The 56,014-nt window shown below is 74.0% G+C and carries 53 protein-coding genes and 1 pseudogene (2 of these 54 cut by a window edge); 33 read left to right on the top strand and 21 right to left on the bottom strand.

Annotated features, from left to right (window positions below; translation table 11 throughout):
- The 3 genes from BX285_RS35845 to BX285_RS35835 all read left to right on the top strand — a co-directional run.
- Window positions 1-258: the final stretch of a hypothetical protein gene (locus BX285_RS35845; RefSeq protein WP_121179673.1), read on the top strand. It extends 630 nt beyond the left edge of the window; the window shows 258 of its 888 coding nt (coding positions 631-888); the start codon falls outside the window, past its left edge; its stop codon occupies window positions 256-258.
- Between the two features lie 78 nt (window positions 259-336).
- Window positions 337-1,149: an SDR family oxidoreductase gene (locus BX285_RS35840; protein ID WP_097234650.1), complete on the top strand. Its 813-nt coding sequence runs from the start codon at window positions 337-339 to the stop codon at window positions 1,147-1,149.
- 7 nt (window positions 1,150-1,156) lie between these two features.
- On the top strand, window positions 1,157-1,894 hold the full coding sequence (locus tag BX285_RS35835; protein ID WP_121179672.1) for a polysaccharide deacetylase family protein: 738 nt from the start codon (window positions 1,157-1,159) through the stop codon (window positions 1,892-1,894).
- A gap of 104 nt (window positions 1,895-1,998) precedes the next feature.
- On the opposite strand, the gene BX285_RS39030 is transcribed toward BX285_RS35835, so the two are convergent.
- The 4 genes from BX285_RS39030 to BX285_RS35815 all read right to left on the bottom strand — a co-directional run bounded on the left by BX285_RS39030 (window position 1,999) and on the right by BX285_RS35815 (window position 6,468).
- Window positions 1,999-2,913, bottom strand: a complete 915-nt coding sequence (locus BX285_RS39030; protein WP_259471009.1) for an excalibur calcium-binding domain-containing protein — start codon at window positions 2,911-2,913, stop codon at window positions 1,999-2,001.
- A 324-nt stretch (window positions 2,914-3,237) separates the two neighbouring features.
- Complete coding sequence (locus tag BX285_RS35825) at window positions 3,238-4,329, bottom strand: glycosyl hydrolase (protein ID WP_121179671.1); 1,092 nt, start codon at window positions 4,327-4,329, stop codon at window positions 3,238-3,240.
- A 13-nt stretch (window positions 4,330-4,342) separates the two neighbouring features.
- Window positions 4,343-5,281, bottom strand: coding sequence for an NAD(P)-dependent oxidoreductase (locus BX285_RS35820; protein WP_097234647.1), 939 nt, complete (start codon window positions 5,279-5,281; stop codon window positions 4,343-4,345).
- A gap of 62 nt (window positions 5,282-5,343) precedes the next feature.
- Window positions 5,344-6,468: a DegT/DnrJ/EryC1/StrS aminotransferase family protein gene (locus tag BX285_RS35815; protein ID WP_097234646.1), complete on the bottom strand. Its 1,125-nt coding sequence runs from the start codon at window positions 6,466-6,468 to the stop codon at window positions 5,344-5,346.
- 400 nt (window positions 6,469-6,868) lie between these two features.
- Here BX285_RS35815 and BX285_RS35810 point away from each other — a divergent pair, with 400 nt between their 5' ends.
- The 10 genes and pseudogenes from BX285_RS35810 (at window position 6,869) to BX285_RS35770 (ending at window position 17,337) form a co-directional block, all read left to right on the top strand.
- Entirely contained in the window at window positions 6,869-9,070 is a 2,202-nt protein-coding gene (locus BX285_RS35810; RefSeq protein ID WP_121179670.1) for an MMPL family transporter, read from the top strand.
- A gap of 140 nt (window positions 9,071-9,210) precedes the next feature.
- Complete coding sequence (locus BX285_RS35805; protein ID WP_259471006.1) at window positions 9,211-10,569, top strand: sensor histidine kinase; 1,359 nt, start codon at window positions 9,211-9,213, stop codon at window positions 10,567-10,569.
- Window positions 10,566-11,243 (top strand): response regulator transcription factor, encoded by a 678-nt coding sequence (locus tag BX285_RS35800; RefSeq protein ID WP_097234643.1) that lies wholly within the window; start codon window positions 10,566-10,568, stop codon window positions 11,241-11,243. The genes BX285_RS35805 and BX285_RS35800 overlap by 4 nt, the downstream gene beginning before the upstream one ends.
- Window positions 11,244-11,345: 102 nt before the next feature.
- A complete protein-coding gene (locus BX285_RS35795; RefSeq protein ID WP_259471005.1) occupies window positions 11,346-11,996 on the top strand; it encodes a hypothetical protein in 651 nt (216 codons plus the stop codon).
- A gap of 247 nt (window positions 11,997-12,243) precedes the next feature.
- Entirely contained in the window at window positions 12,244-12,591 is a 348-nt protein-coding gene (locus BX285_RS35790) for a PRC-barrel domain-containing protein (protein WP_097234642.1), read from the top strand.
- 260 nt (window positions 12,592-12,851) lie between these two features.
- On the top strand, window positions 12,852-14,288 hold the full coding sequence (locus BX285_RS37815) for an endonuclease/exonuclease/phosphatase family protein (RefSeq protein WP_183107365.1): 1,437 nt from the start codon (window positions 12,852-12,854) through the stop codon (window positions 14,286-14,288).
- A gap of 46 nt (window positions 14,289-14,334) precedes the next feature.
- Window positions 14,335-15,494, top strand: a pseudogene (locus BX285_RS39025) (alkaline phosphatase family protein); the annotation flags it as partial.
- Window positions 15,495-15,551: 57 nt separating this feature from the next.
- Window positions 15,552-16,319, top strand: a complete 768-nt coding sequence (locus BX285_RS39015; protein WP_259471037.1) for a phospholipase domain-containing protein — start codon at window positions 15,552-15,554, stop codon at window positions 16,317-16,319.
- Between the two features lie 91 nt (window positions 16,320-16,410).
- Window positions 16,411-16,884, top strand: a complete 474-nt coding sequence (locus tag BX285_RS35775; RefSeq protein WP_097234639.1) for a VOC family protein — start codon at window positions 16,411-16,413, stop codon at window positions 16,882-16,884.
- A 3-nt stretch (window positions 16,885-16,887) separates the two neighbouring features.
- Window positions 16,888-17,337, top strand: a complete 450-nt coding sequence (locus BX285_RS35770; protein WP_097234638.1) for an SRPBCC family protein — start codon at window positions 16,888-16,890, stop codon at window positions 17,335-17,337.
- A gap of 96 nt (window positions 17,338-17,433) precedes the next feature.
- Here BX285_RS35770 and BX285_RS35765 read toward each other — a convergent pair whose 3' ends face one another.
- From BX285_RS35765 to BX285_RS35755, 3 genes are all read right to left on the bottom strand, one after another.
- Window positions 17,434-18,696: an aromatic acid exporter family protein gene (locus tag BX285_RS35765; RefSeq protein WP_121179669.1), complete on the bottom strand. Its 1,263-nt coding sequence runs from the start codon at window positions 18,694-18,696 to the stop codon at window positions 17,434-17,436.
- 68 nt (window positions 18,697-18,764) lie between these two features.
- On the bottom strand, window positions 18,765-19,499 hold the full coding sequence (locus tag BX285_RS35760; RefSeq protein WP_097234636.1) for a polyprenol monophosphomannose synthase: 735 nt from the start codon (window positions 19,497-19,499) through the stop codon (window positions 18,765-18,767).
- A gap of 182 nt (window positions 19,500-19,681) precedes the next feature.
- Window positions 19,682-21,253: a N,N-dimethylformamidase beta subunit family domain-containing protein gene (locus tag BX285_RS35755; protein WP_220784029.1), complete on the bottom strand. Its 1,572-nt coding sequence runs from the start codon at window positions 21,251-21,253 to the stop codon at window positions 19,682-19,684.
- Between the two features lie 427 nt (window positions 21,254-21,680).
- Between BX285_RS35755 and BX285_RS35750 the strand changes: the two genes are divergently transcribed.
- Complete coding sequence (locus BX285_RS35750) at window positions 21,681-23,561, top strand: amino acid transporter (protein WP_259471004.1); 1,881 nt, start codon at window positions 21,681-21,683, stop codon at window positions 23,559-23,561.
- 43 nt (window positions 23,562-23,604) lie between these two features.
- Here the strand turns inward: BX285_RS35750 and BX285_RS35745 are convergent, their stop codons facing one another.
- Entirely contained in the window at window positions 23,605-23,874 is a 270-nt protein-coding gene (locus BX285_RS35745; RefSeq protein ID WP_097234635.1) for a GlsB/YeaQ/YmgE family stress response membrane protein, read from the bottom strand.
- A gap of 276 nt (window positions 23,875-24,150) precedes the next feature.
- On the opposite strand from BX285_RS35745, the gene BX285_RS35740 reads away from it, so the two are divergent.
- A complete protein-coding gene (locus BX285_RS35740; RefSeq protein WP_097234634.1) occupies window positions 24,151-24,516 on the top strand; it encodes a hypothetical protein in 366 nt (121 codons plus the stop codon).
- Between the two features lie 423 nt (window positions 24,517-24,939).
- Here the strand turns inward: BX285_RS35740 and BX285_RS35735 are convergent, their stop codons facing one another.
- Entirely contained in the window at window positions 24,940-25,650 is a 711-nt protein-coding gene (locus BX285_RS35735) for a TetR/AcrR family transcriptional regulator (RefSeq protein WP_121179668.1), read from the bottom strand.
- Window positions 25,651-25,784: 134 nt separating this feature from the next.
- On the opposite strand from BX285_RS35735, the gene BX285_RS35730 reads away from it, so the two are divergent.
- On the top strand, window positions 25,785-26,984 hold the full coding sequence (locus BX285_RS35730) for an FAD-dependent monooxygenase (protein ID WP_121179667.1): 1,200 nt from the start codon (window positions 25,785-25,787) through the stop codon (window positions 26,982-26,984).
- Window positions 26,985-27,027: 43 nt separating this feature from the next.
- Here the strand turns inward: BX285_RS35730 and BX285_RS37810 are convergent, their stop codons facing one another.
- Window positions 27,028-28,989, bottom strand: coding sequence for a hypothetical protein (locus BX285_RS37810; RefSeq protein ID WP_259471003.1), 1,962 nt, complete (start codon window positions 28,987-28,989; stop codon window positions 27,028-27,030).
- Between the two features lie 427 nt (window positions 28,990-29,416).
- On the opposite strand from BX285_RS37810, the gene BX285_RS35720 reads away from it, so the two are divergent.
- Together BX285_RS35720 and BX285_RS35715 are read left to right on the top strand one after the other, a co-directional pair.
- Window positions 29,417-30,043 carry a CBS domain-containing protein gene (locus BX285_RS35720; protein ID WP_259471036.1) on the top strand — a complete coding sequence of 209 codons (627 nt, stop codon included), beginning with the start codon at window positions 29,417-29,419 and terminating at the stop codon, window positions 30,041-30,043.
- Window positions 30,044-30,198: 155 nt separating this feature from the next.
- On the top strand, window positions 30,199-30,849 hold the full coding sequence (locus BX285_RS35715; protein WP_121179665.1) for a beta-glucanase: 651 nt from the start codon (window positions 30,199-30,201) through the stop codon (window positions 30,847-30,849).
- 76 nt (window positions 30,850-30,925) lie between these two features.
- Here BX285_RS35715 and BX285_RS35710 read toward each other — a convergent pair whose 3' ends face one another.
- Window positions 30,926-31,315, bottom strand: coding sequence for a hypothetical protein (locus BX285_RS35710; protein ID WP_121179664.1), 390 nt, complete (start codon window positions 31,313-31,315; stop codon window positions 30,926-30,928).
- A gap of 177 nt (window positions 31,316-31,492) precedes the next feature.
- Here BX285_RS35710 and BX285_RS35705 point away from each other — a divergent pair, with 177 nt between their 5' ends.
- On the top strand, window positions 31,493-31,852 hold the full coding sequence (locus tag BX285_RS35705; protein WP_097234627.1) for an SHOCT domain-containing protein: 360 nt from the start codon (window positions 31,493-31,495) through the stop codon (window positions 31,850-31,852).
- A 173-nt stretch (window positions 31,853-32,025) separates the two neighbouring features.
- On the opposite strand, the gene BX285_RS35700 is transcribed toward BX285_RS35705, so the two are convergent.
- Window positions 32,026-32,436 (bottom strand): organic hydroperoxide resistance protein, encoded by a 411-nt coding sequence (locus tag BX285_RS35700; protein ID WP_097234626.1) that lies wholly within the window; start codon window positions 32,434-32,436, stop codon window positions 32,026-32,028.
- A 179-nt stretch (window positions 32,437-32,615) separates the two neighbouring features.
- Here BX285_RS35700 and BX285_RS35695 point away from each other — a divergent pair, with 179 nt between their 5' ends.
- The 3 genes from BX285_RS35695 to BX285_RS37010 all read left to right on the top strand — a co-directional run bounded on the left by BX285_RS35695 (window position 32,616) and on the right by BX285_RS37010 (window position 34,807).
- Window positions 32,616-33,089 (top strand): MarR family winged helix-turn-helix transcriptional regulator, encoded by a 474-nt coding sequence (locus BX285_RS35695; protein WP_097234625.1) that lies wholly within the window; start codon window positions 32,616-32,618, stop codon window positions 33,087-33,089.
- A gap of 267 nt (window positions 33,090-33,356) precedes the next feature.
- Window positions 33,357-33,932: an RNA polymerase sigma factor gene (locus BX285_RS35690; protein WP_183107364.1), complete on the top strand. Its 576-nt coding sequence runs from the start codon at window positions 33,357-33,359 to the stop codon at window positions 33,930-33,932.
- Window positions 33,933-33,943: 11 nt separating this feature from the next.
- Window positions 33,944-34,807 (top strand): hypothetical protein, encoded by an 864-nt coding sequence (locus BX285_RS37010; protein ID WP_147465303.1) that lies wholly within the window; start codon window positions 33,944-33,946, stop codon window positions 34,805-34,807.
- Window positions 34,808-34,828: 21 nt separating this feature from the next.
- Here the strand turns inward: BX285_RS37010 and BX285_RS35680 are convergent, their stop codons facing one another.
- From BX285_RS35680 to BX285_RS35670, 3 genes are all read right to left on the bottom strand, one after another.
- Window positions 34,829-35,533 (bottom strand): GAP family protein, encoded by a 705-nt coding sequence (locus BX285_RS35680; protein WP_097234622.1) that lies wholly within the window; start codon window positions 35,531-35,533, stop codon window positions 34,829-34,831.
- Window positions 35,534-35,803: 270 nt separating this feature from the next.
- Entirely contained in the window at window positions 35,804-37,216 is a 1,413-nt protein-coding gene (gene argG, locus BX285_RS35675) for an argininosuccinate synthase (protein ID WP_121179661.1), read from the bottom strand.
- 268 nt (window positions 37,217-37,484) lie between these two features.
- Complete coding sequence (locus BX285_RS35670; RefSeq protein WP_259471001.1) at window positions 37,485-38,195, bottom strand: rhomboid-like protein; 711 nt, start codon at window positions 38,193-38,195, stop codon at window positions 37,485-37,487.
- A 283-nt stretch (window positions 38,196-38,478) separates the two neighbouring features.
- On the opposite strand from BX285_RS35670, the gene BX285_RS35665 reads away from it, so the two are divergent.
- Window positions 38,479-39,192 (top strand): rhomboid-like protein, encoded by a 714-nt coding sequence (locus BX285_RS35665; RefSeq protein ID WP_259471000.1) that lies wholly within the window; start codon window positions 38,479-38,481, stop codon window positions 39,190-39,192.
- Between the two features lie 194 nt (window positions 39,193-39,386).
- On the opposite strand, the gene BX285_RS35655 is transcribed toward BX285_RS35665, so the two are convergent.
- On the bottom strand, window positions 39,387-39,770 hold the full coding sequence (locus tag BX285_RS35655; RefSeq protein WP_097234620.1) for a VOC family protein: 384 nt from the start codon (window positions 39,768-39,770) through the stop codon (window positions 39,387-39,389).
- 99 nt (window positions 39,771-39,869) lie between these two features.
- On the bottom strand, window positions 39,870-41,063 hold the full coding sequence (locus tag BX285_RS35650) for a class I SAM-dependent methyltransferase (protein ID WP_121179659.1): 1,194 nt from the start codon (window positions 41,061-41,063) through the stop codon (window positions 39,870-39,872).
- 466 nt (window positions 41,064-41,529) lie between these two features.
- On the opposite strand from BX285_RS35650, the gene BX285_RS35645 reads away from it, so the two are divergent.
- Window positions 41,530-42,180, top strand: a complete 651-nt coding sequence (locus BX285_RS35645; RefSeq protein WP_121179658.1) for a hypothetical protein — start codon at window positions 41,530-41,532, stop codon at window positions 42,178-42,180.
- A 102-nt stretch (window positions 42,181-42,282) separates the two neighbouring features.
- Window positions 42,283-43,098 carry a methyltransferase domain-containing protein gene (locus BX285_RS35640; protein WP_121179657.1) on the top strand — a complete coding sequence of 272 codons (816 nt, stop codon included), beginning with the start codon at window positions 42,283-42,285 and terminating at the stop codon, window positions 43,096-43,098.
- Between the two features lie 42 nt (window positions 43,099-43,140).
- Here the strand turns inward: BX285_RS35640 and BX285_RS35635 are convergent, their stop codons facing one another.
- Window positions 43,141-44,742, bottom strand: coding sequence for an ABC-F family ATP-binding cassette domain-containing protein (locus BX285_RS35635; protein ID WP_183107363.1), 1,602 nt, complete (start codon window positions 44,740-44,742; stop codon window positions 43,141-43,143).
- 262 nt (window positions 44,743-45,004) lie between these two features.
- On the opposite strand from BX285_RS35635, the gene BX285_RS35630 reads away from it, so the two are divergent.
- A complete protein-coding gene (locus BX285_RS35630; protein ID WP_121179656.1) occupies window positions 45,005-45,925 on the top strand; it encodes a RimK family alpha-L-glutamate ligase in 921 nt (306 codons plus the stop codon).
- A gap of 60 nt (window positions 45,926-45,985) precedes the next feature.
- Here BX285_RS35630 and BX285_RS35625 read toward each other — a convergent pair whose 3' ends face one another.
- Complete coding sequence (locus BX285_RS35625) at window positions 45,986-47,401, bottom strand: NAD(P)/FAD-dependent oxidoreductase (RefSeq protein WP_259470999.1); 1,416 nt, start codon at window positions 47,399-47,401, stop codon at window positions 45,986-45,988.
- 510 nt (window positions 47,402-47,911) lie between these two features.
- Between BX285_RS35625 and BX285_RS35620 the strand changes: the two genes are divergently transcribed.
- Window positions 47,912-49,075 (top strand): magnesium and cobalt transport protein CorA, encoded by a 1,164-nt coding sequence (locus BX285_RS35620; RefSeq protein WP_121179654.1) that lies wholly within the window; start codon window positions 47,912-47,914, stop codon window positions 49,073-49,075.
- 103 nt (window positions 49,076-49,178) lie between these two features.
- Here the strand turns inward: BX285_RS35620 and BX285_RS35615 are convergent, their stop codons facing one another.
- Window positions 49,179-49,529 carry a hypothetical protein gene (locus tag BX285_RS35615; RefSeq protein ID WP_121179653.1) on the bottom strand — a complete coding sequence of 117 codons (351 nt, stop codon included), beginning with the start codon at window positions 49,527-49,529 and terminating at the stop codon, window positions 49,179-49,181.
- A gap of 85 nt (window positions 49,530-49,614) precedes the next feature.
- On the opposite strand from BX285_RS35615, the gene BX285_RS35610 reads away from it, so the two are divergent.
- The 4 genes from BX285_RS35610 to BX285_RS35595 all read left to right on the top strand — a co-directional run bounded on the left by BX285_RS35610 (window position 49,615) and on the right by BX285_RS35595 (window position 52,501).
- Window positions 49,615-50,211: a helix-turn-helix domain-containing protein gene (locus BX285_RS35610; protein ID WP_097239744.1), complete on the top strand. Its 597-nt coding sequence runs from the start codon at window positions 49,615-49,617 to the stop codon at window positions 50,209-50,211.
- A 63-nt stretch (window positions 50,212-50,274) separates the two neighbouring features.
- The gene (gene lepB, locus BX285_RS35605) at window positions 50,275-51,273 is read left to right on the top strand and encodes a signal peptidase I (protein ID WP_121179652.1); all 999 of its coding nucleotides are present in this window, start codon (window positions 50,275-50,277) and stop codon (window positions 51,271-51,273) included.
- Between the two features lie 247 nt (window positions 51,274-51,520).
- Window positions 51,521-51,745, top strand: coding sequence for a hypothetical protein (locus BX285_RS35600; RefSeq protein WP_179852619.1), 225 nt, complete (start codon window positions 51,521-51,523; stop codon window positions 51,743-51,745).
- Window positions 51,746-51,814: 69 nt separating this feature from the next.
- Window positions 51,815-52,501, top strand: coding sequence for a double zinc ribbon domain-containing protein (locus tag BX285_RS35595; protein WP_097234609.1), 687 nt, complete (start codon window positions 51,815-51,817; stop codon window positions 52,499-52,501).
- 149 nt (window positions 52,502-52,650) lie between these two features.
- Here BX285_RS35595 and BX285_RS35590 read toward each other — a convergent pair whose 3' ends face one another.
- Entirely contained in the window at window positions 52,651-54,333 is a 1,683-nt protein-coding gene (locus BX285_RS35590) for an LCP family protein (RefSeq protein ID WP_121179651.1), read from the bottom strand.
- Window positions 54,334-54,559: 226 nt separating this feature from the next.
- On the opposite strand from BX285_RS35590, the gene BX285_RS35585 reads away from it, so the two are divergent.
- Entirely contained in the window at window positions 54,560-54,940 is a 381-nt protein-coding gene (locus tag BX285_RS35585; RefSeq protein WP_121179650.1) for a hypothetical protein, read from the top strand.
- Window positions 54,941-55,064: 124 nt separating this feature from the next.
- Window positions 55,065-56,014: the 5' portion of a PLP-dependent aspartate aminotransferase family protein gene (locus tag BX285_RS35580; protein ID WP_121179649.1), read on the top strand. Its footprint extends 265 nt past the window's final position; the window shows 950 of its 1,215 coding nt (coding positions 1-950); the start codon lies at window positions 55,065-55,067; the stop codon falls past the right edge of the window.

Here is a 56,014-nt window from a genome sequence, read left to right as displayed (position 1 = left end):
GCCCTGCAGCGCGGCACGGTGACGGCCGCGACCGCCGCCGGGACGGTCGCCGAGACCTTCGGCCCGGCCCTGGTCGGGGTGGCGGCGCTCGGCGACGCCGCGCGCCCCGGGTTCGAGTGGTGCGCGCTGACGGGCTTCGCGGTGGCGGTGGGCGGCACCTTCCTGCTCTCGCGGTTCGGCGAACTGGAGGGCGAGTCGGCGGAGCCGTCGTCCCCCCACCCGGACTCCGAGGCGGAGCCTGCCGTCCCGCCCCGGTAGCCCGGACGGTTCCGCCGTGCGATGGTGACTTGCCGGACAAAACGGACGGCGAGTCGGCCTCAGAGCGGCAGGTGCGCGATGGCGGAGGAACCCCGGGAGGAACCCCGATCGGATCCCCACCCCCGATCCGGGCGGCCGGAGCCGGTCGAGCGCCCCGTCGCCCTGGTCACCGGCGCCTCCTCCGGCATCGGTCTCGCCACCGCCACCCGCCTGGCCGAGGCCGGCTGGCGCACCCTGCTCTCCGGCACCGACCGGGCCCGGCTCGACGCGGCCGCCGACCGCACCGGAGGCCTCGCCCTGCCGGAGGACCTGAGCAAGCCGGACGGCCCGCGCCGCCTGGCCGAGGCCGCACTGGCCGAGGCGGGCCGGGTGGACGCCCTGGTCGCGAGCGCCGGCCTCGGCTGGCGCGGCCCGTTCGCGGAGACCCCCTGCGACACCCTGGACCGGATGGTCGAGGTCAACCTCGCCGCCCCGCTGCGGCTGGTCCGCCTCCTGCTGCCCGGCATGCTGGAGCGCCGGCACGGCCGGATCGTGCTGATCGGTTCGATGGCCGGCCAGGTCGGCGTGCGCGAGGAGTCGGGCTACGCGGCGACCAAGGGCGGGCTGACGATGTTCGCGGAGAGCCTCTGGTACGAGCTGCGCGGCACCGGTGTGGGGGTGCGCCTGGTGCTCCCGGGGGCGGTGGACACCCCGTTCTTCGACCGCCGCGGCACGCCGTACCAGCGCGAGCGGCCGCGCCCGGTCTCGGCGGAGCGGGTCGCGGACACCGTGGTCGCGAGCATCACCACCGAACGCGACCGCCTCTACGTGCCGCACTGGCTCGGCTTCCCGGCCCGCATCCACGGCGTCGCGCCCGGCGTGTTCCGCCGGATGGCCTCGCGCTTCGGCTGAGCACGGCATGGGCCGCGCCACCACGCCCCTCCTCGCCGGTTCCCTCGCCGCCGCGGCCGCCCTGGAGTTCCTGCACCTCGCCCCGGCCGCCGTCCGCCTCCCGCCGCTGCGCCGCACCCTGGCCCGCCGGACCGCCGGGCGCGGCACCACGCCGGGCCACGTCGCCCTGACCTTCGACGACGGCCCCGACCCGCGCAGCACCCCGTACGTCCTGGACGCGCTGGACGAACTCGGCGCCCGCGCCACCTTCTTCCTGCTCGGCTCGATGCTGGAACGCGCCCCCGCGCTCGGCCGTGAACTGGTCCGGCGCGGCCACGAGGTCGCCGTCCACGGCTGGTACCACCGGTCGCAGTGGTACCCGGCCCCCGGCCGCGACCTGCGCGAGCTGCGCCGCGCCACCGAGGCGGTCACCGAGCTGTGCGGCGCCCGCCCGCGCTGGTACCGCCCGCCGTACGGGGTCCTGACCGCCGGCCCGGCCCTGGCCGCCCGCCGCCTGGGCCTGCGCAGCGTGCTGTGGACCGCCTGGGGCCGGGACTGGACGGCGGAGGCCACCGGCGCCTCCGTCTACGCGACCGCCCGCCCCGGCCTCACCGCCGGCGCCACCCTGCTCCTCCACGACTCCGACTGCACCTCGGCCCCCGACTCCTGGCGCGCCACCCTCGCCGCCCTGCCCCTGATCGCCGCCCACTGCCGCACCCACCACCTCACCCTCGGCCCCCTCCGCGACCACGCGGTCCCGCCCTGACCGGAGCCCGTCCGGCAGCCGACCGACCGGGACCTGCCCGAATACACGGGACGCCCCGCTCCACCAGCAGAGGTGGAGCGGGGCGTCCCCGTCCGTCGGGAGGATCAACGTTCGCAGGCGACACCGTCGTTGTCGCGGTCCAGCTCGGGCCGGTACCCCGGGTCGCCCCGGTGCAGGGGGGCCTTGCCCGCCGCCTTCACTTCGCTGCAGTTCTTGTAGTACGCGCTGCCGCCACCGGTGCTGCCGCCGCCGCCTCCGGACGCGCTGCCCGAGGTGCCGCCGGTGGAAGTGCCGGAAGTCCCCCCGGAGGCCCCGCCCGAGCTGGCGCTGCCACCGGAGCCGCCCGGCTGGCTCGGGGCAGCCGGGGCAGCCGGGGCAGCCGGGGTGGTCGGGTTGGCGGGGGTGGTCGGGTTGTTCCGCTGGTCCGCGTAGAGCGCCTGCTGATGGTCGGCCGGGCAGGAGGCTCCGGGCTGCACCAGGCGCAGGGTCGTCTCCGCTCCCGGGGCGAGCGGGCTGCCCTGCGGCAGTTCGCTCGCGCAGGCCAGCCAGCTGCCGTGCTCAGCGGGGAGCGGGAGGTCCAGGTAGCGGCTCGCCTCGTGGATCCGGTCGGCCGCAACTCCCGCCGCGACCAGCAGGGCTCGTGCCTCGACGGCCGTGCGTCCGGTGATGTCGGGCATGACGCTCGGGTGCCGGGTCTCGGCCGGCGTTGCCGTGGCCGCTGTTGTGGCCGATGCCGTCGGCGAAGGGGCGGGAGCCGGGGCGTGGGTGGGGGCGGGTGCCGCGGCCGGTCGGGCCTTCTCCGGCGACCCGGCCATGATGCCGATCCAGTAGAAGGTGCTGAGGACGCAGAAGACGGTCAGCACCACCTTGGCGGCGACGTGCAGGCGGCGGGAGCGCCAGAGCCAGATCGCGGCGATCGGTGGCACGAACAGCAGGGCGGCGGCGCGAATCAGACGGTTGGCGGGCGTCCGGGACGGAAAGGCCCGTGCTGCGGACGACCGGAACGGATCGTGCGTCAAGTGCGGCTTCCTTAGGGAGGTTGGGAGCCCTCGGCGAGCGCGTCGCCGCAGGGCGTCGCCGAGTGTAAAGGACCCGTATAGAACAGGTAAGGCGTGAGCGGGAATTCGCGGCGGTCGTCAGGGCCTGCCCTAGGGCCTGTCCGGCGGATCTTGCCGGGCGCACGACGCCGGATCATCCCGCCTGGACGCACGCCCGAATCGTCCAAGTACACCCAGTACGAGGGCGATTCGGGCGCACGCCCAGACGGGCGCGAAGTGGGGGTACCTCCCGGCCGAAGGCTGGGGGAGCCGCGCGCTGATCCGACAAGATCCGCCGGACAGGCCCTAGCTCAGCCCCACCCGCCGTAGCGCCGCACCGAACCCGGTCCGCCAGCCCTCCGGCGTGGCGCCGGGCGAGGGGGCGGGGGAGGGGCGCTTCAGCGCCGCGAGGGCGTTGCGGACGACCTCGGCCGGGCGGGCGGTGGAGACGTCGGCGTGGCCCAGTTCGAGCTCGTGCTGGAGGTTGTCGCGCCCGTGGCCCTGGACGACGTCGAGGAGCAGCAGCCGTCGGCCGAGCGCCCGGGCCTCGCTGCAGGTGTCGCCGGAGCTGGTGACGACCAGGTCGGCGGCGGCCATCAGGGTGGGGATCCGGTCGGTGTAGCCGAAGGGGTGCAGCCTGGGCCGGCGGATCGCGGCGGCGCGCAGGCGGCGCTCCAGCTCCCGGTTGCGCCCGGCCACGGCAAGCACGTGCGGCCCGGCGGCGGCGAGCGAGGCGGCGGTGCGGGCGAGCGGCCCGAGCCCCCAGGAGCCCGACATCAGCAGCACGCAGGGGGCGTCGGGCGGTACGGCCAGTTCGTCGCGCGCCACGGCCCGCCCCGGCGGCCGGTAGAACGGTCGGCGCAGCGGCGCGGGCACGACGGCGATGTCGGCGTCGGGCCGGTAGCGCCGCACCGCGCAGGCCGCGACCTCAGAGGTGACCAGGAACAGGTCCGTGCCCTCCTGCACCCAGAGCCGGTGCGGGGTGACGTCCGTGCAGAACACGAAGTGCCGGAACTCCCGCCCCTGCCCCCACTCCTGGACGTGGTTGACCGCCGAGGTCGCGGTGGCGAACACCGAGACCACCAGCTGCGGCCGCTGCGCCTCGACCAGCCTGCGCAGCGCGGGGACCAGCCGGGCGCGCGCCGCGGCGTCGGCGAGCAGGGCGATCCTCGCGCCCGGGCGCAGCGCCGAGAAGTGGAAGGCGTCGTACACCCCGGGCAGGTCGAGCAGCCGGCGGAAGACCGCCTCCCCGGCCGGGCCGGAGCGCTCGCCGAGCAGGGCCATCGCGTCGACGGTGCTGGTGGTCCAGCCGAGCTCCCGCAGGGTGTCGGCGCAGGCCTGGGCCATGACGTCGTGGCCCTGGCCGAGCGAGCCGGAGACCAGCAGGGCGTGCGGCATCGGGCGGCCCCGGTCAGGTGGTGGCGGCGGTGGCGGCCCGGTACCAGTCCGCGTACCGCCGCACGCCCTCTTCGAAGTTGGTCCGCGGGGACCAGCCGAGCAGCCGTTTGGCCTGGGCGGAGGAGATCCGCCGTCCCGTGTAGTCGGCCTTCCGGCCGTCGATGTGCTCGATGGTGACGGGCCCGAGCAGCCCGTCGACGGTGTCGGCGATGTCGCGCACCGAGACGGCCGTCGAGCCCTCCAGGGCGAAGGTCTGGTCCTCGGCGGAGGGGGAGAGGGCCCGGACGTGGGCGTCGGCGAGGTCCTCGACGTAGACGAAGTTGCGGCTCTGCCGGCCGTCTCCGGCGATGGTGATCGGCCGCCCGGCCAGCGCGGCCTGGACGAACCGGGCGACGACCAGTTCGTCGCGCATCCGGGGCCCGTACGGGATGCCGTAGCGCAGGATGGTGAAGTGCTGCCCGTACAGCTCTCGGTAGCTGTGCACCAGCATCTCGGCGGCGAGCTTGGTGGCCACGTAGAGGTGGCCGCTGTGCTCCAGCTCGATCGGCACGTGCTCGTCCAACTCCTGTTCCTCGCCGCCGAGTTGTTCGCCGGCGAGGGCGGCGCCGTAGACCCAGACGGTGCTCGCCAGGACGGTCCGGCTCAGGCCGCTGCGCCGGGCGGCCTCCAGGACGGCCTCGGTGCCGTCGATGTTGGTGCGCACGGCCCGGACCGGGTCGGCGGAGACCTGCTCGACGTCGGCCATCGCGGCGAGGTGGTAGACCACTTCGCTGCCGGCCAGCGCCGAGGTGAGGGCCTTCAGGTCGAGGACGTCGATCCGCGCGTGCTCGGCGTCGGGGTTGAGGTACTTGTCGGTGGTGTCCACCGCGAGGACCTCGTGGCCGGCCGCGATCAGGTGGTCCACGACGTGTGAGCCGATGAATCCGCACCCCCCGGTGACGGCTATCCGCACGTTCTTGCTCCCTTCGCTCTCTTCCGGCGGGTCCGCGTTGTCGTTTCCTGCTGCTGTCCCGGCTATCCGGCCAGGCGCCGGTGCACCGCCGTGACGGCCGTGACGACCTGCTCCGTCTCGTCCTCCGTCATGTCGGAGTGCACCGGAAGGCAGATCTGGCGGGCGCACACGTCCTCGGCCACCGGCAGCGGGCCGCGCCGGTACGGGGCGAACACCGGCTGCAGGTGCAGCGGCAGGTCGTACACCTCGCCGGACAGCCGCACGCCGTACTCCTCGGCCACCGCGCGCTTGAACGCGGCGCGGTCCGTCCCGGGCGGCAGCAGCGCCACGTACTTGTAGTAGTTGCCGCGGCAGCCGGGCGGTTCGAGCACCGGGTCCAGGCCGTCGAGCCCGGCCAGCGCGTCGTCGTAGCGGCGGGCGACGGCCCGGCGGGTCTCGATGAACTCCTTGAGCCGGCGCAGGTGCACCGCGCCGACGGCCGCGTGCAGCTCGCTCATCCGCCAGGAGTAGCCGAGCAGGACGTGGTGGTTGGTGGTGAAGGAGCCCTTGCCCTGGTCGCGGTAGATCCGGGCCTCGTCGCGCAGCTCCGGCGACTCGGTGAGGATCATGCCGCCCTCGCCGCTGGTGGTGACCTTGGTCGGGTAGAAGGAGAAGGCCCCGGCCAGGCCGAAGGTCCCGGCGGCGCGACCGTCGAGGCTGCTGCCGTGGGCGTGCGCGGCGTCCTCGATCAGCGGGATGCCGCGCCGGTCGCAGAGCGCGCGCAGGGCCTCCGCCTGCGGGGTGACCAGTCCGCCGATGTGCACCAGGACGACGGCGGCGGTGTCCGGGGTGAGCGCCGCCGCCAGGGTCTCGGGGGAGAGCGCGAGGGTGGCCGGGTCGACGTCGGCGAAGACCGGGCGCCCGCCTGCATGGACCACCGCACCGGCCGTCGCGTAGAAGGTGACGGCGGGCACGACCACGTCGCGGCCCCGGACGTCGACGGTGCGCAGGATCACCTCCAGCGCCGCCGTGCCGCTGCTCACCGCGACGGCGTGCGAGGCGCCGTGCTCGGCGGCGAAGGCCTGCTCGAAGCGCTCGGTCCACGGGCCGAGGGTGAGGGCGCCGGTGGTGAGCATCTCGGTCACCGCCTCGGCGACGGCCGCGCGGTCGCTCTCGTCGAACACGATGCGGGCGGCTGGAACGCCCATGGGGCACCTCCGGCGGCGGGCTGCGGTCGGCAGCACCGATCGGGTCGGATCATCCCGAACCGCAGGAAATGCGGACGGGTCAGGCACATCACGCTACTTCGCCCAGCCGGGGCCCGGCCCGTCGTCGCCGCCCGCACGGGTGACCCGGCTGCTTCCGCCGCAGGTAGGAGGGCTACTCCCGACGTGGGGCGTGCGCTCCTGCGCGCGGGGGACGCCCGTACTGCGTCCGCAGTACGCAAACGGCCTGCGCAGGGACGACGACGGAGCAGGGGTCGGCGATCAAGGATTGGTAACGCTGCGGCGGACCGCGTCCTCGGGGGCGCACGGCGTCCACCAGGACGCCAGGACCGCCGCGGCGCGCCCTGTTCCGAGCACCGCATCCGAAGGAGTCCGCTCCCCCGTGGCCACGTTCCTTTACCGCCTGGGCCGATGGGCCTTCGTCCGGCGCCGGCTGGTGACCTTGCTCTGGGTCGCCGTGCTCGCCGTCGGCGGAGTCCTGGCGGCCAAGGCGCCCGCCGCACCCGACGACGGCTTCGCGATGCCCGGCACGGAAGCGCAGAAGGCCTTCGACCTGATGAACGAGCGCTTCCCCGGCGGCCACGCCGACGGAGCCTCGGCCCGGCTGGTGTTCGTCGCGCCCTCCGGCCAGAAGATCACCGCCGGGCCCAACCAGCAGGCGGTCGAGCGGACGGTCGACGAGCTGTCCCACGCCGAGCAGGTCACCGGCGCGGTCAGCCCGTTCAAGGCCGGCGCCGTCTCCAAGGACGGCACTACCGCGTACGCGACGGTCAGCTACTCCGTCAAGGCGGGCAAGCTGTCCACGGGCGCCACCACCGCCCTGGAGCAGGCCGCCCAGCACGGCCGGGACGCCGGGCTCAAGGTCGAGATCGGCGGCAACGCGCTGATGGCCAAGGCGGAGGCGGGCGGCAGCAGCGAGGCGATCGGGATGGCGCTGTCCGCCGTCGTCCTGGTGATCACCTTCGGATCGCTGGTCGCGGCCGGCCTGCCGCTGCTCACGGCGGTCGTCGGCGTCGGCCTCGGCATGTCGCTGATCACCGCGCTGGGCAGCGCGCTCGGCCTGTCCGGCACCACCGGCACGCTCGCCATGATGCTCGGCCTCGCGGTCGGCATCGACTACGCGGTGTTCATCGTCTCCCGCTACCGGGCCGAGCTCGCCGAGGGCCGCACGCCCCGGGAGGCGGCCGGCCGGGCCGTCGGCACCGCCGGCTCGGCGGTGGTCTTCGCCGGGCTCACCGTGGTGATCGCGCTCGCCGGGCTCTCCGTGGTCGGCATCCCGCTCCTGGCCAAGATGGGCATGGCCGCCGCCGGCACGGTCGTCATCGCCGTGCTGGTCGCGCTCACCCTGGTCCCCGCGCTGCTCGGCTTCCTGGGCCGCAAGGTGCTGCCGCGCAAGGTCCGCAAGGCCGGCGGCGACGCCGCCCGGGCGGCGACGAAGGAGAACGGCGGCGCCCGCTGGGCCCGGTTCGTGCTGCGCCGCCCGCTCGCGGTGCTGCTCGGCGGCGTGATCGGCCTCGGCGTGCTCGCGGCCCCCGCGCTCGACCTGCGGCTCGGCCTGCCCGGCGACGAGGCCAAGCCGACCTCCACCACCCAGCGCCGCGCCTACGACCTGCTCTCGGAGGGCTTCGGCCCCGGCTTCAACGGCCCGTTGACCGTCCTGGTGGACGCCAAGGGCGTCGCCGACCCGAAGGCGGCGGCCGACGCGGTCTCCCGGCAGGTCTCCGCCCTGCCCGGCGTGGTGACGGTGACGCCGCCGATGTTCAACAAGACGGGCGACACCGCCCTGCTCAGCGCGATCCCGGCGACCGGCCCGAGCGAGGCCGAGACCAAGGACATCGTGCACGCCATCCGCGGCGACGCGGCCGGCCTGAAGTCGGCCACCGGGGCGACGGTCCTGGTCAGCGGCACGACGGCGATGAACATCGACGTCTCGCAGAAGCTGACCGACGCACTGCTGCCCTACCTGGCCCTGGTCGTCGGCCTGGCCGTCCTGCTGCTGATGGTGGTCTTCCGCTCGGTGCTCGTCCCGCTGAAGGCGGCGCTCGGCTTCCTGCTCTCGGTGGTCGCCGCGCTCGGTGCGGTGGTCGCGGTCTTCCAGTGGGGCTGGCTGGCCGATCTGATCGGCGTGGAGCAGACCGGCCCGGTCATGAGCATGATGCCGATCTTCATGATCGGCGTGGTCTTCGGCCTCGCCATGGACTACGAGGTGTTCCTGGTCACCCGGATCCGCGAGGGCTACGTCCACGGCGAGCAGCCCGGCGAGGCCATCGTCACCGGCTTCCGACACAACGCCCGGGTCGTCACCGCCGCCGCCTTCATCATGATCGCCGTCTTCGCGGGCTTCATCGGGATGAGCGAGCCGATGATCAAGATGATGGGCCTGGGGCTCGCCGCAGCCGTCGCCTTCGACGCCTTCGTGGTCCGGATGGCCATCGTCCCGGCCGTCCTCGTCCTGCTCGGCCGCCGCGCCTGGTGGCTGCCGCGCTGGCTGGACCGCCTCATACCGGACGTGGACGTCGAGGGCAGCAAGCTGCAGACCCCCGCCACCGAAGCGGCCCCGGCCCGGGAGTCCGTCACCGTGTAGGGCCCGTCCGGTGGATCCTGCCGGGCCCCGGTCCATCCGCCCACCGATTACCGTTGCAGTCAGGGGCCGCCGCCGCTGGGGCCTGTCCGGACAGGCTCCAGCGCCGACGGCCCCTGACTCGCGACCCGGAGACCAGCACCATGACCACCACCTGGCAGCGCATGCGCCGGAACCACCCCCGACGACTGGACGTGATCGGCGGCGCCGCCCTGATCGCGATCGTCGGGGTCGGTGCCACGATCGACCAGACCGGCCACATCAGCAGCCTGGAACCGGTCTCCGGACTCCTCGGGCTGGTCTCCGCCCTCGCCGTCTTCGACCACCGCCGCCACCCGCGCGCGGTCACCGCCGCCACCCTGGCCTGCACCGTCCTGCTCGCGCTCACCAGCCCCCGGCTGACCATCGCCCTCGCCGCCCCGCTGCTCTGCGCCCTCTACTTCCTCGCCGTCCGCACCGACCGCTCCACCGCGCTGCGCGCCTCCATCACCAGCGCCGTCCTGCTCACCGGGATCGCGCTGACCGTCCAGACCGGCGGATCCATCGGCGAACGGCTCGGCGTCCTCGCCTGGGCCCTGCTGCCCGGCGCCCTCGGCGACTCCATCCGCAACCGCCGCGCCCACCTCGCAGCCATCGAGGAGCGCGCCGAACGCGCCGAACGCACCCGGGAGGAGGAGGCCCGCCGCCGGGTCGCCGACGAACGGATCCGGATCGCCCGGGACCTGCACGACGTCGTCGCCCACCACATCGCCCTCGCCAACGCCCAGGCCGGCATCGCCGTCCACCTCATGGACAGTCACCCCGTCCAGGCCCGCGAGGTGCTCAGCCACATCACCGACGCCACCGGCTCGGCCCTGCAGGAGCTGCGCGCCACCGTCGGCCTGCTGCGCCGCGCCGAAGAGCCGGCCCCGCTCGAACCCACCCCGGGCCTGGACCGGCTGCCCGAGCTGATCGGCTCCTTCGAACGGGCCGGGCTGCCGGTCCGCCTCACCGTCCGGGGCGAGGCCCGGCCACTGTCGCCCGGCGTCGACCTCACCGCCTTCCGCATCGTCCAGGAGTCGCTGACCAACGTCGCCAAGCACGCCCACGGCGCCGACGCCGAGGTCACCCTCGCCTACAGCGAGAGCCGCGTCGCCGTCAGCGTCGCCAACGGCCGCCCGAGCACGACCGGCCGCCCCCGCGCCGCGCTGTTGCCCCAGCCCGCCCCCGGCGAGAGCGGGTTCGGCCTCATCGGCATGCGGGAGCGGGCCGGCGCGGTGGGCGGCCGGCTCGCCGCCGATGCACGGCCCGACGGCGGCTTCCTGGTCACCGCCGAACTCCCGTTGCGCACCGGCGCCCGCGACGACGGCCCGGTGCACCTCGCGGCGGGCGCCACCGGGGCGGCCGAGGGGCAGGATCACGCCGTTCGAGACGGCTCCGCAGCGCACGTCGCCGCCCGTGCCGCCCGGGCCGTTCGCCCCGCCGCCCGTCCGCACGACGCCGAAGGACAGGACACCCCATGACCATCCGGGTACTGCTCGCCGACGACCAGGCCCTGCTGCGCGGCGCCTTCCGCCTCCTGATCGACGCGGAGGAGGACATGGAGGTGGTCGGCGAGGCCGCCGACGGCCGCGAGGCCGTGGAGCTCGCCCGCGCCACCAAGCCCGACATCGTCCTGATGGACATCCGGATGCCCGGCGCCGACGGCCTCGGCGCCACCGCCGAGATCTGCGGCGACGAGCAGCTGTCCGGCACCCGGGTGCTCATCCTCACCACCTTCGAGATCGACGAGTACGTGGCCCAGGCACTGCGCGCGGGCGCCGGCGGCTTCCTCGGCAAGGGAGCCGACCCGAAGGAGCTGCTGGCCGCCGTCCGCACCGTCGCGGCCGGCGAGGCCCTGCTCTCGCCCGCCGCCACCCGGGCCGTGATCGACCGGTTCCTGGCCCAGCCCGAGACCACGGCCGCCGGCCCGGTGAGCGAACGGCTCTCCGTCCTCACCGCCCGCGAGCGCGAGGTGATGTCGATGGCCGCCACCGGCCTCACCAACGAGGAGATCGCCGAGCGGATGTTCGTCAGCCCGTTCACCGTCCGCACCCACGTGCACCGGGCGATGGCCAAGCTCGACGCCCGCGACCGCGCCCAATTGGTCGCGATCGCCTACCAGTCCGGCCTGGTCCCACCCGGCCGTCCGTCCTGACGACAGGATGTGCCCCCCGGGCCCCGCGCCTGGCCGAAAACGACCTCCGAACGGGTGTATCAGCGAGTAGTCTGCCGGTGACTCAGAATGAGGAGGATGTTCGTGGAAACCAAGGACACGGCCGGCGAGGTGCGGATTCTCCAGCCGTTGCCCGGGCGCACGGCGGGCGAACCGCCGGCGTTCGACCTCCGGCTCGCGCGTCTGCTCCGCCTGATCGGGGTCGAGGTCGCACCCGGGCCCGACTACCAGAGCTCGGCCCGCTGGGAGGTCCACAAGGCCGTCGCCGGGCGCTCCGAGCTGCCCGAGGAGTACTTCGAGGCGCTGGTGGAGGCGGCGGTCCACGACCCCAACCCGAGCTTCAACCGGCGCTTCGTCGAGCCCGCCCTGCTCGCCTTCGGCCAGCGCCGGGTCCGTCTCGCCCTGCTCGGTTACCTGCGCACCGGCACCAACCCGGAGCGCGCCGGCGCCGCCCGCGCCTGGTACTGGACGGCCCTGTCGGTCGGCGACGGCCGCAACGGCGCCGTCGCCGACGAGGGCGCGAGCGTCCGGGACACCTGGTACGAGACCGCACTGCGCGAGTTCGTCGCCAACGAGGACCTGGACGTCCGCCGCTGCATCCTCCCCGGCCTCCCGCTCGTGCCGCGCGCCTACCCCAGGGAACTGCACGCCCTGGTGGAGTCCGCGGTCGCGATCGCCCGCCTGCACCCCGACGAGTACATCCGACACCGCGCCGAGATCCAGGTCGGCCTCTGACCTCTCGGGTGACCTCGTTTCGGGAACGGGCCGGTCGTCCGACCACGCCGTCTCACGACAGCTCCAGCGTCTGCCGGAGGTCCTTTCCGTCTCGTCGGACCGGCCCCCAGGGGCTCGCCGAGCGCCCCCGCCCGTCCCGGCGCAGGATGGAAGTCCCGGGGCGGCGAGCCCGGAACCGAAGCGGGCGATGGCGCAGCCGGGCGGGTGGAGCAGCCGGCGACGGGAGGTCCGGACCGTGGGAATCGCAATGGCAGACATCCGCGAGTGGCGCGGCCATGCCGTGGTCGACGAGAAGAACCACCGCGTCGGCACGCTGGAGTCGGTCTACGTGGAGACGGCCAGCGACGAGCCGTTCTTCGCCACCGTCGCGGTGGGCTTCGCCGGTCGGCGCCGGCTGGCTTTCGTCCCGTTGGTGGGCGCGGTCGTCGGACCGGACTACGTGCGGGTGGCGTACCCGAAGAACCTGATCAAGGACGCCCCGGCGATCGGCACCGACGACATCCTGCCCGCCGAGGACGAGCCCGCCGTGTTCGCGCACTACGAACTCCCGTACGCGACCGGCGCCGGTGGCGAGCGCCGCCTGGCCCGCCGCTGAGCCCGCCGCCGAGCCCGCCCGGCAGGGCCTGAGGGAGGGGCTTCCCGCCCCCGCCCGCCGAAGTTCCCGAACCGCCCGACGCTCCGTCACGCGTCGTTCATGCGCCGGTCGCCGGCCTTCGGGTGAATGAGCGCGGCCCGCAGTTGTACAGCCAACTGCGGGTGCCCTCCTTCTCCCCGACTCCGTGACCAGCCGTACCCGGCCCCGGCGAGCCGTCCCCCGGCGGACCGACCGCGGCCGGCCCGGCGGACAGGACAACCGTGGCCGCAGGCAGCGCCCTGACCCTCACCACCTCCACCGACCCCACCGAAGGCGACCGGCTCACCTTCCACTGGAGCACCGACGCCCCCGACGCCAAGAACTGGGTCGGCATCTACGACGGCAGCCGCCAACCCGGCACCGGCTCCTCGCTCCTGTGGAAGTACACCCCCGGCGCCTCCGGGGACGTCCAGCTCGACACCTCCGCGCTGACCGGCGGCCCGTACACCGCCTACCTGCTCGCCAAGGACGGTTACGGCATCCTGGCCCGGACCGCCCCGTTCGACTTCCGCCCCAAGCCGGTCGTCGTCCGCCCGCACGCCGCCGTCGACTCCCTCACCGCCACGCCCGCCGCGCCGGGCGCCGCCGTCCGGATCGGGCTCGGCGGCCTGTGGTGCCGCCCGGCAGGTAACCCGCCCGGCTCCGCCGTCTTCCGCAAGGTCAGCGGCCCGGCCTGGGCCTCGGTGAGCGCCGACGGCACGCTCACCGGCACCGCCCCCGACACCCCCGGCCGGAACCCCGAGCCGGTCGTCGTCGGCGTCAAGGACAGCGCGGGCGCCACCGACACCGTCACCGTCCTGGTCCCGGTCGTCGACCCGGCCGCCCGGCCCCGGCTCAAGGTCGCCGGCTGGAACCTGCACGACGCGGGCGCGACCCACACCGACGCGCTGGAGAAGCAGGTGCGCGTGGTCCTCTCCCAGGGCCTGGACGTGCTCGCCCTCCAGGAGACGGCAGGGGAGCGAGCCCGGACCCTGGCCGACGCCCTCGGCTGGTACGCCTACCAGAGCCCGGGCAGCATCGGCATCCTCAGCCGCCACCCGCTCGCGGACGTCACCGCGCCGACCGCCGACCTGCCCGCCGCCGCGGCCACCGTCCGACTGCCCGGCGGTCGCAGCGTCCGCTTCTGGGCCGCGCACCTGGACGAGGCGGACTACGGCCCGTACGCCGTCCAGGACGGCCGGACCGCCGCCCAGGTGGAGGCCGCCGAGAACGGCTCGCTGCGGCTGAAGCAGGCCAGGGCGCTCGCCGCCGCCGTGGGCGCGGACATCGCCCGGCACGTCCCGGTCGTCCTGGCCGGTGCGCTCTCCTCGCCCTCCCACCTGGACTGGACGGCCGCCACCGCCGCCGCCCACGGCGGGGTCGGCCCGCTGAACTGGCCGGTCACCGTGGCCCTGCAGGCCGCCGGGCTCACCGACGCCTTCCGCGAGGAGTGCCCCGACCCGGCGAAGGCCCCGGGCGCCACCTGGTCGCCGACCCGCAAACGGCGCGGCGACCGGCCCGAGCCGCAGGACCGCATCGACTACGTCCAGTACGCGGGCCCGCTGAAGCTGGTCGAGGCGCACACCCTGGTCGCCGACTGGCCGCAGCCCGAGCCGAACGCGGCCGCCAACGAGTGGCCCTCCGACACCGCCGCCGCCGTCGCCACCTTCCAGCTCTGACATCCACCAGCTCTGACACCCACCAGCTCCGAGAGGCCAGTTCGTGATGCCCGAGCTCTCCCGCCGCACCTTCGTCGGCGCCACCGCGGCCGTCGGCGCCACCGCCCTGACCGGCCTGGCGGCCGCGCCGGCCGAGGCCGCACCCGCCCCCGCCGGGGCGGACCGGCTCACCGGGACCATCAAGGACGTCAAGCACATCGTCGTCCTGATGCAGGAGAACCGTTCCTTCGACCACTACTTCGGCACCCTCGCCGGTGTCCGCGGCTTCGGCGACAAGCAGGCGCTGCAGTTCCCCGACGGCACCGACGTCTTCCGCCAGCCCGACAGCCGCCGCAGCGACGGCGGGGTGATGCTGCCGTACCGGATGGACACCGCCAAGTACAACGCGCAGAACGCCGGCGGCCTCGCCCACGACTGGGCGACCGGTCACCAGGCCATCAACAACGGCGCGATGAACAAGTGGATCGCCGCCAAGGGCGAGCGCACCATGGGCTACTTCACCCGGGACGACATCCCCTACCAGTACGCCCTGGCCGACGCGTTCACCCTCTGCGACGCCTACTTCACCTCCCTCGCCGGCCCCACCGACCCCAACCGCCTCTACCTGTGGACCGGCACCGCCGGCCCCGGCCGCGACGGCACCACCGGCCCCTGGATCGACAACACCCCGGTCACCGACAACCCCGTCGCCGACTGGACCACCTACGCCGAGCGCCTGGAGGCGGCCGGCGTCAGCTGGCGCGTCTACCACAACCCCAGCAAGGACGACCGCATCGGCGACTACGACGACAACGCGCTCTCGTACTTCAAGCAGTTCCACAACTTCCCGCAGGACGACCCGCGTTACATCAACGCGATGACCAAGTTCGACCCGGCCGACTTCGACCGGCACTGCAAGGACGGCACCCTGCCGACCGTCTCCTGGCTGGTCGCGCCCTACCTGTTCTCCGAACACCCGGAGGCCGGCCCCGCCTACGGCGCGCACTGGGTCGACCAGGCCCTGCAGTCGCTGATGTCCAACCCGGACGTCTGGCGGCACACCGTCTTCCTGGTCATGTACGACGAGAACGACGGCTACTTCGACCACATGGTCCCGCCCACCCCGAGCCCGGCACCCCCGAGGAGTTCACCCACGGACGGGCCATCGGCCTCGGCAACCGCGTCCCGCTCTGGGTCGTTTCCCCGTGGTCGCGCGGCGGTTGGGTCAACTCCCAGGTCTTCGACCACACTTCGGTGCTGCGCTTCATGGAGCAGGTCACCGGCGTGGCCGAGCCCAACATCTCGGCCTGGCGCCGCGCCGTCTGCGGCGACCTCACCAGCTGCTTCGACTTCGCCGCCCCCGAGTACTCGCTCCCGAAGCTGCCCGACACCAAGGCCCTGATGGCCAAGGCCGACGCGGGCACCAAGCTGCCCGGTGTCGCCCTGCCGGCGGTCGGGGCCCAGTCGATGCCGGTCCAGGAGCGCGGCGAGCGTCCGCACCGCCCGCTGCCCTACCAGCCGTGGGCCGACGTCGAGGTGGACCGCAGGACCGGCAAGGTCACCTGCACGATGAGCAACGACGGTTCGGTGGCCTTCCCCTACACCGTCTATCCGAACATCGTGCTCCCCTTCGCGGGCACCCCCTCCACCGTCGCCCCCGGCGCCACCGCCCGGTACGTCTGGGACGCCGCCGCCACCGGCGGCCGCTACGACTTCACCGTCCACGGCCCGGACGGCTTCGTGCGCCGCTTCGCCGGCACCGTGGTCCGCGACGGGCAGGACGGCCAGAACGACGTCGGGGTGCCGATCGTCACCGCCGACCTGCGCGACAACGGCAAGCTCCGCCTCCAGCTGGCCAACGACGGGATGACCGACGTGGCCTTCACCGCCGCGCCCAACGACTTCGCGGGCACCGCGCAGACCGTCTGGGTCAAGCCCGGCAAGCAGGCCGAACTGGCCTGGCCGCTCGACCCGCAGGGCCGCTACGACGTCATCGTGACCGCGCACACCGGGCAGCGCTTCGCCCGGCGCTACGCGGGCTGGGTGCACTGATCCACGGCCCGGCCGCGGCCGGGGGCGCCGAACCGGTGACCCCCGGCCGTGGCTCGGCCCACCGCTCCGACCCCGCCGCTACCGTCGGCGCATGCAGAAGATCGCCACCTTCCTCTGGTACGACGACCGGGCCGAAGAGGCCGCCGCCTTCTACACCTCGCTGTTCCCCGACTCCCGCATCACCCGCGTCACCCGCTACGGCGAGGCCGGCCCCGGCGTGCCCGGCTCGGTCATGACCGTCGACTTCGAACTCGCCGGCCGGGAGTACGTGGCCCTCAACGGGGGCCCGGAGTTCACCTTCACCGAGGCCGTCTCGCTGCAGGTGGAGTGCGACGACCAGGAGGAGGTCGACCGCCTCTGGGCCGCGCTCACCGCCGACGGCGGCCAGGAGGGCCCGTGCGGCTGGCTCAAGGACCGCTTCGGCCTGTCCTGGCAGATCACCCCGCGCGTCCTGCTCGACCTGGTCGGCGGCGAGGACCGGGCCAAGGCCGACCGCGTGATGGCGACCATGCTGCGGATGCAGAAGCTCGACATCCAGCCGCTGCTCGACGCGGCCGAGGGCTGAGCCGTGGCCGCCTTGACGCACCGCAGCATCGTCTACCTGCGGGCCACCCCCGAGCGGGTCTGGCACGCGCTCACCAACGCCGACGAGTCCGGCCTCTACTGGGGCCACCGCAACGTCTCGACCTGGCTGCCCGGCACGCCCTGGGAGCACCAGCGCAGCGACGGCTCCGGGATCGCCGACGTCATCGGCATCGTGGAGGCCGCCGACCGCCCGCACCGGCTGGTCACCACCTGGGCCGGGCCGCAGGAGCAGCGCCCGGGCGGGCCCTCCCGGGTCACCTTCGAGATCCGGAGCTGGCAGGACCTCACCCGGCTCACCGTCACCCACGAGAACCTGGCCGACGAGGCCGAGCGGGCGGACGCGGAGCAGGGATGGTCGGCGGTGCTCTCCAACCTCAAGACCTACCTGGAGACCGGCCACCCGCTCCCGCAGCAGCCCTGGCTGATGCCCTGAGGCCCCGAAGTCCCGGGTGTTCCCCCGGCCGGTGAAAGCACCGGATCCACGGAGAACACCGGATCCACGGAGAACACCGGCGAGGGGAGCGCCGGGTCAGCGCCCGGCCTCCGCCGCCGGGCGCTTCCGCCTCGCCCGGCCCCGGCCCCGGCCCCGCTCGCCGCGCAGGAAGCGGCGCAGCCCGGCGAAGCGCGCGAACCGCTCCCGGTTCGACACCGAGGCCCGGTCCAGCTCCTCCATCAGCCGCCGGCTGCGGTGCTCCAGATCCAGCTCGTCCAGGATCCGGTCCACCTCGGCCAGTATCGAACCGTGCAGCTGCCAGGCCTCCGGATGCTCCTGGACCTTGCGCAGCAGCACCTGGGCGACGTTCTCCCGGCAGGCCCAGGCCGCCGCCAGTTCGGCCGTCAGCCGGCCCTCCGCCTCCTCGGCGTCGCGGCTCACCTGGGTGGTGACCAGCACGGCGAAACTCACCACCGCCCCGCCGACGTGGTCCAGCAGCTCCTCCAGGCCCACCGCGACGTCCGGCGGGAAGAGCCGTTCGCCGGGGGCGCGCCTCTTGGCCAGGTCGGTCAGCGAGCGGGCCAGCACCCGGACCACGACGACGCAGATCTCCAGCGTGTCCAGCCCGGTGCGCAGCACCAGCCGGGACAGCAGCCCCTCGCTGATCCGCGGGTTGAACCGCAGGCTGTCCTCGGCCTGGCGCAGCGCCGCGTCCACCTCGGAGATCGCCTGGTCCAGCCGGCGGGCCTCGTGCAGCCGCTCGGCGGCCCTGGCCACGGGGATGGGCCGGCCCAGCTCCTCGGCGATGCCGAGCAGCAGTCGGCGGGCCCGCCGGGCGAGGTCCTCGATCGACTCCCCGGCGGTGTCCACCCAGACCGGCGGTGCGAACAGCAGGTTGAACAGCAGGCCCACGACGGCGCCGATGACCGTCTCCAGCACCCGGTCCCAGGCCTGCGAGGCCAGTTTGGTGACGCCCAGGATCAGCATCGCGCTGATCGCGACCTCCTGGACGAACTCCTCGACCCGGACGAACCGGCCGACGACCAGCGAGGCCAGGATGATCAGCCCGAGGCTCCACCAGGAGAGCCCGACCACGGCGCTGAAGCCGATCGCGATCAGCACCCCGACCACCACCGAGTTGACCCGGCGGATGCTGGTCTTCAGCGTGGAGTAGACGGTGACCTGGACGACCAGCAGCGCGGTCAGCGGTGCCGTCAGCGGAGCGGGCTCGCTGCTGAGCTGCGTCGCCACCGCGTAGGAGATGGTGGCTGCGACGGTGGCCCGGAAGGTCTGGACCACGAAGGGGTCTCGGGCGCCGCGGCGGATCAGAGCCGTGAGGGACTCCGGGAGAAGGGCCATGAGGCCCTTCTTTCCCCGCAGCCGCCGTTCACACTGCTCCGCGGCCCGCCCGGCACCCGTATGACCCCTCAGTCGCCGCGCTTGAAGCGGAGCTTCCAGGGCGCCAGCGCGGACTCGACCTGCACTCCGACGCTCATCTTCGAGGCGCCCTCGATCCGCTCCTCGAAGCGGATCGGCACCTCGCGGATCGTCATGCCCTGCTTGACCACCCGGTAGTTCATCTCGACCTGGAACGAGTAGCCGTTGCTCTGCACGGTGGGCAGGTCGATGGCGCGCAGGGTCTCCGCGCGCCAGGCCTTGAACCCGGCGGTGGCGTCCTTGACGCCCAACCCGAGGATGGCGTTGACGTAGAAGTTGGCCCAGGCGGACAGCGCCTTGCGGTGCCAGGGCCACTCGGTGGCCGTCGAGCCGCCGGGGACGTAGCGGGAGCCGAGCACCACGGCGGTGTCGCCGGTGAGCAGCGTGCGCACCATCTCGGGTATCACCGCGGCCGGGTGCGAGAGGTCGGCGTCCATCTGGACCACGATCTCGGCGCCCTCGGCCAGGGCCCGGTCCATGCCGGCCAGGTAGGCGCGGCCGAGGCCGTTCTTCTCGGTGCGGTGCAGCACGCCGACGGTGCCGCCGGAGTCCGCGGCGAGCTTGTCGGCGAGCTCGCCGGTGCCGTCGGGGGAGTTGTCGTCGACCACCAGCAGGTGCAGGTTCGGCACCGGGAGTTCCGCGAGCAGCCCCGCGAGGACCGGGAGGTTCTCCCGCTCGTTGTAGGTGGGGACGACCACCACGACCTTGGGGGAGGCCTCGACCATGTTCTGTTCCCTCGTTATCCTCGTCGGCCGGCCGCGGTGCCACACCGGTCCGGATCTGCTGGACGACCTACGCTGCTTGGACCGTGCGAGTGTATCGGGGGCGTGATCCTTCTCCGGTCCGGGGGCGCCCGGTCGGTGGGGTGGACCGGGCCCGGCGATCCGTTCGGGCGCGACGGGCCGCGTTACGCCGGGCCGTAGACGGATGCGAGGTTGTCCTGGGCGGGGTGGGTACGGGCGGCCGGGCCGGCGGCGAAGGCGCGCAGGACGTTCTCGGTGACCTTGCGGACCAGGTCCCCCGCCCGGGAGTCGATGCCGTGGTCGGCCTTGCCGCCGCCGGGGCCGGTCGCGTCGAGGGTCTCGACCCAGCGCATCGTGCCGGAGGCGAAGACCCCGGCGCCGCCGGGCACGGTGTAGTAGGCGGTGTCGGCGTGCGAGTGGCGGCCCTCGCAGACCACCGGGGAGTGGGCGATCACCTCGATCGGGCGCGGGGTGGGAAAGTCGCTGTTCACCCGGTCGTACTCGACGCCGACCAGGTGCGGGAAGGACGCGCCCGCCGTGACCCCCGTCCCCTCGAAGGCCCAGTGACCGGGTGAGGTGACCACGTACGGGGCGTCCACCGGGTAGCCGTCGTAGATCACGCCGAGCATCGAGCTCTCCGGGTCGGCGCCCGGGCCGGCCCGGAAGTCGGTGGTCGCCGGGGCACCCGCCTGATGGCCCGGGTCCTGCGCCCAGGCGTCCTTGTAGCAGACCACCGTGCGCTCCGGGCCGAGGTCGGTCGGCTCGAAGCGGACCCGGCGGAAGCAGCAGTTGGCGCCCAGGATCGCCAGGTTGGTCCCGGCGTCGCGGGCCGCGGTCACGTGGGCGCGCTGTTCGGGGGACCAGTACTCGTCGTGACCGAGTGACACCACGGTGGTCGCGCCGTCCAGCAGCCCCGGCTCGCGGGCCACGTCGATGCCGGTGGTGTAGGCGAGCGGCAGGCCCAGCCGCTCGGCGAGCGCGACCAGCGGCGCCTCGTAGACCAGGAACAGCCCCGCGCCGTGGTCGTAGTCGTACGGCCGGTCGAAGACGACCTTCAGCGAGCGGGTGGCCAGGCCGCCGGTCGGGCCGTTGTAGAGGCTGTGGCCGCCCCACTCGTTGTAGGCCTGCCAGGTCGCCGGGGCGCTCATGATCACGGTCTTCCCGGCGGTGGCGGCCGAGCGGACGGTGAGCGGGACGTAGCGGCGGCCGGTGCCGTCCTCGGCGTCCAGGCGCAGCAGGTAGGCGCCTTCGGGCCAGCCGGTGGTGTCCACGGCGAGGGTGCGCGGCCAGCCGGTCAGCACGGTGCGGGTCGCGGGGTCGACGTGCGGGGCTGCCTGCCGGCCGCCGGGGACGTGCTCGCGGCGCCAGACCAGGCGGGCGCGGGCGCCGCCGTACCAGCCCATCCGGTAGGCGGAGACGGTGAAGGCGGCGGCGGGGGTGGAGACGTGCAGGCCGAAGGGCTCGCCGGGTAGCACGCTGACCCGGTCGGCGAAGCCCTCGATGGCGGAGTCCGGGCCGGGGTCGGTGATCTCCCAGCCGGGTGTGCCGGGCAGGGCCTGCTCGTTGGCTGGGTCGGCCTTGCGGCCGGCCGGGGTGGGGCCGTCCGGGCCGTCCGCTCCGGGTGGGCCGGAGGGGTGCGGGGCGGGGGCCGCCTCGGGGTGACGGGCGCCGCAGGACGTGACGGCGGCCGCCATCAGGCCCAGGCCCAGAATCCCGCGCCGGCTCGGTTCCGCCACCGTGGCCTCCCTGTGGTTCGCAGCTGTGCCCGTCGGCCCGCGCCGACGAGGCCCGCACCTGTGGTGTGTCAACCCCCTGCGTCAACCCTGGCGTCAACGCGCGCCGACATCCTCCCCTCTTACGGGGGACGCACACGGCCCAACGCGCCGGGCCGCCGGGCCCGGCCGTACGCCGCCCGCCGGCCGGGAGGGCCGTACGGGCGCACCCTGGCGTGTTGGTCCGCAGGGTTCCCGGGCCGAGCCGATCCGGTCACCTAGCCTGACCAGGCCCGCCGTCCGGCGGCCACAGGGGGTCCGGGACCGCACGCGGCCGGCCGAGTCGTGGACAGGGGTGTACGTGGTCTCGTCGGGTTCGTCCGCAGCGGGGGTGCCGCCGCGGACCAGGGGCGGCCGGTTCCGGGCCTGGCTGCTGGAAGGCCTCGCGGACATGGCCAAGCAGCACCCCGGCCCGCACGCCCAGGCACCGGAACACGAGGGCCAGAGCTGGTGGCGGGTCATGTGCCTGACCGGTGTGGACTACTTCTCGACCCTCGGCTACCAGCCGGGCATCGCGGCCCTGGCCGCCGGACTGCTGTCCCCGGTGGCGACCGTCGTGCTGGTGATCGTCACCCTGCTCGGAGCCCTCCCCGTCTACCGGCGGGTGGCCCGGGAGAGCCCGCACGGCGAGGGGTCGATCGCGATGCTGGAGCGGCTCCTCTCCTTCTGGCAGGGGAAGCTCTTCGTCCTGACCCTGCTCGGGTTCGCCGCCACCGACTTCATGATCACCATCACCCTGTCGGCCGCCGACGGCGCCGCCCACCTGGTGGAGAACCCGCACGTGAGCAGTGCGCTCGGCGGGAAGCAGATGCTGGTCACCCTGGTCCTGGTGGCCCTGCTCGGCGCGGTGTTCCTGCGGGGCTTCGGTGAGGCGATCGGGGTCGCCGTCGTGCTGGTCGCCGTGTACCTCGTGCTGAACGTGGTCGTGGTGGCCAACGGCCTCTGGCACGTCCTGAAGGCGCCGTACCTGGTCACCGACTGGGCGGACGCACTGACCGCCGAGCACGGCAACGTGATCGCGATGATCGGCGTCGCGCTGACCGTCTTCCCCAAGCTCGCGCTCGGCCTCTCCGGCTTCGAGACCGGTGTCGCCGTGATGCCGCACATCAAGGGCGACCCGGAGGACACCGAGGAGAACCCGGCGGGCCGGATCCGCGGCGCCCGCAAGCTGCTCACCACCGCGGCCGTGATCATGAGCTGCTTCCTGATCGCGACCAGCTTCATCACCACCGTGCTGATCCCCGCCGAGGCCTTCAAGCCCGGCGGGGAAGCCAACGGGCGAGCCCTCGCATTCCTCGCCCACGAGTACCTGGGCAGCACCTTCGGGACCGTCTACGACCTGTCCACCATCGCGATCCTCTGGTTCGCCGGTGCCTCCGCGATGGCCGGGATGCTCAACCTGATGCCCCGCTACCTGCCGCGCTACGGCATGGCCCCGCACTGGGCGCGGGCCGTGCGGCCGCTGGTCATCGTCCTCACCCTGATCGCCTTCCTGGTCACCTGGATCTTCGACGCCAACGTCGACGCCCAGGGCAGCGCGTACGCGACCGGCGTCCTGGTGCTGATCAGCTCCGCGGCGATCGCCGTGACCATCGCCGCCCACAAGGCGGGGCAGCGCCGCTGGCGGGCCGGCTTCGCGGTGGTCGCCGCCGTGTTCCTCTACACCACGGCGGTGAACATCGCCGAGCGGCCGGACGGCGTCAAGATCGGCGCCTGCTTCATCGCGGGGATCATGTTGGTCTCCTTCCTCTCCCGGCTCAAGCGCGCCTTCGAACTGCGCGTCACCGACGTGGTGCTGGACGACGTGGCGGAGCGGTTCGTCCGGGACTACATGCACCGCCCGCTGCGGCTGATCGCCAACGAGCCGAACAGCCGGGACCTGCCCGAGTACCGCGACAAGATCCACCAGATCCGCCGGGACAACGACATCCCGGCCGAGGACGACCTGGTCTTCGTCGAGGTCACGGTGCTGGACCCGTCCGACTTCGAGGCCGAACTGACCGTGCGCGGCGAGGTGCTGCACGACCGGTACCGGGTGCTGTCGCTGCAGAGCTCCAGCGTGCCCAACGCGCTGGCCGCGCTGCTGCTGCAGGTGCGCGACCTCACCGGGCAGCAGCCGCACATCTACTTCGAGTGGACCGAGGGCAACCCGTTCGCCCAGTTCCTGCGCTTCTTCCTGTTCGGGCAGGGGGAGATCGCGCCGGTCACGCGCGAGGTGCTGCGCGAGGCCGAACCGGACCGCTCGCGCCGCCCGGCGGTGCACGTGGGTTGAAGCGGCGGGCCCCGCGGGCCGGCGGTTCAGTCGGGCTGTCGGGTCAGCGGCTCTGGTGGGACCTGCTCCAGGCGGGTGCGACGAAGGCCACCAGGGCGACGGCGAAGCCGAGTTGCAGGATGTGGCGGATCCAGTCGATGCCCGAGGTGTGGCGGACGCCGATCCAGCCCGAGACGGCATTGCCGAGCCAGGCCCCGGCGGCGCCGAGCAGCATGGTCAGCCACCAGGGGATCGACTGCGGCCCGCGCAGGATCAGCTTTGCGAGCACGCCGAGCACGAAGCCGATGAGCAGAATCCACAGGAGCTGGAACATCGCTCCACCCTTCCGGGCGCCACCGCAGCCGACCGGAGCCGACCCGTGCGCCGAATCGCCGAGACGCGGTTCGTCCCATGATCACCCGGATCGGCCGGACGGGCATGTCGGCGGGGAACACTGCAGGTCACGGAAGTATGGGGCGGTCCGTACCCGGCTGGCAAGAGCGAGATCGCGCCGCCGGACGGGCCGGAAATCCGCTGTCCGCCGCGGCCGCGGCACGGATAGGAATGGGCGTGACGCGGAAGCGCCGCGTCAGAAGGAGGAGCCGCTCCCGTGATACGTCTTCGTGCCGCCGCCCTGACCCTCGGCTGTACCGCCGCCGCGCTGACCCTGACCATGGGTACCGCCCAGGCCGCGCCCGGTGACACCACCAACGTCTGCTCCTCCACGCTGACGCCGGACGGCTACGTGGACGTCCAGTGGTGGAACAGCGCGGGCTGCGGCTCCGGGTTCAACCCCAACTCCAAGAAGATCATGCAGCTGACCGGCTACCCGGTCGGCACCGTGGTCAACGCCTGCGCCTCCACCTGGCCGCCGGCGGGCTGGACGATCGTCAGCAGCTACTACAGCTCCGGCTGCAACTACTCGGCGGTGCCGAGCTTCAACGCCAACACCTGGCAGCTGAAGCGCGTCTCCTGACGGCAGCGCCGGAGGAGTGACGGCGGCCGGGGCCTCAGCGGTCCCGGACCGTCGCGACGGCCTCGGGCCCGTCCAGCGGACGTCCGGGTGCGGATCGTCCGCCAGGCCGGCCGGCAGTTCGGCGACGCCCGGCGTGGCCCGGCCGCCGAGGGCCCAGACCAGCGCCTCCCGGACGCCAGGGGCCGGCTGGGCGGCCAGGCGGGCGGGCCAGGCGGCCACCGGGCCGCGCCGGCGCATCCCGGACCGGTCCAGGACGGACAGGAGTTCGGCCTGGCCGCGGCTGTCGGCCCGGAGCCCGGCCCGGCGGATCCGCGGTGTGTTCGCCCGCGGCGGTCAGGTGCGCGGACCTCGCCCTGGGGCGTGATGCCGGTGGGCGGGCACGCCGCACTCCGAGGGGTTTCCGGGCGCGTGCCCAGACGGATCCTAGGGCTGTTGCGAGCGGCGGGCGATCAGGGCGGCCAGGCCGTCGAGGATGCGCTCCAGGCCGAAGTCCAGGGCCTGGTCGCGCCCGTTCGGGTCGGCCATGGCGGCTGCGACGGCGGGGAAGCGGTCGGCGTGGGTGCGTACCACGGGGCCGAGGGCGGCGAGGAGTTCGGCCTCCGGTGAGCCCGCCGGGCCGGCGGCGCGGGACTGCCCGGCGATTCCGCGCACGTGTCCGGCGAGCAGCACGGCGGCGTCCATCCGCTCGGGCCCGGTCAGGCCGTGGCCGTCGAGCGCGGCCACCGCCCGTTCCAGCCAGGCGAGTTCCCTGGGGCCGAGCACCCGGGGGCCGACGGTGGCGTCCAGCAGCCACGGGTGCCGGTCGAATGCTTCGCTCAAGTGATGGGCCCAGGCGGTGAGTTGTTCCCGCCAGTCGGCGCCTTCCGTGGGTGCGGGGGGCGCGTCGACGGCCGACTCCACCATCAGCGCGACGAGTTCGGCCTTGCCGGGGACGTAGCGGTAGAGCGACATCTTGGTGAAGTCGAGCAGCCCGGCCACCTTCTGCATCGACACCGCGGCCAGGCCTTCCGCGTCCGCGACCTCGACGCCCGCCGAGGCGATCCGCTCCAGGCTGAGGGCTGGCTTCGGCCCGCGGGTCGGTTTGGCGGGCGGGCCCCAGAGGAGCCGCACCATGTCGTTCGCCGCCTCGCCCATCGTCTGCTCCTGTCCTGGGGTCAAGCCCCGTGCTGCCTCGGGGGTTGCCCATCCACTCCAACTGCGTCTACCGTACACAGCAATGAACAGTGTCCGCCGGACACAGTTCCTGGCTTCGTGACGGAGTGATCTCCATGAGCACCAAGGTCCTGATCTCGGGTGCGAGCATCGCCGGCCCCGCGCTGGCCCACTGGCTGGGCCGGTACGGCTTCGAGGTCACCGTGGTCGAGCTGGCCCCCGCCCTGCGCGGCGGCGGCCAGGACGTCGACTTCCGCGGCCGCACCCACCTGACCGTGCTGGAGCGGATGGGCGTCCTGGACGAGCTGCGCGCGCTCGACACCGGTGGCAGCCCGATGACCTTCGTGGACGCCGATGGTCGTCAACTGCTGCACCTGCCGGCCGAGTTCGCGGGCGGTGACCTGGAGGTCCCGCGCGGCGAACTCGCCCAGCTGCTGTACCGGCACAGCAGCACCCGCGCCGAGTACGTCTTCGGCGACACCATCACGGCACTGGACGAGACGCCGAGCGGGGTCCGGGTCTCCTTCCGGCGCGGTGAGTCGAGGGAGTTCGACCTGGTGATCGGCGCCGACGGGCTGCACTCCACCGTCCGTCGGCTGGCCTTCGGCCCGGCGGAGGACTACGTCCGCCACCTCGGCTACTACGCGGCCACCTGGCAGCTGCCGAACACGCTCGGACTGCCGACCGGCTCGGTGGGCCTCAGCGTCCCCGGCCGGCTGATGTCGGTCGGCGCCGGCCACCGGGACCGGAGCAGGGCGGGCGCCTTCTGCCTCTTCGCCTCGCCCGAACTGCGCTACGACCGCCACGTCCCGGCGCAGCAGAAGGCGCTGATCCGTGGCGCCTTCGCCGGCCTCGGCTGGCGGGTGCCGCAGCTGCTGGAGAGCCTGGACGCCGCTCCCGAGCTGTACTTCGACTCGATCAGCCGGGCCGACGTGCCCGCTTGGTCGACCGGCCGGACCGCCCTGATCGGCGACGCCGCCTGCGGCGCGACCATCGGCGGCATGGGCACCGGAACGGCCGTGGTCGCCGCCTACGTCCTGGCGGGCGAACTGGCCCGCGCACGCGGCGACCACCGCACCGCCTTCGCGCGCTACGAGAAGCTGCTGCGCGGCTACGCGCAGGGCTGCCAGAAGGGCGGCGACCGCACCGGGCCGTTCCTGGCGCCGCGCACGCCGAGGGGGCTGCGGTTCCGCAACGCGCTGCTGAACCGGCGGTGGGCGCTGGACAAGATGCTGGAGCTGGGCAAGCAGGTCAGCAGCGTCGAACTGCCGGACTACGAGGCAGAGTTGTCCGGCCGGTCCGGAGCGACGCGCTGAGCGGGGCAGTGGCCCGGTGCAGCGGCAGCCGGACGGGCGGGGCTCAGTGGGGCGGGCCGATGCGGCCGCCGTTGTCGAGGAGCGCCTCCACCTGGACGGCCGCCCGGGAGGGGCGTTCGACGGCGAGGAGGTGGTCCGGCGCGGGCCGGTCGGCGGACCAGTCCTGGCCCTTGACGGTGAACCGGGTGACCCGGCGGCTGCCCGCCACGAGCAGGTACTCCGAACCCTGCGGGGAGCGCCACCACGTCCAGGCCACCGTGTCCTGCTCGAACCGGCTGCACGCCCGGCCCGGACCGCCGCCGGTGCGCTGCGGACCGCGCGCGCCCGGCAGGACGACCGCGGTGGCGGCGCTGCCCTCGCCGTTCCAGCGGTCGGCGCGCAGGCAGACCCAGGCGGCCGAGCCCGCGTTCTGCGGCAGCGGCTGGACGGCGAAGGCCCACAGGTCGAGCTGTTTGACGCCCGGCGTGCCGTCCGGGACGGCGCAGCCCGTACGGGCCCAGGCCTGCAGCGCGTCCTGGGCGGTCGCCTCGCGGGATGCGAGGGCGGGCTGAGCGGACAGGGCGGGCTGAGCGGCTTGGGAGCGGTCGGAGGTGGCGCGGTCGGACTGGGGGGCCTGGGGCCGGTCGACCGGGCTGCGGTCCGGCGGCGGGGAGTAGGTGAGGTGGGCGGGGACGAGGCCGCCCAGGTCGGCCAGCAGGAAGGCGTGCTTCTCGGCGATCACGGGGGAGGAGTGCAGCTGCAGCAGCGTGGCGCCCCGACAGTCGGCCGGTCCGCCGCCGGGGACCGGGCCCGTGACGGCCTCGGGGTGGTCCAACGGCCGGGCGGGGGCGTCGGGTTGGTCGATCCGGCGGAGCTCGGCGGAGTCCACCCAGGGGGCCAGCAGGTACCGGACCGTGGCGCCCTGGCGGCGCAGGGCCAGCGCGCCCGCGGTGGTCACGTCCGAGTCGTCCGCCCGGGCGAGGTCCAGGCCGCCGTCCGGGCCGCCGTCCGGGGCATCCGTGTAGCGGGCGATCCGCCGCCCGTCGTACAGCACCACCACGCCGGTGCCGTCCACCGTCCCGGCGAACAGCAGGTGCGGTGCCTCGACCGGCGGGGCGGGGTCCGTACCGGGCTCGGCGCGGCTGGGCGGGCCGGGCTGCGCCCAGGCGGTCAGCGCGCGGCCGAGCAGTGCGCCGTCCTCGCGGCGGTCGCCTCGGGCGGGCCAGGCGGAGAAGTCGACCCGGGCGGTGTGCTGCCAGGCGTCCGGGGCGACCCGGACCAGGCGGGCCGGGTCGGCGGCTCCCGGGGGAACGGCGGAGGCCGGAGGGGCGGGTGCGGCGGGGCCGGAGCCGCCCAGCACGGCCGCCGTGGTGGTGAACCCGAGCACCCCGACCGCCAGTGCGGCGGTCAGCGTCCGGCGGCGGCGCAGCAGATCGGTGGGCTGGACCCGGACGGCGCACGGGTCGAAGGCGGAGGGCTCCGGGTCCGGACCGCACGGCACCCCGGCGGCGGCGTCGACCGCCTCCTCCGGCCGCGCCGCCCCGGCCTGCCGCAGCACCGTGGCGGCCTGCTCGGCGTCCAGCCCCTCGACCGCCCGCAGCGCGAAGGCCGCCCGGGGCGGGGCGTCCAGTGCCGCGAGCGCGCGGTCCAGCGCCGCGTCCTCCTCGCCGCCGTGCGGGGTGAACAGTCGCAGGCCCCAGGCCCGCGGTGCCAGCAGACGCCCGGCGGGGCGGGGCCGCAGCGCGGCGCGCAGGACCCGCAGGCGCAGCTCGGCGTAGACCGGATCGGCCTCGGCCTCGGCGGCGGCCGGTTCGGTACGGCGGGTCCAGCGGAAGGGCAGGGCGCGCTGCACGACGGCATGGGCGGCGAGCACCCTGCTGTGCCGGTCCCGGTCGGCGGGCAGCGCCAGGTAGGCGAGTCGGACCAGCCTGCGGTAGTGGCGCACCAGGGCGGCCTCCGCCTGCGCCACCGGCCGCGCCGCCCCGCCCCGGGCCGGCGGTGCCGCGCCCACCGTCCGTCCTGCCAAGGGGGACCTCCCGGAAGCCGTGGTGCTGTCGTGGTGGACGGTCCAACGAGTCGATCATGTGATGGTTGCGCCGTCCGGGGCGACCGAGCTGAGGCGGCGGGCGTGAGGCGGCCGACGTGCGGGTGGCGGGCGTGAGGCAGCCGACGTGCGTGCGGCGGTCGGCGGGTGAAGGCCTGGTGGCCGAGGACGCTCGGCAACTTCAGGCGCTCGGTGGCGTCGGTGCCCCGGTTGCGGCTGGTAGAGCCCCTGTCAGGGCCGTGCCTGCGGGGCGGGGTCCAAGGTCCCACCCGTTCGGCCCCTTGGCCCCTGGCGGTTCGGCCGGCCGCGCGCCATGCTGCCGGTACCGGCCGGGACGATCCGCGCCCGGTCGGACCAGCACCGTTGGACGAGGTGAACCGGCGTGCGGCATGCCACCGTCGAATCCGTGATGACCAGCCCCGTGGTCCTGGTCTCGCCCGAGACCGGCTTCCAGGAGATCGTGACGCTGCTCAGCGAGTACGACATCACCGGGATGCCGGTGGTGGACCCGGAGGGCCGTCCGCTCGGCGTGGTCTCGGAGGCCGACCTGCTGCGCACCCTGGCCGCGCAGGAGGACCCGGGCAGCCTGCTGCCGGCGCCCGAGTCGGCGAAGGCCGGCCCGGACGGCGCCGTCACCGCCGCCGACCTGATGACGACCCAGCCGGTGTGCACCACGCCCGGCACCAGTGTGGTCGCGGCGGCCCGGATGATGAGCCGGCACGGGCTGAAGCGGCTGCCGGTGCTCGACGAGGAGGGCCGCGTCATCGGCATGGTCAGCCGGGGCGACCTGCTGCGGGTGTTCCTGCGCGAGGACATGGTGATCCGCCGGGACATCGTCGAGGAGGTGCTCGGCCGGATCGAGGGCGTCAGCCCGGCGGAGATCGGGGTGGAGGTCAACCAGGGGCGGGTGGTGCTCAGCGGCACGGTGCCCGAGCCGCACCTGGTGCCGATCGTGCTCAACCTGTGCCGCTCGGTCGACGGCGTGGTCTCGGTCACCGACCGGCTCGGCGCCGGGGGCGCGGCGGCGGTCGGCTGATCCGGCGGTCGTACCCCGGTCTCGTACCCCGGCTCTCGTACCCGACTCTCGGACCCGCGTGGTCCGCTTCGCATACAGCGGAGCGTATCGGGTAACTCACTCTGTGTGCCCGGCCGATCGGACTGCCGGGGCGCCGGAGCACCGGGGAGGCAGCCGTGGCAGTCGTGTTCGACGCTGACTTCACTTCGACCAGGCAGTGGATCGCGGGGCGCAGCAGCGCGTACCCCAGGATGGGGCCCACCAACCGGAGCGACCACAAGCTCGACTACCTCAGCCGCGGGTACTGCCCCGGCGGAGTGTTCACCGCGACCCGGCGGCACAACGGCGGGCTGTGGAACTGCAACCTGCTGACCACCGAGGGCAGTCCGGACGGTTTCCAGGTCCGTACCGGGGACGTGCTGTCGGCGCGGGTCACGCTGCCCGTCGAACTGGGCGCCTGGCCGGCGATCTGGACCTGGCGGGACGGCGGCAACGAGGTCGACGTCTTCGAGTACCACCCGGACAACCCCGACCTGTTGGAGATCTCCAACCACGTCCGCGGCGGCTTCCGCTACTGGCACGGCGGCGGCGCCGGGATCGCCCCCGGGGCGACCTTCGACCTGCGGGCGGTGCTCGGCGCGCACTCGGTGGACTGGTACGTGGCGGACGAGCTGGTCTACGCGGACCTGCACGGGGTGGGGGCCGGGTGGCACGCGTACCTGATCGTCAACCTGTCGGTGGCGGACGGGACTTACCATGACCGGCCGCCGATCGGCGGGCCGGACCGGCTCAGCTGGGTCTGCCATAGCCTGCAGGTCGAGCGCTGAGGCCGGGGTGGGTCCCGGGCGTCGGGCCTCGGGCTTGCGGCTCGGAGCTTGGTGCTCGGTGCTCGGTCCTCGTGACTCAGGGAGCGAAGGCGGCGGTGATCGGGCCGTGCGGGCCGTGGCGCTGGAACCAGACCGCCCGGCGGTTCGGCCCGATGTGGGCGGGGTCCGTCACGTAGAGGTCGTTGCGCGGGGCGCGCTCGTTGCCCGGGGCGAGGGCCGCGTCCACGGCCTGTGCGGCGAGCGTGCGCAGCAGGGCGGTGGCGGTGGCCTCGGCGGCGGACGGTGCGATGGCGAGGGCGGTCAGTTCGGCCCAGAGTGCGGTGGAGACATAGGCGATCGGGCAGTGGCCGAGCGTGGGGTGGGGGCTGGGGTCCGCGTGTCGACGCAGCACGCCGGCGGCGACGAGCTGCTCGGGGGGGCGGCCGTCCTCCGGGGGGTGGTGGGCCGTCCGCGGGTACTGGGTCACGGGCGGCACGCTACCTCGTGGGCGTTCACCTGGGCGCCGGAACGTTTTTCTCAGGCTTTCTTCACGGCGCTTTCACCGCTGCCGGGCGCAGGATGGTGATAGGGCGTTCCTGTCGGATGCGCCCTGAAGCGCCGGTCACCTCGGCGGGCCCCGACGGGGCCGGAGGAGGAGGTCCTGATGAGGCACTGGCATGGGTTCGGGCACGGACACGGCGTTGGCGGCTGGGGCATCGGGCTGATGGCGATCGGGACGCTGCTGGTCCTGGCGGTGCTCGTACTGCTGGCTGTCGCCCTGGTCCGGTACCTCTCCCGCACGCGGCAGCCCCTCCCGCACGGGTCGACAGTTGCGGGTGTCGCGGGGCCCGGGCCGGGCGGTGCGCGCGGGTGGGCAGCGGGGCCGACGCCGGAGCAACTGCTCGCGGAGCGGTTCGCGAGGGGCGAGATCGACGCGGAGGAGTACCGGCACCGGCTGGAGACGCTGCGCTCGGCGAACGGGCCGGGTGGTCAGGCCGCCGCTCCGGGCGATCGGCCCGGCTGATCCGGGCGGCTCGTAGCCGGCGGCGTCCGGTCGGGGACGGCTCGGTCGGAGTGCTTCGGACAGCACCGGGCCCGCCGCAGGATTCCTGCGGCGGGCCCGGTGTCGTCGGTCCGACGGTCGGAGCCGGTACGGCTCCGGGGCCGGACGGCTGCCCGAGGTGAAGGGGCGGGTGCTTACTCGACGACGAGCTCGACCGGGATGTTGCCCCGGGTGGCGCGGGAGTACGGGCACACCTCGTGGGCCTGCTTGACCAGCAGCTCGCCGGTCTCGCCCGCGAGGGACTCGGGCAGCTCGACGCGGAGCACGACGGCGAGGCCGAAGCCGGCGCCGTCCTTGCCGATGGACACCTCGGCGGTGACCGAGACCTCGCTGGTGTCCACCCGCGCCTGGCGGCCGACCAGGCCGAGGGCGCTGGCGAAGCAGGCGGCGTAGCCGGCCGCGAACAGCTGCTCGGGGTTGGTGCCCTGACCGTTGCCGCCGAGCGCCGCCGGCATCGCCAGCGCGAGGTCCAGCTGCCCGTCGGAGCTGACGGCACGGCCCTCCCGGCCGTTGGCGGTGGCGGCTGCGGTGTAGAGCGCGTCCATGGTCGGTTCCCTTCGTGGTGCTGCGGTTGCTGGTGCTGCGGTTGCTCGGATCGGCCAGGGCCCGGGTCGTCGCGGTCGTCGTTCTGGCGGTCCGCTCGTGCCCTGCCGTGAGACAAGTAGAGCACGCAATTCAATTGCGCACAACTAAGTCGTGCGAGCGTGATCGGTACCATGGAGCCATGACCACGCTCCCCGGCATGGCGGACGAGGAACTGCTCCGCCTCGACCAGCAGATCTGCTTCTCGCTCAACGCGGCCTCCCGCGCCTTCGGCGGCGTCTACCGGGTGCTGCTCAAGGACCTCGGGCTGACCTACCCCCAGTACCTCGTCATGCTGGTGCTCTGGGAGGACGGCGAGCTGCCCGTCAAGCGGATCGGCGAGCGCCTGCGGCTCGACTCGGGCACCCTCTCCCCGCTGCTCAAGCGGCTGGAGGCGGCCGGCCTGGTGAGCCGCGAGCGCAGCCCGGAGGACGAGCGCTCGGTCACCGTCCGGCTCACGCCCGAGGGGTCGGTGCTGCGCGAGCGGGCCGGACAGGTCCCGCGCCGGCTGCTCGCGGCGACCGGGCTGCCGGTCGAGGACCTGGCCGCACTGCGCGGGCTGCTGGAGCGGGTGACGGGCGCGCTGGACTCGGCGGCGGTGGAGCCGGCGCCGTAGGGGTGGGTGTCGTGCGGTTCCGGGGCTTGTCAAGCCGGCCTGTCGTGCGGTGTGATCTGGGTCACGTGAAGTGGGTTGCGGCGGCGTCGGTGAGCCCGAATCGGCAGGTCAGCGGCAGCGTTCGAAAGTGAACGGAATCGTTCGCCAATTGTCCGCCCGATCCGGTCAACATCCCGCGCCTCCCGGACGGTTACACCACGAGCCCCCAGGGGCCGTCGGCGTGCCACCCGGTGGGCCGGCCAGCTGACCCAGAAAAGGGGGGCGTGCGTGAACACTCCCGGGCCGGGCGGGGAGCGGGGCCTGCGGGCGGACCCGCTCGGCGACCTGCCGACCGACTTCGAGGTCTTCTACACCCGAGAGAACTCCGGCTACCTCCGCTACGCCCAGCAGCGCCTGCGACACCGCGAGGACGCCCAGGACGCGGTCCAGAACGCCGGTGCGACGCTCTACAAGAACTGGCGCCGCGCCCTGGCCAGCGCCGATCCGCAGGCCTTCGCCTTCAAGATCGTGAAGGACGCGGTGGTCGACGTCCTGCGCGAGCGCCGCCGCACCGAACGCAAACGGCTGCGGGTGATCGCCCAGCGCCGCCCCGACACCAGCCAGGACGAGCTGAACGAACTCGCCGAACTGGACGCCCTGGACTGGGCGATGGACGAACTCGCGCGGGCCGCGCCGGGCCAGGCCGACGTGGTCCGGCTGCGCCAGGCGGGCCTGTCGTACCACGACATCGGCCGGTCGCTCGGCATCGCGCACACGACCGCCCGCACCTACTACAGCCTCGGGCGGCGGCACCTGGAGTACCTGCTGGAGCACCCGGAGGACGACGGCGGGGCGGAGACGTGAGGGGCGGGGGCGTGCGGGGCGGGGGCGTGCGGGTCGGGGGCGTGCGGGTCGTGGAGGTGCTGCGCGCGCACTCCGCCGAGCTGGAGCGGGAGTTCGACGACCACGACCCGGTGGCCTTCACCCGGCGGTTGGCCGAACGGCTCGCCGCTGCCCGTCGTCCCACGCCGGCCGTCCGGGAGCGCCCGGCCCGTCCGCCGGCGGGCGCCCGGCCGCCGCACGCCCCGGCGGCCGGGCCGAACCCGGGGGCCGGGACGGCGGTCGGCGCAGGCTCGGGTCTCGGTTGGGGCTCGGGGCCCGGGTCGGGCCCGGGGGGAGGATCGGGTGTGGGGCCGGGCGTGGGACCGGGTGTCGGCTCGGGGCCGGCTTCGGGCCAGCCACCCTGGGGCGGAGGGCGAGCGGAGCTCCGGCGGGACCTCCGGCACCTGTGCGCGGGCGTGACGGGCGCGGTGGAAGCGGGGGAGCTGGCCCTGGACCTCGAACTCGCCGAGAAGACCGCCTTCCGTACCCTCGGCTGCCTGCTCTACGGCCTGGGCCGGGCGGCGGACGGCGTGTTCTGGTGGCGGATCGCCGCCCAGTACGGGGACCAGCTGGCCGTGCACTGCCTCGCCGTGCACTACACGGCCGAGGGCGAGCGGCACGACGCGGCCCGGTGGGCCGCCCAGGCCCAGGACCTCAGCGCCCCCGGCCGACTGCCGGACCTGGCACCCGACGTACGGCCGGGCGGCGCGGCCGAGCTGGCCCGGGTGCTGGCGGAGCGCTACGACGGGGAGATCCTGCTGACGCTCCGGGAGGCGCTGGCAGCGCGGCCGAGGGCGGAGCCGGTGCGGCTGGGTGTCCGGGCGGTGCGGGGGCGTGGTGTGGTGCGGATACGGTGACGGGGTCTCTGGCGGCGGTGATCAGGTGAGTCCGGAGATGGCGTCGCCCACGTAGCCGGTGCCCAGTACGGCCGGGACCGTGATCAGGACCGCAGAGCTGTGGGCGGATGTCCAGGCCCTCCACTCGCCGAGGCGCCGGGCGGAATGCTCCCCGCCGCGCAGCCGGACCGCGAGCGGCAGGAGCGTGCAGAGCGAAGCGATCACCACCATGAGTGCCGCTGCCACCGCCTCGGTTCCGACGCCGGTGGTGGCGGCGGTGGCGGTGGCGGTTCCGGCTCCGGTCCCGGTGGCGACGATCGAGACGGCCCCGCCGAGAGCCGGCAGCAGCGTCTTCGGGCTGCGCCCGACCAGCGTGAGGCCGAGGCCGGCGGACCTGGCGGCGGTGTAGCGGTCGACGGCCCGTAACCAGCTCGGCGGAGCCGTGATGTGCCCCGCCCGTGGCCGGTCGTGCCACTGTTGCGCGGCGGAGAGGACGAGCAGCACGCCCAGGCCGAGCTTGACCCAGGACGACCAGGTGGCAAGAGGCTCGGTCCGGTTCAAGGCCGTACCGGCCGCCAGGACGGCGGCCACCGGAGCGGCGAGGCCGAGCGCCCAGCCGGCCGCGAAGGCGAGCCCGTTGGTCCGGCCGCGCGGGGTGGCCAGGATCAGGACCACGGTGATCAGCGGCAGCGGGCTGAACGCGATCGCCACCGCCGAGGCCAGCATCGAACCGACCGCTTCACCCATCCCGGTGCCCGCCTTCCCGTCTCCGGGCGCACGTCCGCCATTCAGCTACGGCGAGGCCCGGCGCGCACGGTCGACTCGGCCGTCCGGGTGAGGGGGAGCAGGCCCGTGGGAGGGGCGCAACGGCGGTGGCCAGGGCTGCGGTGAGGACGGCGGTGCGGTGAGGACGGCGGTGCGGTGAGGTCGACGGTGCGGGACGGGCGAGGCCGCCGCACCGGGGTGGTGCGGCGGCCTCCGTGGGGGCGGTGGGTCTGTCGGGCCCGTCGGTGTCCGTCAGTCGGTGCCGGACTCGATTGCCGCGTGGTCGAGGGCGGTGGACTCCGCCTCGTCGCCGGTGCCCGCGGCGATCGGCGCGGCCCCGCCCGGGGCGAGCTCGCCGATCAGGCCGCTCCACGGCGCCAGCTGGCCGTGCACCGCGTACTGCTCCAGCTTGCTGCGCGAGTCGGCGATGTCGAGGTTGCGCATGGTCAGCTGGCCGATGCGGTCGTCCGGGACGAACGCGGCGTCCACGCTGCGCTCCATCGACAGCTTCTCCGGGTGGTAGCTGAAGTTGGGGCCCTGGGTGTCGATGACCGAGTAGTCCTGGCCGCGCCGCAGCCGCAGGGTGACGCTGCCGGTGACCGGGTGGCCGATCCAGCGCTGGATGCTGTCCCGGAGCATCAGCGACTGCGGGTCGAACCAGCGGCCCTCGTAGAGCAGCCGGCCCAGCCGGCGGCCCTGGGTGTGGTACGTGGCGATGGTGTCCTCGTTGTGGATGGCGTTGAGCAGCCGCTCGTAGGCGATGTGCAGCAGCGCCATGCCGGGGGCCTCGTAGATGCCGCGGCTCTTGGCCTCGATGATCCGGTTCTCGATCTGGTCCGACATCCCGAGACCGTGGCGCCCGCCGATCCGGTTGGCCTCGTGGACCAGGTCGACGGCGCCGGCGAACTCCTGCCCGTTGATCCGGACCGGGCGGCCGAACTCGAACTCGACGGTGATGTCCTCGGTCTGGATCTCGACCGCCGGGTCCCAGAAGGCCACGCCCATGATCGGGCTGACGATCTCCATCGAGGTGTCGAGGTACTCAAGCCGCTTGGCCTCGTGGGTGGCGCCCCAGATGTTGGCGTCGGTGGAGTAGGCCTTCTCGGTGGAGTCCCGGTAGGGGAGGTCGCGCTCGGCGAGCCACTCGGACATCTCCTTGCGGCCGCCGAGCTGGTCGACGAAGGCCTGGTCCAGCCACGGCTTGTAGATCCGCAGGTTGGGGTTGGCGAGCAGGCCGTAGCGGTAGAACCGCTCGATGTCGTTGCCCTTGTAGGTGGAGCCGTCGCCCCAGATGGACACCCCGTCCTCCTGCATGGCGCGGACCAGCAGGGTGCCCGTCACGGCGCGGCCGAGCGGGGTGGTATTGAAGTACGTCTGTCCGGCGGAGCGGATGTGGAAGGCGCCGCAGGCGAGGGCGGCCAGGCCCTCCTCGACCAGCGCCTCCCGGCAGTCGACCAGGCGCGCCTGCTCGGCGCCGTACGCGCGGCCCCGGGCCGGGACGTCGGCGAGGTTGGGCTCGTCGTACTGGCCGATGTCGGCCGTGTAGGCGTACGGGACGGCACCGTGCTCGCGCATCCACGCGACGGCGACGGAGGTGTCCAACCCACCGGAGAATGCGATGCCGATCCGTTCACCGACCGGCAGCTTGCTCAAGACCTTCGACATGGATGCACCCTATGACCCGCACTGCGGGCCCCTGATTCAGCGATGTGTGACGGGATTCGGCGTATTCGATCCGATGCCCGAACTCTGGCATAGATTTGCAGAGTAATGCAAGAGCATGCGCTGGAGTGGGCTTTGGCTCGGGCTGGGGACGCGGTGCGGCGGGGCCGGTCAGGGCCGGTCAGGGCCGGGAAAGCATGCAGGGAGGGGTGGGGAGGCAGGAGGGCCGGGCCGGACTCGTGCGGAGTCCGGCTCGGCCGCTGCTGCGGTGTCAGCGCGGCAGGGGAGCGCGGGCCCGCAGCCAGGCCGTCCGGGAGGCGAGCACACCGAGGGCGAGGGCGACCAGGTGCCCGGCGTCCGCCAGCTCCTGGTCCAGCGCCCAGGCGGCGGCCAGGCCGAGGGCGAGCGCCGACAGGCCGTAGCGGCGTAGCGGCACCGGGCCCAAGGCGAGCAGGCAGGCGCCGGTGGCGACCAGGCCGTAGCTGATGCCCACGTCCCGGGCTCGGGAGAGCGCGCCGGGGATGTGGGTGGTCAGCATCACCCACATCGCGCCCTCGGTGAGCAGGGTGGCCCCCAGGTGCCCGAAGACGAACACAGCGGCGGCTCGGGCCGGGCCCCAGCGCCACTCGGCCAGGCCCAGGACGGCGGCGACCGCCGCGATGCCCGCCCAGGCGGGCACCCCGTCGACCACCAGCCCGCTGGTGAATACGGTCCACCATTTGCCCACTTCCATGTGGTGGACGTTGCTGCTGTTGTGGCGGACGAACCTGGCGCGCTCGGCGTGGCTCTGACTGGCGAGCCAGGAGGCCGTCGCGGTCAGCAGCAGGACGTACGCCGTGGTGAGCCACAGGCGGGCGGCGGTTCTCAGGGCCGGGCGTCGGGCGGCGGTTCTCAGGCCCGGGCGTCGGGCGGCGGTTCTCAGGCCCGGGCGTCGGGCGACGGTGGGGCCGGTCGGTGTCCTCGTCCCGAGGCGCTCGCTCATCGTGCCTGCTGCCCTTGTTCTGCGGTTCCCGGTACCGGCACGCCCGGTGCGTGGCCGGGGAGGCCGGCCGGGAGGATCGGATCGCCAGCGTACGTCAGCGGAGCGTGCCGGGACCTGTCGGGTCGGGCCCGCCGTCAAGCGGCGGGAGGGGCCGGATCACCCGTACGGGCCGCCGCGGCGGCGGGTGGCAGTGGGGCCGGGCCAGGGTGGGGGAAGGGGTGGGGAGGCGTGGGGGACGGGCGGGGAGGGGGACGGGCGGCAGAGTGCGGGGGAGGAGGCGTCGATGGCCGGCAGTACCTCCCGGGACTCCGGGGCGCACCGGCGGCCCCGGTGGTCGCGGGCCGCGCACGCGGTGTGCGCCTACGTCCGGCGCGCGCCGGGGACGTACACCTGGCTGGCGATCCTGCTCGTCACCACGCAGGTCATCCGGCACGTCGACCCGGTGACCGCGGACCGCATCCTGGAGCGGCGGTCGACCAATCTGCACCACCTGCAGGTCTCGCCGGTCCGGGTGCTGGTGACCAGCGCGCTGTGGATAGCGGGCGGCGGGTGGGCGGTCTACTTCCTGCTCTACAACCTCTTCCACGTACCCGCCGAGCGCTGGCTGGGCACGCTGCGCTGGATCTCGGTCGCGATGCTCGCCCACGTCGGCGCGACCTACCTCAGTGAGGGCGTGCTCGGCTGGGCGATCCACCGCGGCCTCGCCCCGCCGAAGGCCGTCTACACCCTCGACTACGGGGTCAGCTACGCGCTCGCCGGGGTGGTCGCGGTGCTCACCTACCTGATCGTGCGGCCCTGGCGCGGGCTGTACGCGCTCGGGGTGCTGGTCGTCTACGGCCTCGGCGTCCAGCAGAGCCGGGACTACACCAGCGTCGGCCACTTCAGCGCGGCGCTGATCGGGTTCGCCTGCTACCCATTGACCCGGGACCGCCCGGGCTCGTTCGACCCGGTCGCCTTCGCCCGGGCGGGGTGGCGCCGGGTGCGCGGGCGGCGCTGACCGCCCGGGGCCCCGGTCCGTCGCCGGCCCGCCCCCCCCGTCGCCGGCCCGCCCCGTCGGTGCCTGGCTGCTCGCGCCGAGCGGACCGGGCACCGACGGGGATGGAGTCTTCGTCGCCCGGCTGAACGACCGTGCAAAGCAGGGCGGTTGACCGGGGCGGGTGCGCGCCGCCGACCGGCGGCGCGCCGCGACGTCTACTTCTTGGGCTTCTCGGCCACGCAGAGGATGTTTCCTTCGCTGTCCTTGAACCAGGCCGCACGCAGGCCGTCGCTGCCCTCGGCGACACCGTCGACGGTCTTCAGACCGGGGAAGTCGTAGTCCTCGAAGGTGATGCCGCGTGAGCGGAGCGCCGACATCTCGCCGTCGAGGTCAGCGACCTTGAAGCTGGCCAGGGTGTGCGCGGCCTGGCCACCGCTCGGTGTCTCGTACATGCCGAACAGGATGCCGCCGCTCTCGAAGGTGAGATCCTCCGCAGTCTCCTCGACGAGCTTCAGGCCCAGGGTGTCGGTGTAGAAGGCCTTGGCCCGCGCCAGATCGGCGGCGGGAATCATGGCCAGCACCGGTGCGTCTCCCAGCATGGTGATTCGCCTCCTCCTCTCCAGGTTAGGTAGGTCGGGGTCAGGGTGCACAGCGCAGCGGACCGCCGGTCCGCGGCGTGCTCGGGGCATGGCTGGGAGTCACGAGGGCGCCAGCCGCCAGAGCGAGGTGACCTCGGCGGTGCGGGCAGCCTGGAGCAGGTCGGCCGTGGCCTCGGTCGGGGCGTCGGCCGGGGCGAGCGCAGTGGCCCGGGGGTGACGGGGCACGGTGTCGAGGCGGCCGGTGACGCGCAGACCGGCCCCGCTGATCGCACCGAGCAGGTCGGCGCGGGAGCGCAGGCCGAGGAGTTCGGCCAGGTCGGAGAGGACGAGCCAGCCCTCCCCGCCGGGCAGCAGACGGCGGGCCAGGCCGTCGAGGAAGCCGTGGAGCATCCGGCTGTCCGGGTCGTAGACACCCTGGTCGAGGGCGGAGGCCGCCCGGCCCGGCAGCCACGGGGGATTGCAGACGACCAGGGCAGCCCGGTCGTCGCCCGGCGGGTAGAGGGCGGTGCCGGCGGCCTCGATGCGGTCGGCGAGCCCGAGGCGGTGGGCGTTGTCCTGGGCACAGGCGAGTGCGCGCGGGTTGGCGTCGGTGACCAGCACCCGGCGCAGGCCGCGCTTGGCGAGGACGGCGGCCAACACGCCCGTCCCGGTGCCGAGGTCGAGGGCGAGGGGGTGGCCCGCGGCGGTGGGGCGGAGAGCGGCGGGCGGCAGCGGGGCCCGGGCGACGAGGTCGACGTACTCGCCCCGGGTCGGCGGGAACACCCCGTAGTGCGGGTGGATACGGGCGCCGAGTGCGGGGACCTCGACACCCCGGAGGCGCCACTGCTGGGCGCCGATCACGCCGAGGAGCTCGCGCAGCGACACGATGCTGTTCTCAAGGAGCGGTCCGTAGGCCGCCAGGCAGGCCTCGCGGACATCGGGTGCCCGGTGCAGCGGGACACGGTGGTCCGCGTCGAGCGGCACCAGCAGCATGCCGAGGATGCGCGCGAGGCGGGCGCGCTCCTGGCGGTGCCGCCGGAAGGCATCGGCCGGGGAGTCGGGTGCGGATCGGGGTCGGCGCCGCTCGGCGCGGCGGCGCATGGCGTTCAGGAGTCGGAGCGCGCCGGGATAGTCGCCTTTCCAGAGCAGGGAGGTGCCCTCGCAGGCGAGCCGGTGGGCGGCATCGGCGCGCAGGCTGTCGTCGGCGATGATCAGGCGGCGCGGCGGGGGTGTGCCGTTCTCGCTGCGCCAGCGGGCGGACAGAGCGGAGAGGGTGAGCAGGGCAACGGTGGTGGGCCGGTAGATGTCGGACACCGGGGCTCCTCGTGGTCGAACGTGCAAGGGGGCACGAAGAGCACTTCGACGAGGAGGTGAGCGGCAGTGCGCCGAGCGAGGGCGCCGCCGTGGTGGCGGGCGCGGACGTCAGGCCGGGTGCGGCTCACGCGTCGAAGCGCGAGCCTGGGTGTCACCGAGCACGAGGCCCGGTACGGCGGCGAATCGTATGCCACTGGTCATGGCGGGCCTCCTTCCTGAACACGCTGGTCCTGCACGGGTGTTCGTACGCTTTCACGCGCACGGGCTGGTTCGCAACCGATTTATCACGACGAGTGGATGCTGACCCTGACTCCAGGTCAGGCCGCACGGTGGGGGCGGAGGCGGAGGCGGTGCGGGCATGGCGTCGGAGCCTCCATCAGCGGGGGGAGGAGGAGCAGGGCGCTATCCTCGCCCGGGCGCACCGGCGCGGAGCACCGGTTTCGGCGCCGGGAAAGGGGCGGTTGCGATGGAACGGGTGCCGGACGCGGACGGTCTGGACGGGCTGCGCCCGCTGCTGGAGGAGCCGGACGCCGTGCTGGGCTACGAGCCGAACGCCCCCGAGCACGGCTTCGCGGACCGCTGCTGGGTGCTGCACACCCTGCGGGTGGACGGGCGGCGAGTGCGCTGGTCCGAGGCGCTGGCGGGCGCCGGGCGGCGGCTCGCGGACTGGCCGGGCACCCTGTCGTACCTGGTGTTCGACGACCGGGTCAAGCCGGCGGGCGAGGTCGAGTACCCGCAGCTCGGGGCGCCGGACCGGGACTGCCTGGCCCGGCTGGTGGACGTGCTCGCCCGGCACAGCGCCGACGGGCGGGGGACGGCCTGCTGCTTCGCCTCGGCGGCGATCGAGGACCTGATGGCACCGGTCGAGGCCCACCGCGGGCGTCTGGACGAGGCGGTGGCCCACCACGACGCCGATCCTTCGGGGTTCCGGTTCCCCGCGCACTGGTGGCCCGCGGACCGCTCCTGGTTCGTCCTCACCAACTGCGACCTCAGCGCCACCGAGGTGTTCGGCCCGCGCGCGCTGATCGCCGACCTGCTCGCCGACGACGAGCTGGAGGCCGTCCGTCACCTGCGCATCGCGGAGGTGGCGGACGGTCGGCCACGGTGGCCGGAGTGAGCGGGGCGCAGGTCGCGGGCCGCAGTGAGCGGGCCGCAGTGAACAGGCCGGGGCGAGCGGAATCCGGTGGCCCGGCGGAGCCGTCGCCGGGATGATGCGGGCATGCGCACCTTCGAAGAGCTGATCGCCGAGGCCGAGGCCGTGTCCGTGGACGGCTGGGACTTCTCCTGGTTGGACGGCCGGGCCACCGAGGAGCGCCCATCCTGGGGCTACCAGCGGCTGCTGGCCGAGCGGCTGGGCGCGGCGACGTCGGCCCTGGACATCCAGACCGGCGGCGGCGAGGTCCTTGCCGGCGCCCTGCGGCTCGCCGAGGCGCGCGGGCAGGCCGGGGGTGCCCACGGTCACGCCGAGGGCGCGCAGGGGCGCCGCCCGACCGTCCTGGCGGCGACCGAGTCCTGGCCGCCGAACCTGGCCCGCGCCACGCGCCTGCTGAACCCGCTGGGCGCGGTGGTCGTCGCGGACCCGGACGAGCCGCCGCTGCCCTTCGCGGACGAGGCCTTCGAGCTGGTCAGCAGCCGCCACCCGGTGCGGGCCTGGTGGGCGGAGATCGCCCGGGTACTGCGGCCCGGCGGCAGCTACTTCGCGCAGCACGTCGGCCCGGCGTCCGTCTTCGAGCTGGTCGAGTACTTCCTCGGGCCGCAGCCGCAGGCGCGCGAGGGCCGTCGCCCCGAGGCCGAGAGCGCCGAGGCCCGGGAGGCCGGGCTGGAGGTGGTGGACCTGCGCTCCGAGCGGCTGCGGATGGAGTTCCGCGACATCGGCGCGGTGGTCTACTTCCTGCGCAAGGTGATCTGGATGGTCCCGGGTTTCACCGTGGCCGCCCACCTCGACCGGCTGCGTGAGCTGGACGCGAGGATCCGCGCCGAGGGGCCGTTCGTCGCCCACTCGGCGCGGTTCCTGATCGAGGCCCGGAAGCCGTAGTCCGAGCGCCTGTTGTTGCGCGCGGGCCCGTAGCGGGTGGGCCTAGGCCTGGACGACCAGGTGCAGGTAGGAGTCGTGCCAGAGGTCCTCGTCGCCGTCCGGCAGGAGCAGGACGCGGTCGGGGCGCAGGGCCTCGATGGCGCCCGGGTCGTGGGTGACCATCACGAGGGCGCCCGGGTAGGTGCCGACCGCGCCGAGGACTTCGGTGCGGGAGGCCGGGTCCAGGTTGTTGGTGGGCTCGTCCAGGAGCAGGACGTTGGCCCCGGAGTGGACCAGGCCTGCCAGGGCGAGGCGGGTCTTCTCGCCGCCGGAGAGCACGCCGGCGGGCTTGTCGGCGTCGTCGCCGCGGAAGAGGAACGCGCCGAGCACGTGCCGGAGCCGGCCGTCGTCGAGGTCGGGTGCGGCCTGGGCGAGGTTGTCCCGGACGCTGCGGGCCGGGTCCAGGGTGTCGTGCTCCTGGGCGAAGTAGCCGAGCCGCAGCCCTGGTCCGGGCACGACCCGGCCCGCGTCGGGGCTCTCCTGCCCGGCCAGGATCCGCAACAGGGTGGTCTTGCCGGCGCCGTTGCGGCCGAGCACGACCAGTCGGCTGCCCCGGTCCACGGCCAGGTCGAGGCCGGTCAGGACCGGTCGGCCGGCGTAGGACTTGGCGAGGCTGATCGCACCGAGCGGCATCCGGCCGCAGGGTGCGGGCTCGGGCAGCCGGATCCGGGCGGTGCGCTCGGCCTGCCGGACGGGTTCGAGCTCGGCGAGCATCCGGTCGGCGCGCCGGGCCATGCTGCGGGCGGTGGTCGCGGTGGCGACGTTGGCCCGCATCCGGTCCGCCTGGGTGTGCAGTGCGGCGGCCTTGCGTTCGGCGTTGGCCCGCTCCCGGGTGCGCCGGCGCGCGTCGGCGGCGCGCTGGGTGAGGTGGGCCTGCCAGCCGGTGTTGTGGATGTCGATCGCGGCGCGCTGCGGGTCCAGGTGGAAGACCCGGTTGACGGTCGCCTCCAGCAGGCCGAGGTCGTGGCTGATCAGCACCACCCCGCCCCGGCGGGTGGTGAGGAAGCCGCGCAGCCAGGCGACGGCGTCGGCGTCCAGGTGGTTGGTCGGCTCGTCCAGCAGCAGGGTGTCGTGGTCGGCGAACAGGATCCGGGCCAGTTCGACCCGGCGGCGCTGACCGCCGGAGAGGGTGCCGACCGGGGAGTCCATCACCCGGGCGGGCAGCCCGAGTCCGGCCGCGACCCGGGCGGCCTCGGCCTCGGCCGCGTAGCCGCCGCGGGCCTGGAAGGTGGCCTCGGCGCGGGCGTACCCGTCCATCGCCCGGCGCTCCTGGGCCGGGGAGCCGGCCGAGGCCATCGCCTCCTCGGCGGCGCGCAGCGCGCGGACAGCGGTGTCCAGGCCGCGGGCGGACAGGATGCGGTCGCTGACGGTGGCGGCCGGGTCGGCGGTGCGGGAGTCCTGCGGGAGGTAGCCGACGGCTCCGGTCCGGGAGACCGTTCCGGCGGCGGGCGCCAACTGCCCGGCGAGGGTGGCGAGCAGGGTCGTCTTGCCGGCGCCGTTGCGGCCGACCAGGCCGATCCGGTCGCCGGGGGCGACGTGCAGGGTGACATCGGACAGCAGCAGACGGGCGCCGACGCGCACGTCGACACCACGGGTGGTGATCATGGGATAACGCTCCGAAACAGCTGATGGACACACGGGTGGCGTGGAGGCGGGTCCGTCAGCTAGGAAATTCGGGGCGTCGACATGCGGGCCACGGTAGCGGGCGCCGGGAGCGGTCGCATCCGAATTCAGGGGCTGCAATCGGTGCGGCCGGCGCGGAAAGGTACGGCGCGGCACGGTACGGCGCGGTTTCGGCCACGGCGGCCCGCCGGTGGCGCACCGGGCCGTCTTGTCGCGGTCGCGCGACGGCCGCTTCCATGGCCGCATGGGCCGACGCGATCTCGTACTCCTGACCGATCACAGCTCGACCGAAGGAAGCCGGACGGTGCTCGCCGCCGCCGCCCGGACGCTGACCGGCCGGGAACCCGTACAGCTGGACGCCCGGCACTTCATGACCGGCGGCAGCGGCCGGATCGAGGCCGACGACGGGGGCCGGGTCCGGCTGCTGGCGGACGGCCGGGCCGTGACCGCCGACGCCGTGGTGGTCTACGAGATCCCGCCGCACCGGCGCCGCGCGTTCGAGGACTCCCAGCTGATGCTGCGCAAGTGCGGCGCCCGCTCGCTCGGGACGGACGCGGAGGCCTGGCGGGCGGCCACCGAGAAGGACGCCACCGTCGCCCGGTTCCACCGGGACGGCGTCCCGCAGATGCCCAGCGTCGCACTGTCCCGGCCGAGCCTGCAGGCGGCCGCCGGGGCCTTCGAGCGGCTGGGCGGAGACGTCTGGGCCAGGCCCTGCGTCGGGATGGGCGGCGAGGACGTCTTCCACGTCACCACCCACGCCCAACTCGCGGCCGCCGCGGGCCACTACGCGCGGGCGGGGGCGGACTGGCTGATCGCCCGCGACGCCCGGAACTTCCTCCCGGACGGCCGTCGCCACCAGTACCGGGTGGTGGTGCTGCACGGCCGGGTGGTGCGTGCGGTCGAGCACGTCCAGGCGGACCCGGACGCGCCCTGCAACGAGTGCCGCGGCGCCGTGTCCACCCTGCTGGATGAGCATGAACTGCCGGACGGGCTAGCCGAGTTGGCGATCTCCGCAGCCGCCTCCCTGGGGCTCGACCTCGCGGGCGTGGACCTCGCTGCGGAGAGCGGCGGCGTGGTCTTCGAGGTCAACGTCCACCCGGCGTTCGGCCGGGGCGCGCTGGAACAGGTGGCGCTGCCGTACGTCGCGGCGCACCTCGACGGGTAGCGGGCGCGACCGCCGCCGGGAGCCGTAACCGCCGCTCTGGTACGGCTCCCGGCGGCCCGGTCAGCCCCGCAGGACGGCGCCGAGCACCGACGGGCGGAACAGCAGCGACGGCGGCGCCACCAGGGACAGCACCTCGTGGAACGCCTCGGTGACCACCGGGTCGCGGGTGGCGCCGGCCAGCACCTTGTCCAGGAAGCGGTGCTGGAGCCTGAGCAGGGCGCCGGACGGCGCGCCCGTGGTGGTGTCGAAGCGGGCGTCCTCGGCGCAGGACATCACCCACGGGTTCTTGGAGGCCGTCGCGATGGCGCGCCGCGACTCCCGGGCCGTGACGTGCCCGATGCCGCCGTGCCGAAGCGCGGTGCGGCGCAGTTCCCGGGCGCAGAACAGGGCGACGGTGACGCCCTGGCCGTACACCGGGTTGAAGGTGCTCGCGGCGTCGCCGACCGCCACCAGGCCTTCCGGGCAGGCGCGTTCGTAGTGACGGCGCACGCCCGGGCCGGGGAGGAAGCCGCGGACCTCGCCCGCCGGTTCGGCCTCCCGCAGGGCCTCGCGCAGGAGCGGGTCACGCAGTCCGGCCAGGTGCTTGGCGAACCCCTCCTCGCCGGGCTCGGGTTCGGCGCCGCGCATCCCGGCGAGGCTGACGATCCAGCGGTCGTCCTCGACCGGTAGCAGGACGCCCATCCGCGGTGCGTCCGGGGCCTTGGTCTGGAGGTAGACCGCCTGGCCGCCGAGGTCGACCCCGGCCGGCCGGTGGAACAGCCGGGAGGAGTACGCGACGCCCGCGTCCACCCGCTCCTCGGGCACCGGACGGCAGCCGAGCTCCGCCAGCCACTTCGGCACCGCGGTCGAGCGGCCCGCCGCGTCGATCACCAACTCGGCTGCGATGTCACGGACTTCGCCGCGCACCGAGTCGCGCACCGAGTCGCGCGGCGAGCCCGGCTCCGAGCCCTGCGAGCCCTGCTGCGAGCCCTGCTCCGAGTCGCGCTGCGGGCCGCGTTCGCGCACCTTCACCCCGGTCACCGCCCCGGCGGACCCGAGCAGGCCGACCACGTCGGTGCCCTCCAGGAACTCGATCGAGGCCTCGGTGCGGACCCGGTCCAGCACCAGCTTGTCCAGCACCGGCCGGGTGCAGGAGAGGAAGGCCATCCGCGCCGGGTAGTCGGCCATCCACCCGGCGGAGCTGAGCCACTTGACCTCCGAGGCGGCCACCCGGAGCGCGCCCGCGGCCGTCAGCTCCTGTTTGATCCCGGGCATCATCTCCTCCAGCGCCCGGTGCCCGGCCTCCAGCACCAGGTGCGCGTGGCGCCCCTGCGGCACTCCGGCCCGGAACGCCGCCTCCGCCGGGTACCGGTCCCGCTCCACGACGACGATCCGCTCCGCGAAGCCGCGCAGCGCCCAGGCCGCCGCCAACCCGGCCAGCCCGCCGCCGATCACCACCGCAGTGCCCCGCCCCGGGGCCCTCTCCGAAGAAGTCATGACACGTAGCGTAGTGGCGCGCACGCCCCTCCGTACCGGCTTCACCTGGACGAACGCCGCTGCACGGGAAGGCTGTTGACGCGGAACCGGACCCGGACCCGGACCGTGGGCCGAGGGCCGGACCCGGGGCCGGATCCAGGGGTAGCCGGGGCGGCGCGCAGCCCGGCGGGGCAGCCGTGTGCGGCGGCCCGGTGGGTGAGCGGGTCGGGCGGGTACTAGACTCGACGGGGTCGTGTCGGCGCCCGTCCGGTTGCGCGGGCGCGCGGAGACGAGGAGGTGGGAGCCGTGGAGTGCAGTAGTACGGGCCGAAGTAGGCCCCGCCCCCGGTTGTCCCGCACCACTCGCGGCACCCGGCATTCCTCCTCCCGTACGGCTCCCGTGCGGCGCTGACCCCGGCCTCCCGGCTCGGGTGCCGCCGGTCGCGCCGTGCGCGTGGCGGCCGGCCGGGCGCCTCCGGCCCGCCCCTGCCGGGGCACGACGGCCGGGCATCCACCGTGGAGGTTCCCCGCCATGTCCGACTGGCGTGTGCGCGCCGTGCGCGCGAGCAAGCGTCCGTTCTCCCGTCCCGCGACCCGGCCCGCGGATACCCAGCCGGCGCCCGAGCACTCGATGGACCCGCGCTCCGACCAGCCGGTCGACCCGGTGGCGCTGGAGCGTTCCCTGGTGGACGCGGCGGTCTACCGGGACGGTCGCCGGACGGACACGCCCAGCGACCTGGCCGACATCTACCGCGCGCTGCCCGATCAGCCGGGGGCGATGGCCTGGATCGGCCTCTTCCGCCCCGCCGCGGCGCAGCTGCTGGAGGCCGCGGACCGGTTCAACCTGCACGAACTGGCCGTCGAGGACGCCATCGTCGCCCACCAGCGGCCGAAGCTGGAGCGCTACGGCGACACCCTGTTCGTGGTGCTGCGTGCCGCCCGCTACCTGGACGAGGCGGAGGAGGTCGACTTCGGCGAGATCCACCTCTTCGTCGGCCCCGACTTCGTGCTCACCGTCCGCCACTCCCAGGCCCCGGACCTGTCCGCGGTGCGCCGCCGGCTGGAGGCCGACCCGGAGCTGCTGGCGCTGGGCCCGGAGGCGGTGCTGTACGCGGTGCTGGACGCCGTGGTGGACGGCTACGCGCCGGTGATCGCCGGGCTCCAGCACGACATCGACGAGATCGAGACCGAGGTGTTCGGCGGCGACCCGCAGGTCTCCCGCCGCATCTACGAGTTGTCCCGCGAGGTGATCGAGCTGCAGCGGGCCACCCGGCCGCTGCTGGAGATCATGAAGAGCCTGGAGGCGGGCTTCGGCAAGTACGGCACCGACGACGAGCTCCAGCGCTACCTGCGCGACGTGGCCGACCACGCCACCTACGCCGCCGAGCGGGTGGACGGCTTCCGGCAGATGCTGCAGAACATCCTGACCGTGAACGCGACGCTGGTCTCGCAGCGGCAGAACGAGGAGATGAAGCAGCTCGCCGAGGCGGGGCACGCCCAGAACGACGAGATCAAGAAGATCTCCTCCTGGGCCGCCATCCTGTTCGCGCCGACCCTGATCGGGACGGTGTACGGGATGAACTTCGCGGACATGCCGGAGCTCAAGTGGGCCTTCGGCTACCCCTTCGCGATCGGGCTGATGGCGCTGGTCTGCACCGGGCTGTACCTGGTCTTCAAGCGCCGCAACTGGCTCTGACCGCAACCGGATCTGACCGCAACCCGGTTCTGACCGCAGGCGGGCTCCGCCGGGAGGGCGCTGAGGAAGCGTCAGGAACGGCGCGCCCGGCGGCGTCAAGGACTCAGCCGAGCCGTTCGTACTCGGCGTCCGGGTCGAGCTGGCGCCGGTACTCGACGTGCAGGCGGACGGTGCCGTCCGGCCCGGCCAGAGCGGCGAGCGGGCCCAGGCCGGCCGGGAGCGGGCGCGCTTGCGGCCACTGCTGGGCGAGGACGGCCAGCGGGGTGCCGTCGGCGCCGCGCACCACCCAGGTGGCCCGGCCGCCGCCGATCTGCGGCAGCCATGCGCGGGGGAGGTCGAGGGCGGCGAGGGCGTCCGGGGTGTCGAGGCCGTCGGGCAGGTCGACCGTCGCGTGGTGCGGGGCGTCGACGTCGTCGCCGGCCGCGACGGAGTCCCGGGTGAGGTGGATGCGCATGACGCGAGGATAGGGCCCCGGAACGCAGGGCCTCACCCGTGTGCCGGATTGACAAGGGCCGTTGCCATGGCGGCAAATGGCAGGCATGGTCGACGAAGAGTTCGAGAGCGTCCTCACCACGGTGGGCCCCCGGCTGCGCGCCCTGCGGCGGGAGCGCGGCACCACGCTCGCCAAACTGGCCGCCGCGACCGGGATCTCGCTCAGCACCCTGTCCCGGCTGGAGTCCGGGCAGCGCAAGCCGACCCTGGAACTGCTGCTGCCGCTGGCCCGGGAGTACCGGGTGCCGTTGGACGAACTCGTCGGTGCACCGGCCACCGGTGACCCGCGGATCCACCCGCGCCCGGTGACCAGGAACGGTCAGACGATCATCCCGCTCACCCGTCACCTGGGCGGGATGCACGCGTTCAAGCACATCGTGCCGCCGGGCCGGAACACCGAGCCCGAGCCGGAGTTGAAGGTGCACGAGGGCTACGAGTGGCTGTACGTGCTGTCCGGCCGGCTGCGGCTGGTGCTCGGCGCGCGCGACCTGGTACTGACCGCCGGCGAGGCCGCCGAGTTCGACACCCGCACCCCGCACGCCTTCGGCAACGCCGGCCCGCACCCGGTGGAGTTCCTCAGCCTGTTCGGTCCGCAGGGCGAGCGAATGCACGTCCGGGCGCGACCGGGAACCTCTGTTCGGTAGGTTCGTTCCTGACAGGGGGTCTTCTCCACGACTCCCGTCGGGCCGTCGGGAGGGGCCGAGAAGATGAGTGTGCAGCAGAGCGCGGAGTCCGGTGAGAGTGACGGAGCCGGGGAACGCGATCGGGCCGGGGACGGCCGGGCCGGTTCGGGGGCGGAGGAGGGGGCGGCCCCGGCCCCGGACGCCGGTACTCGTGCGGGCGCCGGTGCGGGTGCGGAGGTGAAGAACCCGCGCAAGAAGCGGCCGTTCTGGCAGGAGCTGCCGATCCTGCTGGTGATCGCACTGCTGCTGTCGCTCGGCATCAAGACCTTCTTCGTGCAGGCCTTCTCCATCCCCTCCGGTTCGATGGAGCAGACGCTGGCGATCGGTGACCGGGTGCTGGTCGACAAGTTCACCCCGTGGTTCGGTGCGAAGCCCGAGCGCGGGGAGGTGGTGGTCTTCCGCGACCCGGGCGGCTGGCTGGAGAGCGTGCCGACGAGCCCCGGCAACTCCTTCACGGGCACCCTGCAGAAGGCGCTGAGCACCGTCGGCCTGATGCCCTCGGCGGACGAGAAGGACCTGATCAAGCGTGTGATCGCGGTCGGCGGGGACACCGTCGAGTGCGTGGCGGGTGGCCCGGTGAAGGTGAACGGCGTCGCGCTGGACGAGCCGTACCTCTTCCCCGGTTCGACGCCCTGCGACAACGACCCGGTCGGCAGCATCACCGTCCCCAAGGGCAAGCTCTGGGTGATGGGCGACCACCGCAACAACTCGCGGGACTCCCGCTGGCACCACAACGAGACCGGTGACGGCTTCGTGCCGGTGGACAACGTGGTCGGCCGGGCCTTCGTGGTCGCCTGGCCGCTGTCGGACTGGTCCACCCTGCCGGTCCCGGACACCTTCGACAAGGTGCCGGCCGGGGCGGCCGGGGCCGCCGGCGCCCCGTTCGAGGCGCCGCCGGTGCCGGATGCGCTCGCGCTGGCCGGGGTCCTGCCGGTCGCGCTGTGGCGGCGCCGGCGCTCGGCGGCCGGGGCCAAGGGGCGCTGGGCCTCGGCCCGTTGGGCGTCGGGGCGAAAGAGCCGTTGAACCGGCCCGGTTTCCCGGCTTCGGGCGAACACCTCCCGCCGTTCTCTACACGCCTGTAGAGTCTCGGGGACGAGCTGCACCCGGCCGTGCGGCCGCCCCTGACCGGGCGGCGGCGGCCGGGGCCGGACCGGGAGGCGGAGCCGTGATGGAGAGTCAGTGCGGTCCCCGGAGCGACGGGGAGACGGCGGACCCGGCAGGCGCGGTGGACCGGACAGCCGCGTCAAGCGCGGAGGGTGCGGCGGATCCGGTGGGCCCGGCAGGTGTGGCGGGCCCGGACGTCCGGTGGGTCTACCAGCCGGTCGAGGTGGACCTGGGTGACGGCACCTGGGCGCTCGGCCGGATCAGCGGCTGGTGGCAGGACGCGGCCGGGCGGCGGTGGTGCCGACTGCGGGTCGGCCGCAGCGGGCAGCCGGCGTACTGGGAGCGCTTCGACCCGACGCGGGTGCTGCTGCTGCCGGTGTCGGGCCTCTGAGCAGCCGCGTCGCAACTCCTTGGCGGAACCGTTCGGCGAGCCCTATCGTCCCTGGGAGCGACCGCCGACATGCCACTTTCAGCAACCGGGGACGACGTGACTTCGGAGATCTACTTCAGCAGCAACTACCGTGACCTGTGCGAGCAGCACGGTACCGGTGCGGGCTTCCAGTTCGAGTTCTACTGCTACCGCTGCTCGGACACCTGGCGCTCGCCGTTCGAGGCGTTCCGGACCGGTCAGATGGCCGGCTGGATAGGCAAGGGCGTCAGCGCGGCCTGGAACCTCATCGGCGGCAGCGCCAACACCATCAGCAATGCCGCCGACGGCCTGGCCGGCCAGACCTGGGGGAGCACGCGGGACGCCGCCTTCCAGCGCGCGATCTCCAACGCCCAGACGCACTTCAACCGTTGCGCCCGGTGCACCCACTACGTCTGCGGCCGCTGCTTCAACCCCGCCCAGGGCCTGTGCCACAACTGCGCCCCGGACACCGCGGCCGAGGCGATGGCGGCGCAGCACCGGGGCCTCAACGACGCGGCCGGCGAGCGGGCGTACAGGGCCGGGCAGCAGTCCGGCGCCGAGTTCGACGTGAACACGCCGCGCCAGCTGGTCTGCCCGCAGTGCCACACCGAGACGCACGGCACGCCGTTCTGCCCGGGCTGCGGGTACCGGCTGGCGCAGTCCGTCCAGTGCACGAGCTGCCACCAGGACGTCCCGGACGGCGCCGCGTTCTGCCCGTCCTGCGGGACGCGGCGCTGACGGGGCGCTGACGGGGCTACGGCTGGGGACAACCGGTCTGACACCGCCCCGGGGTGATCGGTGGAGGGGCGCTCCCGGGACCGCTGGTCCGGGAGCGCCCCGCGGTTTCGCGTCGGCCTGCCGCCGCTCGGCCCTGCGCCGGAGCGGGCTCAGCCGTACGAGACGTTGGCGCAGGGGTCGTCGTCCGCCGAGCGGGCGGCGCCGCTGACGCTGGTGGGCAGCGGGGCCGGGGCGGCGGGGGTGCCGCCGGTGGCCGGGTTGGCGCCGCTCGCGGCCGCGAAGTCGTGGCCGAGGACGACGCTGATGCCCTTGCCGCCGGCCTGGACGGTCGCGCCCGGGAACAACTTGGCGACCGCCTCGGCGGAGGTGCGCTCGCCCGCGCCGTACTCGACGACGGTGGTGCTGCGGGGCTTTCCGGCCGCGTTGCCGACGGTGGTGACGGTGTAGCCGGCGCCCTTGACGGCCTCCGCGGCCTTGCCGCCGAGCCCGGCCTCGCCGGTGCCGTTGAGCACCGAGACCCTGATGTCGGCGGCCTTGGCGTTCGGGGCGGCGGTCGGGGTGGGCGGGGCTTCGGCGGCGGGAGCGGTGGGGGCGGCGGAGCCGGCGGCGGCCGGGGCGCTCGCGTCCTGGCCGTCGATGGTGCGGTCGGCCTTGAGCGCGGCCCAGAGCTGATCGATGTCCGGGTGCACCAGGGCGACCCGCGGGCCCTCGTAACGCCAGGGCGCGGTGAGGAACTTGACGTCGTGCAGGTCCACGTCCTTGACGGACATGGCGAAGTCGAGCAGCTTGGCCGCCGAGCCGAGGTCGGGGTCGACGGTCAGCGACTTGGTGGCCGCGTCGGCCAGCGGCAGCAGGGTGGTCGGGTCCATGCCGCGGGACTTGACCTCCTTGATGAGGGAGGAGAGGAAGGCCTGCTGGCGCTTGGTGCGGCCGATGTCGGAGCCGTCGCCGATGCCGTGGCGGATCCGGACGTAGTCGAGCGCGGACTGGCCCTCGACCCGCTGCTTGCCCTTGGCGAAGACCAGCTTGCCCTTGTGGCCCAGGTTGGGGTTGAGGTCCCCCTCGTGGATGTCGTTGGGCAGGCAGACCTCGACGCCGCCGACCGCCTTGGTCATCGCGGCGAAGCCGTTGAAGTCCACCACCATGGTGTGGTCGACCCGCAGGTTGGTGAGCTTCTCGACGGCGTTCTGGGTGCAGGCCGGGTTGCCCTGTTCGGTGTCGCCCACGGAGAAGGCGCTGTTGAACATCACATTGCTCTGCTCCTTGGTCCACTTGCCGTTGGGGAGCTTGCACGGCGGGATGGTGACCAGGGAGTCGCGGGGGATGGAGATGCCGACGGCGTGCTTGTGGTCGGCGTAGACGTGCAACAGGATCGCGGTGTCCGAGCGGGCGCCGCCGTCCCCGCCGCCGCCCAGGTCGCTGTTGCCGTTGCCGCGGCTGTCCGAGCCGATCAGCAGGACGTTCACCGGGGTGCGGCCCTGGGCGTCCGGGGCTGCGGCCTCCGGGCGGTCCTTGCTGACGGCGTCGCGGTCGAAGGTGCTGATGTTGCCGTTGAGCCGGTAGTAGAGGGCGCCGCCGGCGAGGACCACGAGCGCGGTGCAGCCGGCGGTCGTCCAGAGCACCTTCTCCTTGGTGCTGCGCTTGGGCTTCTTCGTGGGCTTCTTCGTGGGCTTCTTCTTGGCCCGCCCGGTGGAGCGGGCGTCCGGTATCTTCTTGGCGTCCTGGCCGGCCGTGGCACCCCGTTCCGGAGTGCCCTTCCCGCCCGCCGCCCGCCGTCCGCCCGCCCGGTGCGGCGAAATCCCGGATTCGGGGGAACCCTTGCGGCCAGACATGTCGTCATCCTCCACAGTTGCCACGGTGCCCCCGTCGAAGCGGTGGGCTTGCGCGGCCCGGGGCCGGAGCCGATCCGGGCGAGGCCCGTCGCTAAACTTTTACACCGCTGTAGAACTTCAGTGGAGCATACTAGGCGCGGACCAGAAAACCTGCTGGTCAGACCATGAGAAATTGCTTGATTGGCCGAACACGGCCACGCCATCCCGGACCCGTACGAGGAGCACGATGACTCACCGGATCGCACGTTCGATAGCCGGCGCCCTGGTGGCCCTGCTGGCCGCCGTCGGCCTCACCGCCGCGGCGTCGAGCGCGACGGCGGTGGCCGCACCCCGGACCGTCGCGGCCGCCGCGCCGCGCACCCTGTCGGCCGCGTCGTCGACCGCCTCGACCGCCTCGACCGCCTCGACCGCCTCGATCACGTCGACCGCTTCGACCGCCGATGTCGCGCACCTCGCGGCCAAGGACGAGAAGAAGAAGAAAAAGGGCTTCTTCGCCAAGCTGGGCAAGTTCCTGCTGGTCGTGGTCATCCTGATCATCCTGCTCTTCGTGCTGCTGATCGTCGGGATCGTCTACGCCGCGAAGCGGATCTTCGGCCGCCGCAAGTAGCCGGGCCGGCGAGGGGCGCCGGGCGGCTTTCCCGGGCGGTGGGGCCGGAACTCCCGCCCGGAGCAGACCACTCGGCTGCGATTGGCCCTGGTCCGGGCGGTGCGGGCGCCCGAGGATGGGCGGCATGAACGACTCCCACCGCCACCAGGACCAGGGCCAGGACCGACTTCGCCCCGAGAGCCGGGTCGTCCACCCGCCCCTCGCCGAGGCACTGGGCAGCCGGCCGATGGGCGTGCCGCTGCACCAGGGCCACCTGTTCGCCTTCGACTCCAGTGACGCGCTCTCACGGTCCTTCGCCGGACCGGACGGTGCGTTCGTCTACAACCGGCACGGCAACCCGACCGTCCGCTCGCTGGAGCAGGCCGTCGCCGACCTCGAAGGCGGCGTCGGCGCCCTCGCCACCGCCTCCGGCATGGGCGCGATCTCCACCGTGCTGCTCGCCCTGCTGCGCGCCGGCGACCACGTGATCGCCCAGCGGAGCCTGTACGGCGGCACCCACGCCCTGCTCGTCGACCTCGCCGAACGCCGGGGCGTCGAGGTCACCCACGTCGGAGGCGACGACCCGGAGGAGGTCCGGGCCGCCCTGCGGCCGCAGACCCGGCTGCTGTACCTGGAGACGGTCTCCAACCCGACCACCAGGGTCACCGACCTGCCCGGGCTGATCGCCGTCGCCAAGCGGGTGGGCGTGGTGAGCGTGGTCGACAACACCTTCGCGACCCCGCTGCTCTGCCGCCCGATCGAGCACGGCGCCGACATCGTGGTCCACTCCGCCACCAAGTACTTGGGCGGGCACTCGGACGTCCTCGCCGGGATCGCCGTCTTCGCCGAGGCCGAAGCGCACCGCGCGGTGTGGCAGCACTCCCTCGAACTCGGCGCCGCCATCGACCCGTTCGCCGCCTGGCTGACCGTGCGCGGCCTGCAGACCCTCGCCCTGCGGGTCCGCCGCCACTGCGAGAGCGCCCTCGACCTGGCCGGCCGCCTCTCCACCCACCCCGCGGTCACTGCCGTCCACTACCCGGGCCTGCCCGCCCACCCCGACCACGAGCTGGCCCGCCGCCTCCTCCCCGACGGCCA

It is taken from the genome of Streptomyces sp. 1114.5, assembly GCF_003635085.1.
Classification (GTDB): Bacteria; Actinomycetota; Actinomycetes; order Streptomycetales; family Streptomycetaceae; genus Kitasatospora.
This window is presented reverse-complemented; position numbering and strand designations above follow the sequence as displayed.

Excerpts from the sequence above, each read along its gene's own strand:
- BX285_RS35720 (WP_259471036.1), top strand. The coding sequence starts at position 29,417 with ATGACCAGCCCCGTGGTCCTGGTCTCGCCCGAGACCGGCTTCCAGGAG.
- BX285_RS35775 (WP_097234639.1), top strand. The coding sequence starts at position 16,411 with ATGCAGAAGATCGCCACCTTCCTCTGGTACGACGACCGGGCCGAAGAG.
- BX285_RS35670 (WP_259471001.1), bottom strand. The coding sequence starts at position 38,195 with ATGAGCGAGCGCCTCGGGACGAGGACACCGACCGGCCCCACCGTCGCC.
- BX285_RS35765 (WP_121179669.1), bottom strand. The coding sequence starts at position 18,696 with ATGGCCCTTCTCCCGGAGTCCCTCACGGCTCTGATCCGCCGCGGCGCC.
- BX285_RS35695 (WP_097234625.1), top strand. The coding sequence starts at position 32,616 with ATGACCACGCTCCCCGGCATGGCGGACGAGGAACTGCTCCGCCTCGAC.
- BX285_RS35815 (WP_097234646.1), bottom strand. The coding sequence starts at position 6,468 with ATGGGCGTTCCAGCCGCCCGCATCGTGTTCGACGAGAGCGACCGCGCG.
- BX285_RS35700 (WP_097234626.1), bottom strand. The coding sequence starts at position 32,436 with ATGGACGCGCTCTACACCGCAGCCGCCACCGCCAACGGCCGGGAGGGC.
- BX285_RS35745 (WP_097234635.1), bottom strand. The coding sequence starts at position 23,874 with ATGTTCCAGCTCCTGTGGATTCTGCTCATCGGCTTCGTGCTCGGCGTG.
- BX285_RS35610 (WP_097239744.1), top strand. The coding sequence starts at position 49,615 with ATGGTCGACGAAGAGTTCGAGAGCGTCCTCACCACGGTGGGCCCCCGG.
- BX285_RS35790 (WP_097234642.1), top strand. The coding sequence starts at position 12,244 with ATGGCAGACATCCGCGAGTGGCGCGGCCATGCCGTGGTCGACGAGAAG.
- BX285_RS35630 (WP_121179656.1), top strand. The coding sequence starts at position 45,005 with ATGGGCCGACGCGATCTCGTACTCCTGACCGATCACAGCTCGACCGAA.
- BX285_RS35835 (WP_121179672.1), top strand. The coding sequence starts at position 1,157 with ATGGGCCGCGCCACCACGCCCCTCCTCGCCGGTTCCCTCGCCGCCGCG.
- BX285_RS35640 (WP_121179657.1), top strand. The coding sequence starts at position 42,283 with ATGCGCACCTTCGAAGAGCTGATCGCCGAGGCCGAGGCCGTGTCCGTG.
- BX285_RS35730 (WP_121179667.1), top strand. The coding sequence starts at position 25,785 with ATGAGCACCAAGGTCCTGATCTCGGGTGCGAGCATCGCCGGCCCCGCG.
- BX285_RS35645 (WP_121179658.1), top strand. The coding sequence starts at position 41,530 with ATGGAACGGGTGCCGGACGCGGACGGTCTGGACGGGCTGCGCCCGCTG.
- BX285_RS35665 (WP_259471000.1), top strand. The coding sequence starts at position 38,479 with ATGGCCGGCAGTACCTCCCGGGACTCCGGGGCGCACCGGCGGCCCCGG.
- BX285_RS35680 (WP_097234622.1), bottom strand. The coding sequence starts at position 35,533 with ATGGGTGAAGCGGTCGGTTCGATGCTGGCCTCGGCGGTGGCGATCGCG.
- BX285_RS35760 (WP_097234636.1), bottom strand. The coding sequence starts at position 19,499 with ATGGTCGAGGCCTCCCCCAAGGTCGTGGTGGTCGTCCCCACCTACAAC.
- BX285_RS35840 (WP_097234650.1), top strand. The coding sequence starts at position 337 with ATGGCGGAGGAACCCCGGGAGGAACCCCGATCGGATCCCCACCCCCGA.
- BX285_RS35800 (WP_097234643.1), top strand. The coding sequence starts at position 10,566 with ATGACCATCCGGGTACTGCTCGCCGACGACCAGGCCCTGCTGCGCGGC.
- BX285_RS35615 (WP_121179653.1), bottom strand. The coding sequence starts at position 49,529 with ATGCGCATCCACCTCACCCGGGACTCCGTCGCGGCCGGCGACGACGTC.
- BX285_RS35655 (WP_097234620.1), bottom strand. The coding sequence starts at position 39,770 with ATGCTGGGAGACGCACCGGTGCTGGCCATGATTCCCGCCGCCGATCTG.
- BX285_RS35805 (WP_259471006.1), top strand. The coding sequence starts at position 9,211 with ATGACCACCACCTGGCAGCGCATGCGCCGGAACCACCCCCGACGACTG.
- BX285_RS35735 (WP_121179668.1), bottom strand. The coding sequence starts at position 25,650 with ATGGGCGAGGCGGCGAACGACATGGTGCGGCTCCTCTGGGGCCCGCCC.
- BX285_RS35620 (WP_121179654.1), top strand. The coding sequence starts at position 47,912 with ATGTCCGACTGGCGTGTGCGCGCCGTGCGCGCGAGCAAGCGTCCGTTC.
- BX285_RS35705 (WP_097234627.1), top strand. The coding sequence starts at position 31,493 with ATGAGGCACTGGCATGGGTTCGGGCACGGACACGGCGTTGGCGGCTGG.
- BX285_RS35635 (WP_183107363.1), bottom strand. The coding sequence starts at position 44,742 with ATGATCACCACCCGTGGTGTCGACGTGCGCGTCGGCGCCCGTCTGCTG.
- lepB (WP_121179652.1), top strand. The coding sequence starts at position 50,275 with ATGAGTGTGCAGCAGAGCGCGGAGTCCGGTGAGAGTGACGGAGCCGGG.
- BX285_RS35595 (WP_097234609.1), top strand. The coding sequence starts at position 51,815 with ATGCCACTTTCAGCAACCGGGGACGACGTGACTTCGGAGATCTACTTC.
- BX285_RS35750 (WP_259471004.1), top strand. The coding sequence starts at position 21,681 with ATGGCCAAGCAGCACCCCGGCCCGCACGCCCAGGCACCGGAACACGAG.
- BX285_RS35590 (WP_121179651.1), bottom strand. The coding sequence starts at position 54,333 with ATGTCTGGCCGCAAGGGTTCCCCCGAATCCGGGATTTCGCCGCACCGG.
- BX285_RS35625 (WP_259470999.1), bottom strand. The coding sequence starts at position 47,401 with ATGACTTCTTCGGAGAGGGCCCCGGGGCGGGGCACTGCGGTGGTGATC.
- argG (WP_121179661.1), bottom strand. The coding sequence starts at position 37,216 with ATGTCGAAGGTCTTGAGCAAGCTGCCGGTCGGTGAACGGATCGGCATC.
- BX285_RS35585 (WP_121179650.1), top strand. The coding sequence starts at position 54,560 with ATGACTCACCGGATCGCACGTTCGATAGCCGGCGCCCTGGTGGCCCTG.
- BX285_RS35825 (WP_121179671.1), bottom strand. The coding sequence starts at position 4,329 with ATGCCGCACGCCCTGCTGGTCTCCGGCTCGCTCGGCCAGGGCCACGAC.